General features: G+C 69.2%; 45 protein-coding genes, 3 pseudogenes and 1 riboswitch. Of the genes and pseudogenes, 13 read left to right on the top strand and 35 right to left on the bottom strand.

Annotation, left to right across the window (positions count from 1 at the left end):
- Together ASJ79_RS33645 and ASJ79_RS30675 are read left to right on the top strand one after the other, a co-directional pair.
- The coding region (locus ASJ79_RS33645) for a hypothetical protein (RefSeq protein ID WP_231750711.1) at positions 1–190 on the top strand (190 nt) is incomplete at its 5' end.
- Positions 136–258: pseudogene (locus ASJ79_RS30675) on the top strand (DUF3017 domain-containing protein); the annotation flags it as partial. The gene ASJ79_RS33645 and the pseudogene ASJ79_RS30675, both read left to right, overlap by 55 nt.
- On the opposite strand, the gene ASJ79_RS03840 reads toward ASJ79_RS30675, so the two are convergent.
- The 6 genes from ASJ79_RS03840 to ASJ79_RS03815 form a co-directional block, all read right to left on the bottom strand.
- Entirely contained in the window at positions 219–1,451 is a 1,233-nt protein-coding gene (locus tag ASJ79_RS03840; RefSeq protein WP_082753649.1) for a glycosyltransferase family 4 protein, read from the bottom strand. The pseudogene ASJ79_RS30675 and the gene ASJ79_RS03840 overlap by 40 nt on opposite strands.
- Positions 1,448–2,326 carry a glycosyltransferase family 2 protein gene (locus tag ASJ79_RS03835; RefSeq protein WP_231750710.1) on the bottom strand — a complete coding sequence of 293 codons (879 nt, stop codon included), beginning with the start codon at positions 2,324–2,326 and terminating at the stop codon, positions 1,448–1,450. The genes ASJ79_RS03840 and ASJ79_RS03835 overlap by 4 nt, the downstream gene beginning before the upstream one ends.
- A gap of 445 nt (positions 2,327–2,771) precedes the next feature.
- A complete protein-coding gene (locus ASJ79_RS03830) occupies positions 2,772–3,503 on the bottom strand; it encodes a class I SAM-dependent methyltransferase (protein ID WP_067953356.1) in 732 nt (243 codons plus the stop codon).
- Positions 3,500–4,627: a homoserine O-acetyltransferase gene (locus tag ASJ79_RS03825; RefSeq protein WP_067953354.1), complete on the bottom strand. Its 1,128-nt coding sequence runs from the start codon at positions 4,625–4,627 to the stop codon at positions 3,500–3,502. Before ASJ79_RS03825 ends, ASJ79_RS03830 begins: the two co-directional genes overlap by 4 nt.
- A complete protein-coding gene (locus tag ASJ79_RS03820) occupies positions 4,627–5,964 on the bottom strand; it encodes a bifunctional o-acetylhomoserine/o-acetylserine sulfhydrylase (protein ID WP_067953352.1) in 1,338 nt (445 codons plus the stop codon). Before ASJ79_RS03820 ends, ASJ79_RS03825 begins: the two co-directional genes overlap by 1 nt.
- Before the next feature lie 41 nt (positions 5,965–6,005).
- A riboswitch (SAM riboswitch) is annotated at positions 6,006–6,125 on the bottom strand.
- Positions 6,126–6,184: 59 nt separating this feature from the next.
- On the bottom strand, positions 6,185–7,015 hold the full coding sequence (locus ASJ79_RS03815) for an alpha/beta fold hydrolase (protein WP_067953351.1): 831 nt from the start codon (positions 7,013–7,015) through the stop codon (positions 6,185–6,187).
- Positions 7,016–7,098: 83 nt separating this feature from the next.
- On the opposite strand from ASJ79_RS03815, the gene ASJ79_RS03810 reads away from it, so the two are divergent.
- The 3 genes from ASJ79_RS03810 (at position 7,099) to yhjD (ending at position 10,057) form a co-directional block, all read left to right on the top strand.
- Positions 7,099–7,911: an exodeoxyribonuclease III gene (locus ASJ79_RS03810; protein ID WP_197420060.1), complete on the top strand. Its 813-nt coding sequence runs from the start codon at positions 7,099–7,101 to the stop codon at positions 7,909–7,911.
- 72 nt (positions 7,912–7,983) lie between these two features.
- Positions 7,984–8,997, top strand: a complete 1,014-nt coding sequence (trpS, locus tag ASJ79_RS03805; RefSeq protein WP_067953362.1) for a tryptophan--tRNA ligase — start codon at positions 7,984–7,986, stop codon at positions 8,995–8,997.
- A gap of 16 nt (positions 8,998–9,013) precedes the next feature.
- Positions 9,014–10,057 carry an inner membrane protein YhjD gene (gene yhjD / locus ASJ79_RS03800; RefSeq protein ID WP_067953347.1) on the top strand — a complete coding sequence of 348 codons (1,044 nt, stop codon included), beginning with the start codon at positions 9,014–9,016 and terminating at the stop codon, positions 10,055–10,057.
- Here the strand turns inward: yhjD and ASJ79_RS03795 are convergent.
- Positions 10,054–11,217 (bottom strand): D-alanyl-D-alanine carboxypeptidase family protein, encoded by a 1,164-nt coding sequence (locus ASJ79_RS03795; protein WP_369803607.1) that lies wholly within the window; start codon positions 11,215–11,217, stop codon positions 10,054–10,056. The genes yhjD and ASJ79_RS03795 overlap by 4 nt on opposite strands.
- Positions 11,218–11,535: 318 nt before the next feature.
- Between ASJ79_RS03795 and ASJ79_RS03790 the strand changes: the two are divergent.
- Both ASJ79_RS03790 and ASJ79_RS03785 read left to right on the top strand, forming a co-directional pair.
- A pseudogene (locus ASJ79_RS03790) lies at positions 11,536–12,186 on the top strand (ATP-binding cassette domain-containing protein); the annotation flags it as partial.
- Positions 12,183–12,710: a DUF4190 domain-containing protein gene (locus ASJ79_RS03785; RefSeq protein ID WP_067953343.1), complete on the top strand. Its 528-nt coding sequence runs from the start codon at positions 12,183–12,185 to the stop codon at positions 12,708–12,710. The pseudogene ASJ79_RS03790 and the gene ASJ79_RS03785, both read left to right, overlap by 4 nt.
- Here ASJ79_RS03785 and ASJ79_RS03780 read toward each other — a convergent pair.
- The 13 genes from ASJ79_RS03780 to ASJ79_RS03720 all read right to left on the bottom strand — a co-directional run bounded on the left by ASJ79_RS03780 (position 12,694) and on the right by ASJ79_RS03720 (position 29,801).
- Positions 12,694–13,575, bottom strand: coding sequence for an acyl-CoA thioesterase II (locus ASJ79_RS03780; RefSeq protein ID WP_067953341.1), 882 nt, complete (start codon positions 13,573–13,575; stop codon positions 12,694–12,696). The two genes, ASJ79_RS03785 and ASJ79_RS03780, sit on opposite strands and share 17 nt — an antisense overlap.
- A gap of 26 nt (positions 13,576–13,601) precedes the next feature.
- A complete protein-coding gene (gene pyk / locus ASJ79_RS03775; protein ID WP_067953339.1) occupies positions 13,602–15,020 on the bottom strand; it encodes a pyruvate kinase in 1,419 nt (472 codons plus the stop codon).
- A 27-nt stretch (positions 15,021–15,047) separates the two neighbouring features.
- Entirely contained in the window at positions 15,048–16,556 is a 1,509-nt protein-coding gene (locus ASJ79_RS03770; protein ID WP_067953337.1) for a glutamate synthase subunit beta, read from the bottom strand.
- Positions 16,549–21,105 carry a glutamate synthase large subunit gene (gene gltB, locus ASJ79_RS03765; protein ID WP_067953335.1) on the bottom strand — a complete coding sequence of 1,519 codons (4,557 nt, stop codon included), beginning with the start codon at positions 21,103–21,105 and terminating at the stop codon, positions 16,549–16,551. Before gltB ends, ASJ79_RS03770 begins: the two co-directional genes overlap by 8 nt.
- A 79-nt stretch (positions 21,106–21,184) precedes the next feature.
- A complete protein-coding gene (locus ASJ79_RS03760; protein ID WP_067953334.1) occupies positions 21,185–21,598 on the bottom strand; it encodes a DUF2752 domain-containing protein in 414 nt (137 codons plus the stop codon).
- The gene (locus ASJ79_RS03755) at positions 21,588–22,022 is read right to left on the bottom strand and encodes an NINE protein (RefSeq protein ID WP_067953332.1); all 435 of its coding nucleotides are present in this window, start codon (positions 22,020–22,022) and stop codon (positions 21,588–21,590) included. Before ASJ79_RS03755 ends, ASJ79_RS03760 begins: the two co-directional genes overlap by 11 nt.
- A gap of 78 nt (positions 22,023–22,100) precedes the next feature.
- Positions 22,101–22,391 carry a hypothetical protein gene (locus ASJ79_RS03750; protein WP_067953330.1) on the bottom strand — a complete coding sequence of 97 codons (291 nt, stop codon included), beginning with the start codon at positions 22,389–22,391 and terminating at the stop codon, positions 22,101–22,103.
- Between the two features lie 132 nt (positions 22,392–22,523).
- Positions 22,524–24,761, bottom strand: coding sequence for a prolipoprotein diacylglyceryl transferase (gene lgt, locus ASJ79_RS03745; RefSeq protein ID WP_067953328.1), 2,238 nt, complete (start codon positions 24,759–24,761; stop codon positions 22,524–22,526).
- Positions 24,758–25,546, bottom strand: coding sequence for a tryptophan synthase subunit alpha (gene trpA, locus ASJ79_RS03740; protein WP_067953327.1), 789 nt, complete (start codon positions 25,544–25,546; stop codon positions 24,758–24,760). The genes lgt and trpA overlap by 4 nt, the downstream gene beginning before the upstream one ends.
- Positions 25,543–26,805: a tryptophan synthase subunit beta gene (gene trpB, locus ASJ79_RS03735; RefSeq protein ID WP_067953324.1), complete on the bottom strand. Its 1,263-nt coding sequence runs from the start codon at positions 26,803–26,805 to the stop codon at positions 25,543–25,545. Before trpB ends, trpA begins: the two co-directional genes overlap by 4 nt.
- Positions 26,806–27,624, bottom strand: a complete 819-nt coding sequence (gene trpC, locus ASJ79_RS03730) for an indole-3-glycerol phosphate synthase TrpC (RefSeq protein ID WP_067953322.1) — start codon at positions 27,622–27,624, stop codon at positions 26,806–26,808.
- 72 nt (positions 27,625–27,696) lie between these two features.
- Entirely contained in the window at positions 27,697–28,278 is a 582-nt protein-coding gene (locus ASJ79_RS03725; protein ID WP_067953319.1) for a TIGR02234 family membrane protein, read from the bottom strand.
- Positions 28,275–29,801 carry an anthranilate synthase component I gene (locus ASJ79_RS03720; protein ID WP_067953318.1) on the bottom strand — a complete coding sequence of 509 codons (1,527 nt, stop codon included), beginning with the start codon at positions 29,799–29,801 and terminating at the stop codon, positions 28,275–28,277. Before ASJ79_RS03720 ends, ASJ79_RS03725 begins: the two co-directional genes overlap by 4 nt.
- A 32-nt stretch (positions 29,802–29,833) precedes the next feature.
- Here ASJ79_RS03720 and ASJ79_RS03715 point away from each other — a divergent pair, with 32 nt between their 5' ends.
- Positions 29,834–30,301 carry a peroxiredoxin gene (locus ASJ79_RS03715; protein ID WP_067953316.1) on the top strand — a complete coding sequence of 156 codons (468 nt, stop codon included), beginning with the start codon at positions 29,834–29,836 and terminating at the stop codon, positions 30,299–30,301.
- Positions 30,298–31,092 (top strand): ABC transporter ATP-binding protein, encoded by a 795-nt coding sequence (locus ASJ79_RS03710; RefSeq protein WP_067953315.1) that lies wholly within the window; start codon positions 30,298–30,300, stop codon positions 31,090–31,092. Before ASJ79_RS03715 ends, ASJ79_RS03710 begins: the two co-directional genes overlap by 4 nt.
- On the opposite strand, the gene ASJ79_RS03705 is transcribed toward ASJ79_RS03710, so the two are convergent.
- The 9 genes from ASJ79_RS03705 to hisD all read right to left on the bottom strand — a co-directional run bounded on the left by ASJ79_RS03705 (position 31,089) and on the right by hisD (position 38,114).
- Positions 31,089–31,550, bottom strand: coding sequence for an ester cyclase (locus ASJ79_RS03705; RefSeq protein ID WP_067953313.1), 462 nt, complete (start codon positions 31,548–31,550; stop codon positions 31,089–31,091). The genes ASJ79_RS03710 and ASJ79_RS03705 overlap by 4 nt on opposite strands.
- 121 nt (positions 31,551–31,671) lie before the next feature.
- Positions 31,672–32,019: a phosphoribosyl-AMP cyclohydrolase gene (gene hisI / locus ASJ79_RS03700; protein WP_067953312.1), complete on the bottom strand. Its 348-nt coding sequence runs from the start codon at positions 32,017–32,019 to the stop codon at positions 31,672–31,674.
- Positions 32,016–32,801, bottom strand: a complete 786-nt coding sequence (gene hisF, locus ASJ79_RS03695; protein ID WP_067953310.1) for an imidazole glycerol phosphate synthase subunit HisF — start codon at positions 32,799–32,801, stop codon at positions 32,016–32,018. Before hisF ends, hisI begins: the two co-directional genes overlap by 4 nt.
- A complete protein-coding gene (locus tag ASJ79_RS03690; protein ID WP_067953308.1) occupies positions 32,798–33,616 on the bottom strand; it encodes an inositol monophosphatase in 819 nt (272 codons plus the stop codon). The genes hisF and ASJ79_RS03690 overlap by 4 nt, the downstream gene beginning before the upstream one ends.
- Positions 33,613–34,341, bottom strand: a complete 729-nt coding sequence (priA, locus tag ASJ79_RS03685; RefSeq protein WP_197420059.1) for a bifunctional 1-(5-phosphoribosyl)-5-((5-phosphoribosylamino)methylideneamino)imidazole-4-carboxamide isomerase/phosphoribosylanthranilate isomerase PriA — start codon at positions 34,339–34,341, stop codon at positions 33,613–33,615. Before priA ends, ASJ79_RS03690 begins: the two co-directional genes overlap by 4 nt.
- A 32-nt stretch (positions 34,342–34,373) precedes the next feature.
- Entirely contained in the window at positions 34,374–34,994 is a 621-nt protein-coding gene (gene hisH / locus ASJ79_RS03680; RefSeq protein WP_067953303.1) for an imidazole glycerol phosphate synthase subunit HisH, read from the bottom strand.
- Positions 34,991–35,617 carry an imidazoleglycerol-phosphate dehydratase HisB gene (hisB, locus tag ASJ79_RS03675; protein ID WP_067953301.1) on the bottom strand — a complete coding sequence of 209 codons (627 nt, stop codon included), beginning with the start codon at positions 35,615–35,617 and terminating at the stop codon, positions 34,991–34,993. The genes hisH and hisB overlap by 4 nt, the downstream gene beginning before the upstream one ends.
- Positions 35,614–36,759, bottom strand: a complete 1,146-nt coding sequence (locus ASJ79_RS03670; protein WP_067953300.1) for a histidinol-phosphate transaminase — start codon at positions 36,757–36,759, stop codon at positions 35,614–35,616. Before ASJ79_RS03670 ends, hisB begins: the two co-directional genes overlap by 4 nt.
- A complete protein-coding gene (hisD, locus tag ASJ79_RS03665; RefSeq protein ID WP_067953298.1) occupies positions 36,759–38,114 on the bottom strand; it encodes a histidinol dehydrogenase in 1,356 nt (451 codons plus the stop codon). Before hisD ends, ASJ79_RS03670 begins: the two co-directional genes overlap by 1 nt.
- 36 nt (positions 38,115–38,150) lie before the next feature.
- Here hisD and ASJ79_RS03660 point away from each other — a divergent pair, with 36 nt between their 5' ends.
- On the top strand, positions 38,151–38,534 hold the full coding sequence (locus ASJ79_RS03660; protein WP_067953296.1) for a nitroreductase family deazaflavin-dependent oxidoreductase: 384 nt from the start codon (positions 38,151–38,153) through the stop codon (positions 38,532–38,534).
- Between the two features lie 22 nt (positions 38,535–38,556).
- The gene (locus ASJ79_RS03655) at positions 38,557–39,195 is read left to right on the top strand and encodes a LysE family transporter (protein ID WP_067953294.1); all 639 of its coding nucleotides are present in this window, start codon (positions 38,557–38,559) and stop codon (positions 39,193–39,195) included.
- A 3-nt stretch (positions 39,196–39,198) separates the two neighbouring features.
- Here ASJ79_RS03655 and ASJ79_RS03650 read toward each other — a convergent pair whose 3' ends face one another.
- The 4 genes from ASJ79_RS03650 to nadA are packed head-to-tail and all read right to left on the bottom strand — an operon-like array spanning position 39,199 to position 43,084.
- Positions 39,199–39,636, bottom strand: a complete 438-nt coding sequence (locus tag ASJ79_RS03650; protein WP_067953292.1) for a hypothetical protein — start codon at positions 39,634–39,636, stop codon at positions 39,199–39,201.
- Between the two features lie 3 nt (positions 39,637–39,639).
- Positions 39,640–40,497, bottom strand: a complete 858-nt coding sequence (gene nadC, locus ASJ79_RS03645; RefSeq protein ID WP_067953360.1) for a carboxylating nicotinate-nucleotide diphosphorylase — start codon at positions 40,495–40,497, stop codon at positions 39,640–39,642.
- Positions 40,494–42,056 carry an L-aspartate oxidase gene (locus tag ASJ79_RS03640; protein ID WP_067953290.1) on the bottom strand — a complete coding sequence of 521 codons (1,563 nt, stop codon included), beginning with the start codon at positions 42,054–42,056 and terminating at the stop codon, positions 40,494–40,496. The genes nadC and ASJ79_RS03640 overlap by 4 nt, the downstream gene beginning before the upstream one ends.
- Positions 42,053–43,084: a quinolinate synthase NadA gene (nadA, locus tag ASJ79_RS03635; RefSeq protein WP_067953358.1), complete on the bottom strand. Its 1,032-nt coding sequence runs from the start codon at positions 43,082–43,084 to the stop codon at positions 42,053–42,055. Before nadA ends, ASJ79_RS03640 begins: the two co-directional genes overlap by 4 nt.
- 47 nt (positions 43,085–43,131) lie before the next feature.
- Here nadA and ASJ79_RS03630 point away from each other — a divergent pair, with 47 nt between their 5' ends.
- Both ASJ79_RS03630 and ASJ79_RS03625 read left to right on the top strand, forming a co-directional pair.
- A complete protein-coding gene (locus ASJ79_RS03630) occupies positions 43,132–43,836 on the top strand; it encodes an NUDIX domain-containing protein (RefSeq protein WP_067953287.1) in 705 nt (234 codons plus the stop codon).
- 42 nt (positions 43,837–43,878) lie between these two features.
- Positions 43,879–45,231, top strand: coding sequence for a lipase family protein (locus tag ASJ79_RS03625; RefSeq protein WP_067953285.1), 1,353 nt, complete (start codon positions 43,879–43,881; stop codon positions 45,229–45,231).
- Here the strand turns inward: ASJ79_RS03625 and ASJ79_RS03620 are convergent.
- Both ASJ79_RS03620 and ASJ79_RS33640 read right to left on the bottom strand, forming a co-directional pair.
- The gene (locus tag ASJ79_RS03620; RefSeq protein ID WP_067953283.1) at positions 45,167–45,505 is read right to left on the bottom strand and encodes a DUF2567 domain-containing protein; all 339 of its coding nucleotides are present in this window, start codon (positions 45,503–45,505) and stop codon (positions 45,167–45,169) included. The genes ASJ79_RS03625 and ASJ79_RS03620 overlap by 65 nt on opposite strands.
- Positions 45,501–45,632: pseudogene (locus ASJ79_RS33640) on the bottom strand (flavin-dependent monooxygenase); the annotation flags it as partial. The gene ASJ79_RS03620 and the pseudogene ASJ79_RS33640, both read right to left, overlap by 5 nt.

Below are 45,632 nucleotides of genomic sequence, written 5' to 3'. Positions count from 1 at the left end.
CCCTCCACGCCGCTCTTCCGATCTGTTGCCGCTGTTGGGCAGAACGCATCCCGACCCGCACTCCTGGCGACGCAGCGCCGAGCGCTACCAGGCGCTGCTGAGTCGCGTCGACGCAGGCTGGGCCCGGCCTGACAGCCCGACGAACGCGCCGGGTTGCTCGCGGTCCGCGGCCGCACCGTGGACGTCGTGACCACCGCATCGGTCAGCGCCGCGATGCTCTACATCGCGTGGACGATCGATCCGCTCGGCACCAGCTGAGGCGGGCTGTCAGGCCGGGCCCAGCCTGCGTCGACGCGACTCAGCAGCGCCTGGTAGCGCTCGGCGCTGCGTCGCCAGGAGTGCGGGTCGGGATGCGTTCTGCCCAACAGCGGCAACGCCTTCCGGATCCCGTCGGCGAGTGCCGCCGGGTCGCCGGGCGGTACCAGGACAGCGCCCGTGTATCCCTCGGTGGCCTCGACCAGGCCGCCGACCGAGGTGGTCACGACGGGCAGCCCGCAGCTCATCGCGATGTGCAACGGGCCCGATGCCGATGACCGGCGGTAGGGGAGAACGACGAGGTCGGCGGCGGCGAAGAACCCGGGCACCTCGTCATCGGCGACGTAGCGGTCGACGATGGTGAGCCGGTCGGCCGGCAGCACCGCCCGGAGCCGGTCCAGGGGCTGCCGGTAACCCTGCCAGACCTCGCCGACCACGCTGAGATGGATGTCCAGCCCGGACCCGACGAGCAGACCGACCGCGTCGGCCAGGTCGGCATGGCCTTTGTAGGGCCGTACCACGCCGAAGATGAGGATCCGGACAGGTTGCCGCACTTGGGGTTCGGTGGTGCAGCCGCACTCCGGCCGGCCGGCGTGGTGGGCGTACGGCCCGTGCAGGATCACCTCCACGGGCATGTCCGCCAGCCTCGGATAGGCTGCGACGAGCTCCCGCCGATCGAACTCGGAGTGGACGACGACCGCATCCGCGCGGTCGAGCAGCAGACCCATGCCGGCGCGGGTGTATCTGGCGACGAGGGGGAGTTTCGCTTCGCCGATGTCCTGCATCTCGTGGAACTCGATCACCAGTCGTGCCCCGGCACGTTTGGCCAGCCACGCGATGATCAGATAACTGTGCAGTACCGTCGCGGTCCACCACTGCAGGATCACCACCGACGGTGCGGTCCGGCGCCAGAAGCGCCAGGCGCCCACCGCGGACGGGCCCCAGAACCAGTCGAGACCGTTGAACACCGAAACCTTTGGGGGCGGCAGCATCCCGTCGGTGTGGCCCACCCGGGCGCGGCCCGGGTACAGCATGCGAGGGCACAGGTTGCGCAACAGCAGGGCGGCCACCGGCCCGCGTTCGGCCAGCGCCTCGGTCAACAGCGCCGTGTAGTAGCTGACACCGGACAGGAATCGGTCCCCCGGGCCGACGATCAGAGCTACGGGCTTGCGCCCCCCGGCGCGCCCGTAGCTCACGCAGGGTTCCCGATGCGATCGCCGGCGTGCACCCGCCGGCGGACCGATTGCACGACGTGGCCGCTCAGACCCGACTGATGCCCCCGCAGGACCGTCCGCAGCACCCTGATGCCGTCCCGGATGGAATGGAGGTTGGACTTGCCGGCGCGTCGCGGCAACTCCAGACTCGGGACCTCGGCGATCCGCAGACCCGCCTGCATGGCGTGCACGACCATCTCCGCCTCGATCTCGAAGCCGGTCGCCGACAGCGCGAGCACGTCGAGGTACCGCCGGTGGAACGCACAGAAGCCGTAGCAGAGATCGGTGAGCTCGGCGCGGTAGAGCGTGTTGAACACGCTGAGCAGGAACCGGTTCCCGAGCCGCCGGAACCTGGTGATGTCGAGGGAGCCGCCGCCCGGGATGAACCGGGAGCCCTTCACGAAGTCGTAGCCGTTGGCGAGGAAATGCAGGTAGTGCTTGATCTCGTCGGGGGTCATGCTGCCGTCCGCGTCCATCATCACGATGACGTCGCCGGTCGCGGCCAGGAAGCCGGTCCTCAGCGCGCTGCCCTTGCCCACCCCGTCCTGGGGGACGACCGTGACGTCCGGCCGGCACCGCTGGGCGGTGACCAGGGTGGCATCCGTCGACTTCCCGTCGACGAGGATGACTTCGTCGACGTCGTCGGCGATCTGTTGGAGTACCCACCCGATGTTGCGCGCCTCGTTCTTCACCGGGATCACCAGGCTGACGTTCAGTGTCGACGCCCGCGGGACGGCTCGCTCCTTCTTGCTGCGTGCGTCGTCCAGGTGGATCAGCGGGTCGGCTGCGACAGGGCGGCCCTTCAACGGCGCCGCTGAATCTCGCACATATTCATCGGCAATTTGTTGTTCAGTCATTCAAACCCCCCGTAAACAATGTTGCATTTTCAGTGAATGACAGTTGATTAGCTGATATCGCTGCTCAGCGATGCGTGGCACTATGACCTGGCTCACGCTAGCACCGCTTTTTGCGGCTTGCAATACAGTTCACAGGACTTTTGCCGACACTGCCTCAGGCGTTTTGCGGGACCCTAAGCGCAGGCGTAAATATTCGCTGTAGTAGAACCAGCGATGTTGTTTGACTGCGCAATAAATTCCAGTCCGGATTATGCGCGTGATCCGGTCGTGACCTGCAAATCTGAAAAGTCAAATAAAAATGTCACCGTCGAAATCGGTGCATGTCCCCCGCGCCGGCCACCACCGCCCGGCCGCTGTGCCGCGAATGTGCCGCCGCGGTAGCTGGCAGCGTCCGTGCACTACCGGGCGCGCACGCTCGCGGGCATTCGCTGGGAACCGACCGGGTTCAGCCCAGCGTCGCGCGGATGCACACTGTGACGTAGGGCAGGGCCAGCCCGGTGCTGTTCGCCAGCGCCGGATGCGTGGCGAGCAGCTCCCGCACCCGATCCAGCGTCCGGGCCCGCACCTTCTCCGGCGAGGTGATGCAGTAGCTGCGCGAGGCGACCAGGTCGATCAGCGCCTGCGGCGTCAGATAGCTCGTCCATTCCACCTGGTGGCGCTCGACATCGGTGAACGGCGCAGGCAGGTCCACCGTCTGGCTGAACGGGTCCACCTCATGCCCGATGATCGTGCCGAGATCCTTGACCCAGCCCAGCCGTTCGTCGCGGTTGTTCCAGACCAGGCCGAGGCGCCCGCCGGGCCGCAGCACGCGGGCCACCTCCTTGACGGCGCGCTCCGGGTCGAACCAGTGCCACGCCTGCGCGACCAGCACCGCGTCCACGCTGTCGTCGGGCAGCGGGATCTCCTCGGCGGTGCCGAGCAGCGCAGGGGTGTCGGGCAGCGACGTGCTCAGCAGCTCCAGCATCTCGGGGATCGGATCCACCGCGACGACGCCCAGCCCGCGCTCGACGAGCCGGGTGGTCAGCTTGCCGGTGCCGGCGCCGAGATCGAGGACGTCATGGGCGCCCTCGGGCAGCAGCCAGTCGATCGCCTCCGGCGGATACGACGGGCGGCCCCGCTCGTAGGCGGCCGCCTCCGCGCCGAACGACAGCGAGCGACGATCCGCGGACCCGTTCACCGCGACGCCAGCTCCAGCGTGCGCCGGATCAGCTTGCCCACCGCGTCGGTCTCCACCAGGAAGCCGTCGTGACCGTATTCCGATTCCACGACGTCGAGCCCGTCGCAGCCGGGCAGCAGTTCGGCCAGCTCGGCCTGCAGGCGCAGCGGATACAGCCGGTCGCTGGTGATGCCGCCGACGATGGCGGGCACCGGGCAGCCCTGCAGCGCGGCCGCCACCCCGCCCCGGCCGCGTCCGACGTCGTGGCTGGACAACGCGTCGGTCAGCGTGACGTAGGTGCCGGCGTCGAAGCGCGCCAACAACTTCCGGCCCTGGTACTCCAGGTAGCTCTGCACCGAGTAGCGGCCGCCGGCGGCCGGATCCTCGCCGGGCTGTGGGTCGTTGCCGAACCGCTCGTCGAGTTCGGTCTCCCCGCGATAGGTCAGATGGGCGAAGCGCCGCGCGATCTCCAGACCGGTGTCGGGGGAGCGGCCGGTGCCGTGATAGTCACCGCCGCACCAGTTCGGATCGGACTTGATCGCCGCGACCTGGTTGCTCTGCGTGCCGATCTGGTCGGCGGTGGCACGCGCGCCGACGGCCAGCACCAGTGCGGCGCGGACGCTGTCCGGATGGGTCACCATCCACTCCAGCGCCCTCGCCCCACCCATGGATCCGCCGATCACGGCGGCGACCTCGGTGATCCCGAGCCGTTCCAGGGCGGCCACGTCGGCGGCCACCTGGTCACGCACCGAGATCATCGGAAACCTTGAGCCCCAGGGCTTTCCGTCGGGGGCGAGCGAACTGGGGCCGGTCGAGCCACGGCAGCCGCCGAGCACGTTCGTCGAGATCGCGCACCACCGGTCGGTGTCGATCGGTGCGCCGGGGCCGGCGACGCCGTCCCACCAGCCCGGAGTCGGGTGGTCCGGTCCGGCCGGTCCGGTGATGTGCGAATCGCCTGTCAGCGCGTGCAATACGACGACGACGTTGTCCCGGTTCGGTGAGAGCTCACCCCACCGCTGCACCGCGATGGAGACGTCGTCGACGACCGCGCCGTTCTCCAGGGTCAGCGAACCGATGTCGACGATGCCGATCTCCCCTTCGGGCGGCAGCGCCACGCGATCGGTGAGGATGTCCATGATCGTCATCAGAACGACGCCACGGTGTTCGGATCGGCGCCGGCGGCCGCGATGAACGGCTTGGCCGCGGCGAAGCCCTGCTCCAGGTCGGCCAGGATGTCGTCGATACCCTCGATGCCGACCGCCAGTCGGACCAGCCCGGGGGTCACCCCGCTGGCCAGCTGCTCGTCGGCGGACAGTTGCTGGTGTGTCGTCGACGCGGGATGGATGACCAGCGAACGGACGTCACCGATGTTGGCGACGTGGCTGTGCAGGGTGAGCGCGTTGACGAACGCCTTGCCCGCCTCGATGCCGCCGGCCAGTTCGAACGCGAGCACGGCGCCGGTTCCCTTGGGCGCCAACTTCTTTCCGAGGTCGTGCCACGGCGAGGAGGTCAGGCCGGCATAGTTGACCGAGATCACGTCCGGGTGCGCCGCCAGGAACTCGGCCACTCGCTGTGCGTTGGCCACGTGGCGCTCCATGCGCAGGCTCAGCGTCTCGAGGCCTTGGGCGATCAGGAACGCGTTGAAGGGTGCGGCGGCCGAACCGAGGTCGCGCAGCAACTGCACCCGCGCCTTGAGCGCGAACGCGGGCGGGCCGAGTTCGGCGAACACCACGCCGTGGTAGCTGGGGTCGGGTTCGGTGAAGCCGGGGAAGCGGCCGTTGGTCCAGTCGAACGTGCCGCCGTCGACGATCACGCCCGCGATCGCGGTGCCGTGCCCGCCGAGATACTTGGTCGCCGAGTGCACGACGATGTCGGCGCCGTGGCTCAGCGGCTGGATCAGGTACGGCGTGGCGATGGTGTTGTCCACGATCAGCGGGACACCGACCTCGTGCGCGACGCCGGCGACGGCGGGGATGTCGAGGATGTCGATTTGCGGGTTGGAGATGGTTTCGCCGAAGAACGCCTTGGTGTTCGGGCGGGCGGCGGCGCGCCACGAGGCCAGGTCGTCGGGGTTCTCGACGAAGCTCACCTCGATGCCGAGCTTGGGCAACGTGTAGTGGAACAGGTTGTAGGTGCCGCCGTAGAGCCTGGGGGAGGAGACGATGTGGTCGCCGCTGTTGGCGATGTTCAGGATCGCCAAGGTCTCCGCGGCCTGGCCGGACGACAGGAACAGTGCTGCCACACCGCCTTCCAGCGCGGCGATGCGCTGCTCGACCACGTCCTGGGTCGGGTTCATGATGCGGGTGTAGATGTTGCCGGGCTCGGCCAGGCCGAACAGCGCGGCCGCGTGGTCGGTGCTGTTGAAGATGTAGCTGGTGGTCTGGTAGATCGGCAGGGCCCGGGCATTGGTGGCGACGTCGGGGGTCTGCCCCGCATGCACCTGTTTGGTCTCGAACGCCCAGTTCGCGCTGATTTCAGCCATCGTCGTGCTCCTCCATGAAACAGGGGGCCCGTTTCACGGCGGACCCGCGCTTGCCTTATAGCCGCATGCGGCTACTCAACCTGGTCGTCTCCCGGGGCACCCCACCGCGGTTGGAGGGTTGCCGGCCAGCGAGCCGGGGCTTGACGCTGGCGCTCATGACCGAGACGAACTGTATCTCACCCAGCACAGACGGTGCCAGCGGGTCCTCCCGGAGGAACGGTCAGCCGATGGCCTTGCGCGGTTCGGTGTGCTCGTCGACGAAGGTCGTGATCAGCTCGGTGATCACGTCGGGAGCCTCGAGCATCGGGATGTGACCGAGCCCGTCGAGACGCACCACTTTCGCGTCGTCGGGCAGGTGGGTCAGGAAGTACCGGTTGCCGCGCGGGGTCGGGAACACGCGGTCCTTCTCGCACAGCACCAGCTGGGTCGGGGCGCCCAGGCTCGCGAGCTCGAGCAGGCCGGGCAGGCGCAGCGTCTTGACCAGCAACTGCAGGTACGCGCTGCAGTGGGTGGCGTCCTCCACCAGCAGGCGAAGGTCGTCGTCGGAGGGCCCGTCGGCAGGGCCGCTGACCGGCAGCGTGGCCAGTCGCCGGGCGCCCGGCAGCGCCAGGATCCGCGGGCCGAGCAGCCGGGCGGCGATCAAGGCGGGTCCGCCCAGGATGAACTTCAGCACCGTCTCGTACTTGGACACCGAGTGGTGCCCCCAGCCGCCGGCCGGCGCGATCGCGGTGAGCGTGCGGGCGCGCCCGCGTCGCTCCAGCTCGAACCCGACCCAGCCGCCCAGCGAATTGCCGACGATGTGGGCGCTCTCCCAGCCCAGCCCGTCCATCCGGCGCTCGATGTCCTCGACCAGGGCGTGGGTGTCGAGCAGCCAGGTCGGGGACGGGTTGCCGCCGTGGTGGCCGACCATGGTGGGTGCGTACACCTCGAAGCGGCCGGTGCCGGCGAGCTGGGTGGCCACCGTGTGCCACACGTTCTGCGAGCACAGGAACGGGTGCAGCAGCAGGACGGGGTGCCCCGATCCGGCGTGGATCGGCTCTCGTGGTGCCATGGGCCGACGATAAAGGCGATACCGGCGGTACCGCAAGGATGCCGGCGGGGCGCTCGGCTAGGGTCTGCCGCGTGACGCGCCCCATCACGGTCAGCACCATCAACGTCAACGGCATCCGCGCCGCGGTCAAGCAGCGCTCTCCGGAGAACCTCGGCCTGCTGGCGTGGTTCAAGGAGACGGCGTCCGACGTGGTGTGCCTGCAGGAGACCCGCGCCGACGACGAACAGCTGGCCGAGGCGCTGGCCCCGGCCCTGGCCGACGGCTGGCATCTGGCGTCGGCGGCCCCGCACGTCAAGGGCCGCAACGGCGTGGCGGTGCTGTCGCGCTCGCCGCATGACGACGTCCGGATTGGTTGTGGCGCAGAGGAGTTCGCTGCGCACGGGCGTTACATCGAGGTCGACACCGCTGGGGTGACGGTGGGCAGCGTCTACGTGCCGACCGGCGAGGCCGAGACGGACCGTCAGCTGGAGAAGGAACGGTTCATGGCGGCGGTGGCGGCGCGGATGGCGGTGTTGCTGGCCGGGGCGGTCGACACCGGACGTGAGGCCGTTGTGTCGGGGGACTGGAACATCGCCCACACCGAGAACGACATCAAGAACTGGAAGGGCAACGTCAAGAAGTCGGGATTCCTGCCGCAGGAGCGCCGGTGGCTCACCGACCTGCTGGACACCGGGTGGGTGGACGTGGTGCGACGTGCGCATCCCGATGTGGCCGGCCCGTACGCGTGGTGGTCATGGCGTGGCAAGGCGTTCGACAACGACGCCGGATGGCGCATCGACTACCAGCTGGCCACCCCGGGCCTGGCCGAACGTGTCACGTCCGTCATCACCGAACGGCCCGCCGCGTATGCGCTGCGCTGGTCCGATCACTGCCCGGTGACGGTGCACTACGCGTGAATCCGGCGCGTTCAGACACCCTGATGGTGCCTGAGCGCGCCGAATCCGCGCGATGAGAGGATGGGTGTCACCATGAGCAACACAGCCAGGCCCGTCGTCTTCTCGGGCGCCCAACCGACGTCTGACTCCCTGCACCTGGGCAACGCGCTGGGCGCGGTCAGCCAGTGGGTCAGCCTGCAAGACGGCAACGACGCGTACTTCTGCGTCGTCGACCTGCACGCGATCACCGTCACGCAGGATCCCGAGACGTTGCGCAGGCGCACGCTGGCCACCGCGGCGCAGTACCTCGCGCTGGGTGTCGACCCCGACCGGGCCACGGTGTTCGTGCAGAGCCACGTCCCCACCCATTCCGAGTTGGCGTGGGTGCTGGGATGTTTCACCGGTTTCGGGCAGGCGTCGCGGATGACGCAGTTCAAGGACAAGTCGCAGCGGCAGGGTGCGGATTCGACCACGGTCGGGTTGTTCACCTATCCGGTGCTGATGGCCGCCGACGTGCTGCTCTACGGCACCCAGTTGGTACCCGTGGGCGAGGATCAGCGTCAGCACCTCGAGCTCGCGCGCGACCTCGCCCAGCGGATCAACGCCCGGTTCCCGGACACGTTCGTCGTCCCCGAGGCGATGATCCCGAAGGCGACCGCGAAGATCTACGACCTGCAGGACCCGACGGCCAAGATGAGCAAGTCGGCCGACAGCGACGCCGGGCTGATCAGCCTGCTCGATGATCCGGCCAGGACAGCCAAGAAGATTCGCTCGGCGGTCACCGACAGCGAGCGCGAGATCCGGTTCGACCGGGACGCCAAGCCCGGGGTGTCCAACCTGCTGACCATCCAGTCTGCGGTGACCGGCGCCGACATCGACAAGCTCGTCGAGGGCTACGCCGGCCGCGGCTACGGAGACCTCAAGAAGGAGACCGCCGAGGCGGTCGTCGAGTTCGTCACGCCCATCAAGAACCGCGTCGACGAGTTGCTCGCCGACCCCGCGGAGCTGGAGAGCGTGCTGGCCAAGGGTGCCCAGCGGGCCCGCGAGGTGTCTGGACACACACTGCGCCGGGTATATGACCGGCTAGGGTTCCTGGCAGCTCGCTAACTCACAAGGGGGTTGGATGACAGCGCAGCCCGCACCGTCCGACCCCGAGGGCAAACCGGGCGTCCTCGATCGGTGGCGCGCCCGGATGCCGTGGTTCGACCACGTGATGCGCGCCCAGCAGCGCTACAACGACTCCAAGGGCGACTTCTACGCCGCCGGCATCACCTACTTCACGATCTTCGCGCTGTTCCCGTTGCTGATGCTGGGCTTCTCGGTGGGGGGCTTCGTGCTGGCCAGTCAGCCCGAGCTGCTCGACGCGGTCGAGGGGCGGATCCGCGCCGCGGTCAGCGGCGACCTCGGTCAGCAGCTCGTCGAGTTGATGGAATCGGCGATCGAGTCGCGCGGCACCGTCGGCATCATCGGGTTGGCGGCCGCGGCGTGGGCCGGGCTCGGGTGGATGGCCAACCTGCGTGAGGCGCTCAGCCAGATGTGGGGCCTCTACCGCGAGGAGCTGCCCGGGTTCGTCAAGACCAAGCTGTCGGACCTGCTGGCTCTGCTGACCACGTTCGCCGCGATCATCGTCACCCTCGGGTTGACCGCGCTCGGGAACATGTCGGTGATGGCCAATGTGCTCGACCGGTTCGGGATCCAGGACGCGCCGGGCCTGAGCCTGATGCTGCGCATCGCGTCGGTCGTCGTCGCGGTGCTGGTGTCCTGGGTGTTGTTCACCTACATGATCTTCCGGTTGCCGCGGGAGTCGGTGAGCTTCCGCAGCAGCGTGCGGGCCGGGCTGCTCGCGGCCGTGGCGTTCGAGATCTTCAAGTACTTCGCGGGGGTGTACCTGAAGTCGGTGGTCACCGGCCCCGCCGGCGCGACGTTCGGGCCGGTGCTGGGTCTGATGGTGTTCGCCTACATCGTGTCCCGGCTGATCCTGTTCGCCACCGCCTGGGCGGCGACGATGCCCGAGAACATGGTCGAGGAACCGGTTCCCGCCCCCGGGCCTGCGGTCATCAACAACCGGATCATCGACCGTCCCGGGCTGCAGGCGTGGCAGGCGGCCGCCGCGGCGACAGTGGGAGCCCTTGGCGCGCTGAGTCTTTCGCGGTGGCGTCGACGCTAGCGGGCGGGCCGGCGGTTCACCGCGCGCGCGGCCATGATCAGGCTGAACACGATGACCGCGCCGATCACGCCGACGCCGACCCGCACCGGTGTGGCGTCGACGCCGGGCAGTGCGGCGGCGGCGTTGGTGGCGGCGACGTCCGCGGTGGCCGCGTCGGGGTGGATACCGCCGAGGGACAGGTCCGGCTCGATCAGCGTCCCCACCTTGGTGCCCGGGGCGACCGCGAAGCCGTAGTCGAGCAGCCGGGCGGCCTGTTCCCACGGCGCGATCGGTTGCCGCGTGCCGCGCAGCAGCACCGCCACCAGCCGGCGACCGTCGCGGGCGGCGGCGCCGACGAACGTCTGCCCGGCGTCGTCGGTGAAACCGGTCTTGCCGCCGAGCGCGCCCGGATAGTTCGCCAGCAGCTTGTTGTCGTTCTCGATCGGGTAGCCGGCGCCGTCGCGGCCGGGGAAGTTCGACGAGCGGGTCGCCACGATGTCGGTGAACACCGGGTTGTTCCACGCGTACCGGTAGAACAGGCCGATGTCGTAGGCCGAGGTGCTCATGCCGGGGCCGTCCAGCCCTGACGGGGTCGCGACCCTGGTGTCGCGCGCACCCAGCTTGTCGGCGAGCGCGTTGAGCTTGGTCAGCGTGGTCTGCATACCGCCCATCTGCATGGCCAGCGCGTGCGCCGCGTCGTTGCCCGAATACATCAGCAGACCGTGCAGCAGGTCGTTGACGGAGTAGAACCCGCCCGGGCCCACCCCGACCTTGGTGCCCTCCTGCGCCGCGTCCGCCTCGGTGCCGGGGACGACCTTGTGCAGCGGCAGGTCGTTGATCGCCTGCATCGCGGTCAGCACCTTGATCACGCTCGCCGGCCGGTGCCGGCCGTGCGGATCGCGGGCGGCGATGACGTCACCGGAGTCCAGGTCGGCGACCAGCCACGCCTCGGCGGACACGTCCCCGGGGACCGGGGGTGTACCGGGTGCGGTGATCACGCCGCAGCCGGCCAGTGCGTCGCCGCCCACCGGTTGGGCCGGCACCGGAAGCGGTCCGGGCGTCGGGTCGCCGGGTTTGGGAACCTCGGACGCATCCACCGCGGGCGGCGTCGTCTCCCGGTACGGACACACGCCCGCTTCGGGTGGCGGCTGGGCCGCCGCGATCGGCGCCAGCGTCAGCATCGCGGCGCTGACCAGCGCCGACGCGCGCGTCAAGACAGTCCGTAAGGTCGCCATCGTCTGCGCAGATTAGGCGACCAGGGGGTCCGGAGTGGGGAGGCTCGCGGTGACGGATGTGGTTGGTGTTTCAGGTGTGACTCACGGGGAGGGCACCGTCCCGGTGCCGAACTAGGCTGTTGACACCTGTGAAACCCGCGAAGGGCGTGCATGTTCATTCTTGTTCTCGGTTCGATCCTGGCGTTGATGCACCTGTACGTGTGGAAGCGGACGGTCAAGGACACCACCCGGCCCGGACGCGTCCGGTGGCTGTTGTCGGGGCTCGTCGCGATCCTGATGCTGGTGCCGTTGGCGGCGTTCGAGGCGACCGCGGCACTGCCGGGTGCCGCCGTCGCGCTCACCCGGGGCCGCATCGCCGCCCGGCGTCTGCTCGCGCTGACCGAGCCGACCGACAGCGACCACCGTCGGCCCGACCTCGCCGCGCTGCAGCTCGAACCCGGCGACCGAGTCGCTGTCGTCGGTCCGAGCGGCAGCGGCAAGACCACGCTGTTGATGCGGACCCCGGGAGCGTTCTTCGCCGAGGATGCCCACCTGTTCTCCACCACGGTGCGGGACAACCTGCTCGTCGCGCGCGGCGACGCCACCGACGACGAGTTGCGGGATGCGTTGAACCGCGCAGGCCTCGGCCGGTGGCTCGACGGACTGCCCGACGGGCTCTCGACCATGCTCGCCGGCGGCGCCGCGGCGGTGTCGGCCGGACAGCGCAGGCGGTTGCTGCTGGCGCGGGCGCTGGTGTCGACGGCGCCGACGATCCTCCTCGACGAACCGACCGAGCATCTCGACGCGTCCGACGCCGATCGGATGCTGACCGACATCCTCACCCCCGGAGCCTTGTTCGGTCCGGAGCGCACCGTCGTCGTCGCCACTCACCATCTGCCGGATGACGTGCCTGTGACGGTAATCTCACCACCATGAGCGAACCGCCGCCCCCGCCGCCTCCTCCCCCCGGCAGCTACCCGGGCGGCTATCCGCCCCAGCCCTACGGCGCATACGGGGGATATGGCGGGTACGGGGGGTACGGCGAGTTCCCGCCACCTGTCCCGGCGCCGCCGCGGAACGGTCTGGGCACCGCCGCGTTGGTGCTCGCGATCGTCGGCCTGCTGCTGTGCTGGACGGTCGCCGGCGGCGTGCTGCTCGGCATCGCCGCGATCGTTCTGGGATTCCTTGCCCGCGGACGGGTCAAGCGCGGCGAGGCCACCAACGGCGGCGTCGCGCTGGCCGGGATCGTGCTCGGCGCCGTGGCGATTGTGGCAAGCCTGGTGATCGTCGCGATCTACGCGACCCTCGGGGTGGCGCTGTTCAAGGATCTCGGCGGTGGCGACTACGTCGAATGCCTCCAGCGGGCCGGATCCGACCAGCAGGCCGTGCAACAGTGCGCCGACGAGTTCACTCAGCGGGTGGAGGAATCCTTCTCGATCACCGTCACACCGACGCCGTAGCCCGCCCCGGGAAGTATTTGACGATGCCCTCCTGCACCACTGTGGCCAGCGGCTGACCCGAGCGGTCGAAGAAGTGCCCGCTGCCCAGACCGCGGGACTCCGCGGCGACCGGTGACGTCGTCGAGTACAACACCCAGTCGTCGAACCGCACCGGCCGGTGGAACCACACCGAGTGGTTGGTGGTCACGGCGAAGATCCGGTCATGCCCCCACGACAGACCGTGGGTGGTGATGATCGAGTCGAGCACCGTGGTGTCCGACGAGTACACCATCGCCGCGGTGTGCAGCACCGGATCGTCGGGCATCACGCCCTGGGCCTTCATCCAGACCCGGTTGTGGGTGAGCTTCTCGCCCTTGTCCCGCATGATCCACGCGGGGTCGTTGGTGTAGCGCCACTCGATGGGACGCAGCGCGTTGGCGAAGTGCGGGACGACCTGCTCGTAGCCCCGCAACAGGTCGTCGATGGGCGGCACCGTGAGCGGGTCGGTCAGCGGCGGCGGCTGCACGCCGTGCTCAAGTCCCTTCCCGCCGGCCAGGTAGGACACCATCGCGGTGGTCAGCAACTGGCCTTTCTGCATGACGTCGACGCGGCGGTTGGCGAACCGGCGTTCGTCGCGCAGCCGCACCACATGGAACTCGAGGTCCAGCTCGGGGTCGCCGCCGGCGATGAAGTGCACCGACAACGCACTGGGCGGGGTGGGGTACCTGAGGCTACGGCCGGCCGCGACGAACGCCTGCGCCATCATCTGACCGCCGAAGGTGCGCACCGGGTTCTTGCTCGGATGTGCACCGACGAAGGTGTCGTCGTCGAGTCGTTCGAGGTGAAGAATCGCCAGCAGCTCCTCGAAGTCGGCCTGCGACGACACTCGGTACCTCCTAGTTCGGCGCGACGCTAGACGTCGTCCTCTCCGATGCGGTGGACGTGGATCAGATTCGTGGAGCCTACTGTGCCGGGCGGAGCACCCGCGACGATGACCACCAGGTCGCCCCGCTTGTAGCGGCCCAGGTCGAGCATCGACTTGTCGACCTGACGGATCATTCCGTCGGTGGTCTCGATGTGCGGGACGATGAACGTCTCGGTGCCCCAGGTCAGCGCGAGCTGACTGCGGACCTCGGGCAGCGCGGTGAACGCCAGCACCGGCAGCGGCGTATGCAGCCTGGCCAGGCGTCGCACCGTGTCGCCGGACTGGGTGAACGCGACCAGCGCCTTGGCGTCGAGGCGCTCCCCGATGTCCCGCGCGGCGTAGGAGATGACCCCGCGTTTGGTGCGCGGCACATGGGTCAGCGGCGGCGCGGCCACCGAGTTCTCCTCGACCGCGGAGATGATGCGCGCCATGGTGCGCACCGTCTCGAACGGGAACTTGCCCACCGAGGTCTCCCCCGACAACATCACCGCGTCGGCGCCGTCGAGCACCGCGTTGGCGACATCGGAGGCCTCGGCGCGGGTGGGCCGCGAGTTCTCGATCATCGACTCCAGCATCTGGGTCGCCACGATGACGGGTTTCGCGTTCTCCCTTGCCATTTGGATGGCGCGCTTCTGGACCAGCGGCACCTCTTCGAGCGGCAGCTCCACCCCGAGGTCACCGCGCGCGACCATGATCGCGTCGAAGGCCAGCACGATGGCTTCGAGGTTGTCGATCGCCTCGGGCTTCTCCAGTTTCGCGATGACGGGAACCCGGCGGCCGACACGGTCCATCACCTCGTGCACCAGCTCGACGTCGGCGGGCGATCGGACGAACGACAGTGCAACCAGGTCGACACCGAGACGCACCGCGAACTCGAGGTCGTCGATGTCCTTCTCCGAGAGCGCGGGCGCCGAGACGTTCATGCCGGGCAGCGACATGCCCTTGTTGTTGCTGACCCTGCCGCCCTCGGTGACGGTGCAGACGACGTCGTTGCCGTCGATGTGTTCGACGACCAGACCGACGTTGCCGTCGTCGACGAGGACCCGGTCTCCGGGCCGCGCATCCTGGGCCAGCCGTTTGTAGGTCGTCGACACCCGGTCGTGGGTGCCCGCGAAGTCCTCGACGGTGATCCGGACCGTCTCGCCGTTGGCCCAGACGGTCGGACCGTCGGCGAACCGGCCGAGCCGGATCTTCGGGCCCTGCAGGTCAGCGAGGATTCCGACCGCTCGCCCGGTCGCGTCCGAAGCGGCCCGGACACGCTTGTAATTGGCCTCGTGATCCGGGTAGTCGCCGTGGCTGAAGTTGAGCCGGGCGACGTCCATTCCGGACTCGACCAATTGCCTGACGGCCTCGTCGGAAGCGGTGGCCGGGCCAAGCGTACAGACGATTTTTCCGCGTCTAGTCACGACTCCTGAGCATAGTCGTTAATCGATTCAGACGACGGCCAGCGGCAGCGTGCCCGGACGGACCGGTGCCGGCAGGTCGGAGTCACCCATCAGGTAGGCATCGACGGCGTTTGCAGCGCTGCGGCCCTCGGCGATGGCCCAGACGATCAGCGACGCACCGCGGTGTGCGTCCCCGCAGGTGAACACCCCGGGCACCTCGGTCTGCCAGTCCGGTCCGCACGACAGCGTGCCCCGCCGGCTCAGGGTCAGGCCCAGCTCGTCGAGCAGTGCCATGTGCTCGACGCCTTCGAACCCGATGGCCAGCAACGCCAGCTCACACGGGATCTCAAAGGTCTGGCCGACCGGGACGATGTGCCTGCGGCCGGTGTCGTCGCGCTCCACCTTCACCTCGGCGATCTCCATCGCCCGCAGATTGCCGCGGTCGTCACCGAGGAAGCGCTGGACCGCGACTTCATAGCGGCGGTGCCCGCCCTCGGCGTGGGCCGGGGACAGCCGGGTGCGCAACACGATCGGCCATGTCGGCCACGGCGACAGGGAATCGTCGCGCTGCTCGGGCGGTTCGGGGTTGTAGTCGAGCTGGGTCACCGATAAGGCGCCCTGCCGGTGCGCGGTACCCAGACAGTCGGCGCCGGTGTCACCACCGCCGATGATCACGACGTGCTTGCCCTCGGCGCTGATCTCGCTCGGCCCGTCGCCCTCGCACTCCTTGTTGGCGGGCACCAGATGCTCCATCGCCAGGTGCACGCCGTTGAGGTCACGGCCCTCGACATGGTTGTCCCGGGCGCGCAGCGCGCCGACGGCGAGCACGACGGCGTCGTGCTGAGCGCGCAGCTGCTCGACCGGCAGGTCCACCCCGACCTCGCACTCGGTGACGAAACGTGTTCCCTCGGCCCGCATCTGAGCCAAGCGCTGGTTCAGGACGGACTTCTCCAGCTTGTATTCCGGGATGCCATAGCGCATCAACCCGCCGATGCGGTCGTCGCGCTCGTAGACGGTCACGTCATGTCCGGCCCGGGTGAGCTGCTGCGCGGCGGCCAGACCCGCCGGACCCGAACCGACCACCGCGACCTTCTTGCCGGTCGAGATCGCCGCGGGCTGGGGTTCGACGATGCCGTCCATCCAGGCCTGGTCGGCGATCGTCTGCTCGATGCGCTTGATCGTGACGCTGCCGCCGGTGTGCTCCTCGGAGATCGAGAGCACGCAGGCCGCCTCGCACGGCGCCGGGCAGAGCCGTCCGGTGAACTCCGGGAAGTTGTTGGTCGCGTGCAGACGGTCACTGGCCGCGTCCCATCGGCCACGCCGCACCAGGTCGTTCCACTCCGGGATCAGGTTCCCCAGCGGGCAGCCGGCAGTTCCGGAATGGCAGAACGGGATTCCGCAGTCCATGCAGCGACGGGCCTGCTGGGACACCTCGCCGGCGCGCTGGTGCGGGTCCTGACGTTCGTAGACCTCGCGCCAGTCGCCGACGCGTTCGTCGACCGGCCGCTTGCTGGCCTCGACCTTGGGGACTTCGAGAAATCCGTGTGGATCAGCCACGGCTGGCCTCCATGATCGCAGAGTCGACATCCCGGCCCTCGGCCTTGGCCATCCGGGTCGCTTCCAGCACGCGCTGGTAGTCGCGCGGCATGATCTTGGTGAATTGCGCGCTGCGCCTGGGCCAGTCGGACAGCACGGAGTTCGCGACCGTACTGCCGGTGTAGCGGGCGTGCCGCGCGACGACGTCGTGCAGCCAGGCGAGATCCTCGGGCTCGAGGGGCTGCAACTCCACCATCTCGGTGTTCACCCGTCTCGATTCCAGACCGAGCACGAACGCGATGCCTCCCGACATGCCGGCCGCCATGTTGCGGCCGACCTTGCCGAGGACCACGACTCGCCCACCGGTCATGTACTCGCAGGCATGGTCACCCACGCCCTCCACGACGGTCAGCGCACCCGAGTTCCGCGCCGCGAACCGCTCCCCCACCCGGCCGCGCAGGTACAGCTCACCGGAGGTGGCGCCGAACAGCAGTGTGTTGCCCGCGATCACGTTGTCCTCGGGCAGGAACAGCACGTCGTCCTGGGGTTTGACGATGATCTTGCCGCCGGAGAGACCTTTGCCCACGTAGTCGTTGGCGTCGCCGACGAGTTCCAGCGTGACCCCCGGCGGCAGGAACGCCCCGAGGGACTGTCCCGCCGATCCGGTCAGCGTGATGTGGACCGTGTCCTCGGGCAGGCCCTGCGCACCGTAGCGGCGGGTGATCTCGCTGCCGAGCAGGGTGCCGACGGTGCGGTTGACGTTACGCACAGGCAGTTCGAGGCGCACCGGATGCGCGTCTTCGAGGGCGCCTTCGGCCAGTTGGATGAGCGTCTGGTCGAGCGCCTGATCCAACGCGTGGTACTGGTCGCGGATCCGGCGGCGCGGCGAAGGTTGCCCGGTGTGGGCGTCGGGCGGCACCGCGAAGATCGGGCCGAGGTCCAGACCCTTGCTCTTCCAGTGCGCGACTCCCTCGGCGGTGTCCAGCATTTCGACGTGTCCGACCGCCTCGTCGACGCTGCGGAAGCCCAATTCGGCCAGATACCTGCGGATGTCCTCGGCGATGAACCGGAAGAAGTTCTCCACGAACTCCGGCTTACCGGTGAAGCGTGCCCGCAGTTCCGGGTTCTGGGTGGCCACCCCGACCGGGCAGGTGTCGAGATGACACACCCGCATCATGATGCACCCGGCCACCACCAGCGGCGCGGTCGCGAATCCGTATTCCTCGGCGCCGAGCAGCATCGCGACCATCACGTCCCGGGCGGTGCGCATGCCGCCGTCGCACTGGACGGTGATGCGGTCCCGCAGTCCGTTGAGCATCAGCGTCTGCTGGGTGTCGGCAAGGCCGATCTCCCACGGTGCCCCGGCATGCTTGAGGCTGGTCAACGGCGCGGCGCCGGTGCCACCGTCGTAGCCGGAGATGAGCACGACGTCGGCGTGCGCCTTCGACACGCCGGCGGCGACCGTCCCGACGCCGACGGAGCTGACCAGCTTGACGTGGATACGCGCGTCGGAGTTGGCGTTCTTCAGGTCGTGGATGAGCTGCGCGAGGTCCTCGATCGAGTAGATGTCGTGGTGCGGCGGCGGTGAGATGAGCCCCACCCCCGGTGTCGAGTGACGGGTCTTGGCGATGTTCGGGTACACCTTGTAGCCCGGAAGCTGGCCGCCCTCACCGGGTTTGGCGCCCTGAGCCATCTTGATCTGGATGTCGGTGGCATTGACCAGGTAATCACTGGTGACGCCGAAGCGGCCCGAGGCGACCTGTTTGACGGCGCTGCGCCGCTTCGCGTCGTAGAGCCGTTCGACGTCCTCGCCGCCCTCACCGGAGTTCGACCGTCCGCCGAGGTTGTTCATCGCCACGGCCATCGTCTCGTGCGCCTCGGCCGAGATCGACCCGTAGCTCATCGCACCGGTGTTGAACCGGGTGACGATCGAGTCGGCGGACTCGACCTCGTCCAACGGCACCGGCGGGCGCAGCCCCTTCCTTAACTCGAACAGACCGCGCAGGGCACCGCCTTCGCGAGCCAGCCGGTCCACTTCCGCGGAGTACTTCTCGAAGACCTCGTAGCGGCCGGTGCGGGTGGAATGCTGAAGCAGGAACACCACTTCGGGGCTGAACAGGTGCAGCTCACCCTCGCGCCGGTATGCGTATTCGCCGCCGACCTCCAGGCGCCGGTGCACGCGCTCGGTGGGGTTCTCGGGGTAGGCGCGGCGGTGCCGCAGCTTGACCTCCTCGGCGATGACGTCGAGACCGATGCCGCCGAGCTGGGAGGGTGTGCCGGTGAAGTACTCGTCGATGACGGCCTTGTCGATGCCGACGGCTTCGAACGCCTGGGCGGCGGTGTACGAGGCGACCGTCGAGATGCCCATCTTGCTCATCACCTTCATCACGCCCTTGCCGAGCGCCTTGAGGTAATTGCGTACCGCCGCGGCCGGTTCGATCCCGGTGAGTTCACCTTCGCGGATGAGATCCTCGATGGACTCGAAGGCCAGGTACGGATTCACGGCGGCCGCGCCGAAGCCGATCAGCATCGCGATGTGGTGGACCTCGCGGGCGTCGCCGGTCTCGACGACCAGGGCCACGGTCGTGCGCTCCTTGGTGCGCACCAGGTGGTGATGCACGGCGGCCACGGCCAGCAGCGACGGGATCGGCGCCTTGGTGTGGTCGGAATCCCGATCCGAGATCACCAGCGTCCGAGCGCCTTTGGCGATGGCATCGCAGGCGCGCAGGCGCAGCTCCTCGAGGGCCTCGGCCAGTCCTTCCCCACCGCGCTCGACGTCGTAAAGCGCGCGCAGCACCGCGGTACGCAGCCCGGGATGTTCACCGTCGTCGTTGATGTGGACGATCTTGTTGAGCTCGTCGTTGTCCAGGACCGGCCAGTCGAGCTTGATCTGGCGACACGACGCGGCCGAGGGCTCCAACAGGTTCTGCTCGGGGCCCATGATGCGGGCCATCGACGTCACGACCTGTTCCCGGATGGCGTCCAGCGGTGGGTTTGTCACCTGGGCGAACAGCTCCACGAAGTAGTCGTAGAGCAGCTTCGACCGCTGCGACAGCACGGCGACGGGGGTGTCGGTGCCCATCGAACCCAGCGGCTCGGCGCCCGAGGCCGCCATCGGGGACAGCAGGATCCGCAGCTCCTCTTCGGTGTAGCCGAAGCTCACCTGACGACGGACCACCGATTCGTGGTTGGGCTGCACCCGCGCGCGCTCGGGCAGTGTCGCCAGCTCGAGCAGACCGGAATGCAGCCATTCGCCGTACGGTTCGGCTTGGGCGAGTTTCTCCTTGATCTCGTCGTCGGAGACGATACGGCCCGCCGCGGTGTCGACCAGGAACATCTTGCCGGGCTGCAGCCTGCCCTTGGCGACGATCTCGGCCGACGGTACGTCCAGAACGCCGGCCTCGCTGGCGAGGATGACGCGGTCGTCGATGGTCCGCCACCAACGTCCGGGCCGTAATCCGTTGCGGTCCAGCACCGCACCGACGAGCGTTCCGTCGGTGAAGGTGACGCAGGCCGGTCCGTCCCAGGGCTCCATCAACGAGGCGTGGAACTGCCAGAAGGCGCGCTCGTCCGCCTCCATCGTGGTGTTGTTCTCCCACGCTTCGGGGATCATCATCAGTACGGCGTGCGGCAGGCTGCGCCCACCGAGGTGCAGCAACTCGAGGACCTCGTCGAAGGAGGCCGAGTCGGATGCGTCGGGCGTGCAGATCGGCGAGAGCCTGCTCAGGTCGCCCGGAATGGCGGCGCTTGCGAGCATGGCTTCCCGGGCGTGCATGCGGTTGCGGTTGCCGCGCACAGTGTTGATCTCGCCGTTGTGAGCGACGAACCTGAACGGGTGCGCCAACGGCCAGGACGGGAACGTGTTGGTGGAGAAGCGGCTGTGCACGATGGCGATGGCACTGATGCAGCGTTGGTCGCGGAGGTCTGCAAAGAACTGCGGCAGCTGCAATGTGGTGAGCATGCCCTTGTAGACCATGGTGCGGCTGGACAGCGACGGGAAGTAGACCCCGCCGCGTTCGGCACGTTTACGCAGCGGGTAGACGCGCCGGTCGAGTTCGATGCCGGCGGGCCGGGATCCATTGCGCTGCGGGGCGGCGACGAAGAACTGCGCCATGTGGGGCATGCAGTTGAGCGCCGTCGCGCCCAACTCGGCTCCGTCGGGATCGACGGGCATCTCGCGCCAACCGAGCACCTCAAGACCCTCGTCGACGGCGATGGCTTCGACGGTCTCGCGGGCCTCGTTGCGGGCGGCGTGGTCCTGCGGCAGGTAACAGATCCCGGCGGCGAAGGTGTTGGCGCCGTCGGGGGCGGGGGTGGGCAGCGGGAAGTCGACGACCTCAGACAACAGGTCGACAGGAAGCTGGATCAGGATGCCGGCGCCGTCACCGCTGGTGGCTTCGGCGCCCGCAGCCCCACGGTGTTCGAGATGTTCGAGGGCGATGAGGCCGTCGGCGACGATCGAATGCGAGCGACGACCCTGGATGTCGACCACCATGGCCACACCGCAGGAATCCGCCTCGTTGCCGGGGTCGTATAAGCCTTGGGGTTCGGGCAGAGCCGAAAAGAGCATGGAAACCCGCCTTCACAGTCCTGATTTCATCGTCAGGGACTGCACCGGCCCGTCTGCCGAGTGTAACAGCGCGGCCCTCTCACCCGTCGAGAACAGTCGGGACCAGCGGGAATCCCGGCAGGTTGCGGATCACGGTCCATGCCAGGACTGCGGTGAGAACGACGACGTAGGTGGGTGTGGTCAGAGCGGGCCTGCCTTGCCGCCGCCGCAGCAGCACCCAGGCCAGGAGCAGCGGCGCACCGATGAGCACGAAGGCGTTGTCGACGAACGCCGCGGCCAGATCCCCGTGGAGCAGGTCGTGGGTCATGCGCAGCCCGCCGCAGGCCGGACAGTTCCATCCCGTCAGCGCCTTGAACGGGCACGGCGGGAACAGGAAAGTCGGGCTGTGCGGGTCGCCGATGCCGATGTAGGCGAGGGCACCGACGGAGACCACGCCGGCGCCGAGTCCGAGCAGCAGCCGGTTCCGGGTGTCCGAGCCGGAGCTAGGTGCCATCGCGCAGCGGACGCCCCTCCGGATCGCGCACCTTGTCGGTCAGGATGAGGATCGCGTCGATGATGCCCCAGATGACAGCGCCCACCCCGCAGGTGACCAGCCCGACGACGAGCTGGATGACGCCCAACTTCATATAGCCCAGGTAGATGCGTCCGATGCCCACCAGGCCCAGGAGCCCGACGAGTTGGAGCAGCCCGCCCACCACTTTGGATTTCTCCGAAAGCGGTTCACCTGTCACCGGATGGCGACCCCACGGCGCGGCCGGGTCCGGGTACCCGGCAGGAAACCCACCCGCCGGCGGCGGATAGGAACCCGGCGGCGGCGAGTACTGAGATCCCGATGGCGCATAGCCCGGCGGTGGCGGTGGCGGTGGTGGCGGATGCGGATTTCCGCCGTCGTTGCCGCTGAAGGGGGGCTCGGTCATGACACCAGCATGCCAGAGCGCCCGCGCGCGAACCGGTGTCCCGAGGGCGACTGCCGGTAGCGGGCGTCGCTCCGGCGCTCAGCCGTCGATGTGCGTCGGCGGGTCGGTGAAGGCGGGATCCGGCGAGAATCGGCCGGGGCCCATCAGGCCGCACCGCTTCTCGGGCACCAGGTGGGAACTGAAACCGCTGGGGACCCAGCGGGCAACTCCCACACAACGTTGCCAGGTGCCGTCAGGCTGGACCGGTTCGTCACACTTGCTGATGAAGCCTCCTCCGTACAGGCAACCGGCACTGGCCCACGGAGCGGAGGCGATCAGCTGGGCAGCCATCAACAGGGCAGCCAATGTTCCGACGACGCAGCGCTTCATGGTGCCTCCCGTCCGGGCCGCCGAGTGCCAGGGGCGGCAGAACCGTCGACGACCCTGCAGCCAGGAAAACGCTACCGCTTATCCACCCTGTTATCGCTGCCTTTGAGCTCGCGACTTGCAGCAGGGGTCCGGTCAGCGATCCCGGCGCCGCCTGATCCACTGACGGACTCGTCCGACGACCTCGGATCTGACACCGCCAGAGGGCGATTCGGCTTCGCCGGTGCCCGTCTCCCTGACTTCCGGTTCGGCGTCGACCTCGGCGGCCGACTCCTCAGTGCCGGCCTCACCTCCGACGGCAGACTCATCAGTCTCGGCCGCCTCGTCACTCTCAGTCAGCGACTCGGCGTCAACCTCAGCGACCTCAGCTGCGACGTCGTCCTGCTTGTCGACACCAGACCCATCGGCCTCATTGACAGCGCCCTCGGCGACCTCCGGCTCAGCGTCGCTGTCCGCGGCCTCCCCGCCGGCCTCACCCTCGACCGCGGACTCATGAGCCTCAGAGGCCCCCGCGACAGCCTCAGCCGCCTCGTCACCTTCAACCGAACCCAGGCCACCGACCTCCACGACCTCCGCAGGCTCCCTTTCGGTCACCGACTCGGTATCGAGCTCAGCGACCTCAGCTGCAACGTCGTCCTGCTCGCCGACATCAGACTCGTCCTCGCCGACAGCATCCTCGGCGATCTCCGGCTCAGCGTCGCTGTCCGCGGCCTCCCCTTCGGTCACCGACTCGGTATCGAGCTCAGCGACCTCAGCTGCAACGTCGTCCTGTTCACCGACATCAGACTCGTCCTCGCCGACAGCATCCTCGGCGATCTCCGCCTCTGCGTCGACCTCGGCGACCAACTCCTCAGCGCCGGCCTCACCCTCGACCGCCGACTCATGAGCCTCAGAGGCCCCCGCGACAGCCTCAGCCGCCTCGTCACCCTCAACCGAACCCAGCCCACCGGCCTCGGCGACCTCCGGCCCAGCCTCGCTCTCAGCGGCGTCCCCGTCGGTCACCAACTGTGTTTCGAGCTCAGCGACTTCAGCTGCAACAGCGTCGTCGGCGGCCTCCGGGCCGACCTCGTTCTCAGCAGGCTCCTCCGCCTCTGCGTCGACCTCGGCGACCAACTCCTCAGCGCCGGCCTCACCCTCGACCGCAGACTCATGAGCCTCAGAGGCCCCCGCGACAGCCTCAGCCGCCTCGTCACCCTCAACCGAACCCAGCCCACCGGCCTCGGCGACCTCCGGCCCAGCTTCGTCCTCGGCGGACTCCGCCGTCTCCGTCATCGGATCTTCGGCGACCTCGTCGCCGTCTATCGACCCGACGCCAGCCTCGGTCTCGTCCTTCTCCTCGTCGCCTGGCTCCACGGCGTCCAGCTCGGCGACCAAGGCTTCTAGCTCCGCAGAGTCCTCCGCCGATTCTCTCGCCTCGTCTTCTTCGGCGACCTTGGCGGCAGCCACGATCCCCACGGCGGACGCGACAGCGACGTCCTTGGCCACGTCCTCGACGCCCGCATCTGCGGCCGGCTCGCCTTTGAGAGCCGCGGGATCCTCACGGCCCTTGGGGGCCACCATGACGTAGACGACGGCGCCGATGAAGATGAACGTCGACGTGAACGAGTTGATCCGGATGCCGGCGAGTTCGGTGGCGGTGTCGCTGCGCATCAGCTCGATCCAGAACCGGCCCACGCAGTACCCGGCGACATACAGCGCGAACAGCCGGCCGTGGCCGATGTTGAACCTGCGGTCGACCAGGATCAGCACAGCGAAAACCAGCAGGTTCCACAACAACTCGTACAGGAACGTCGGGTGCACGACGTGGATCAGCTCACCGGTCGACACCCCGTTGAGCGAGTCCGGTACCCCGGCCGCATTCACCCGTTCGTAGATCTCCAGACCCCACGGCAGCGTGGTCTCGCGGCCGTAGAGCTCCTGGTTGAAATAGTTGCCTAGACGCCCGATCGCCTGCGCGAGCACGATTCCCGGCGCGATCGCGTCGCCGAACGCGGGCAACGGTATGCCCCGGCGCCGGCACGCTATCCACGCGCCCACACCGCCGAGGGCCACGGCTCCCCAGATACCGAGGCCGCCGTCCCAGATCCGCAGTGCCGCGCCGGCACCCACGCCGCCCTCACCGAAGTACGTGCGCCAGTCCGTCATCACGTGGTACAGGCGTCCGCCGATCAGACCGAAAGGCACCGCCCACAAGGCGACGTCGTAGATGACGCCTGGCTCACCGCCGCGGGCCACCCATCGCCGGTCCCCGATCACCAGCGCGGCGATGATGCCGGCGATGATGAACAGCGCGTAGGCGCGGACGGGGAAAGGCCCTAGGTGCCAGACCCCCTGAGATGGACTGGGGATGTACGCCAGGACCGTCGTTGTCACGCAGTGATCCTCTGCCGCACACCGTCAGCGAGTTCCGCGGTCAGCGCCCGCACCGCCGGAATGCCCTCCTTGAGGGCCGACACCAGGGCCGATCCGACGATGACTCCGTCGGCGTAGGCGCCGATCTCGGCAGCCTGCTCCCGTGAGCGAACCCCCAGGCCCACCCCGACCGGGATGTCGGAGACCGATTTGACCCGGCGCACGAGCTCCGGCGCGGCGTTCGACACCGCGTCGCGGGCGCCGGTGACGCCCATCGTCGAAGCCGCGTAGACGAACCCTCGCGAGGCCCGCACGGTCGCGGCCAGCCGCTCCGGTGTCGAGGACGGAGCCACCAGGAAGATCCGGTCGAGGTCGTGGGCTTCCGAAGCCGCCAGCCACTCCTCTGCTTCGTCCGGGATCAGATCCGGGGTGATCATGCCCAGTCCGCCCGCCGCGGCCAGGTCCCGGGCAAACGTGTCAACACCTTTGCGCAGCACCGGGTTCCAGTAGGTCATCACCACTGCACTGCCGCCGGCGTTGCTGATCGCCTCGACCGCTCGCAGCGCGTCGTTCACCCGAACACCCCCGCGCAGTGCTACCTCGGTCGCCGCTGCGATCGTCGGCCCGTCCATACCGGGGTCGGAGTAGGCGACCCCGACTTCGACGATGTCGCAGCCGGATTCGACCAGAGCGACCATCGCCGCGATGGAGGATTCGACGTCGGGGAATCCCGTGGGCAGATAGCCGATCAGCGCCGAGCGGCTCTCGGCGCGGCAGGAATCGAACAGTCCAGCCAGCCGGCTCATTTCGCCCCGTCCTCCAACAGACCGAACCACTTGGCCGCTGTCTCGACGTCCTTGTCGCCGCGACCGGACACGTTCACCAGGATGAGGGACCCGGATCCCAGCTCCCTGCCCAGCTTCAGGGCGCCGGCCACCGCGTGCGCGGATTCAATCGCCGGGATGATCCCCTCGGTGCGGCTCAGCAGCGACAGTGCGTCCATCGCCTCGGTATCGGTGATCGGCCGGTACTGAGCCCGGCCCACGTCCTTGAGCAACGCGTGCTCAGGGCCTACCCCCGGATAGTCCAGACCCGCCGAGATGGAGTGCGACTCGATGGTCTGACCGTCCTCGTCCTGCAGCAGGTACGAGTACGACCCCTGGAAGGCTCCCGGCGATCCACCGGTGAACGTCGCGGCGTGGCGGCCGGTTTCGACGCCGTCACCGGCGGCTTCGAACCCGAACAGCTGCACACCGGGATCGTCGATGAACGCGTGGAAGATCCCGATGGCGTTGGACCCGCCGCCCACGCAAGCGACGACCGCGTCGGGCAACCGGTGGGCCTGGTCGAGCATCTGGGCGCGTGCTTCCAGGCCGATCACCCGCTGGAAGTCACGCACCATCATCGGGAACGGGTGCGGGCCCGCGGCCGTGCCGAAGCAGTAGTACGTGTTGTCGGCATTGGTGACCCAGTCGCGGAAGGTCTCGTTGATCGCGTCCTTCAACGTCTTCGAACCGGACTCCACCGCGACCACCGACGCTCCGAGCAACCGCATCCGGGCCACGTTGAGCGCCTGACGCGCAGTGTCGACGGCACCCATGTAGATGACGCACTCCAGGCCCAACAACGCGCACGCCGTCGCCGTCGCGACACCGTGCTGGCCCGCGCCCGTCTCGGCGATGACCCGGGTCTTGCCCATCTGCTTGGCCAGCAGCGCCTGGCCCAGCACGTTGTTGATCTTGTGGGATCCGGTGTGGTTGAGGTCTTCTCGCTTCAGGAAGATCCGCGAACCGCCGGCGTGCTCGCTGAGCCGCTCGGCCTCGTACAGGGGTGACGGTCGCCCGGTGTAGTGCCGCTGCAGCCTGTCGAGTTCGTCGAGGAACGCCTGGTCACCGCGGGCCTTCTCGTAGGCGGCGGTCACCTCCTCGATGACGGCCATCAGCGCCTCGGGGACGTACCTGCCGCCGTAGACACCGAAGTGACCCCGCTCGTCGGGGTCGTGGGACGTGGGCTCGGCGACCGCGGCGCTGGCGCGCGGCAGTTCGGGACCGGCGAAGTCGACCACTTAACGCGCGGGTTTCGGGCACGACGGATGGGTGCCGGCGGTGACCAGGTCGGCGACAGCGCCGCGCGGATCCCCACTGGTGACGAGGCCCTCGCCGACGAGCACCGCATCGGCACCGGCGCCGGCGTAGGCCAGCAGGTCGGCGGTGCCGCGCACGCCCGACTCGGCGACGCGGATCACCTTGCTCGGCAGTCCGGGGGCGATCCTGGCGAAGCAGTCCCGGTCGACCTCCAGGGTCTTGAGATCACGGGCGTTCACCCCGATCACCGACGCACCCGCCTGCAGGGCCCTGTCCGCCTCCTCCTCGGTGTGCACCTCGACCAGGGCCGTCATGCCCAGCGATTCGGTGCGCTCGAGAAGCGACTCCAGCGCGGGCTGTTCGAGAGCCGCCACGATCAGCAGCAGCATGTCCGCACCGTGGGCCCGGGCTTCGTGGATCTGGTAGGGCCGAACGATAAAGTCCTTGCGCAGCACGGGAATCGACACTGCGGCGCGCACCGCGTCGAGATCGTCCAGTGAGCCGTTGAAGCGCCGCTGTTCGGTCAGCACGCTGATGACCCGCGCACCGCCGTCCTCGTAGGCACGGGCGAGCGCGGCCGGATCGCCGATCGGGGCCAACTCTCCGCGCGACGGGCTGGCCCGCTTGACCTCGGCGATGACTGCGATACCGGGCGCACGCAGCGCGGCCATCACGTCGATCGGCGCCGGGGCGCGCCTGGCCTGCTCCTTGACCTCGTCCAAGCTGACGACGGCTTCGCGAGCGGCAACGTCAGCGCGGACTCCCTCGATGATGGAGTCGAGCACGGTCGCCGAACCCATAGGCGTCGTTTCCCTTCCCCTGACGGCCGTCCGATTCATAACGAAGGGTAGTCGCCACCGAGCCATGCTTCGTCACCGCCCCTGGTTGTCCGGGTTGGTCGGGTCGCGTCCCTCGTCGAGGGCGTCCCAGATCATCCGCTCCGACAGCCCCACGTCACCGATGTCGTCCCCCGCGGCGCGGCGACGCGTGTACCGCGACGCCTCGGCGCGCCTGTGGGTCGCCGAGCGCATCAACAGCACGGCGCCGAGCAGCGACAGCACCGCGGCGACCAACGTGACCACCGCACCGGTGTAGTGCCGCTGCGTGTCGAGCAGATCCGTCACCGGCACGTCGGCCAGCCGGGTGGCGCGCACGGCGTCGTCGGCGATCACCCACAGACTGATCGCCAGATAGCCCATGCCGGCGCTCGCACCCGCGACCAGCACCGCCAGCACCCGCAACGGCCAACCGCGCACCGCGAGCGCGGCGACGGCGGCGGCGAGGACCAGCAGCGCGAGCGGGACCAGCGCCGTCGACCACGTCGAGCCGGCCAGGTCGGTCGTCTTCGGCTGCCCGAGGCCGTCGAACGACGTGATCTGCACCCAGGTCAGCCGCGACGCCCCCCACAGGCCCGCCGCGGCGAGCACCAGCAGGAGTTGCGCGACGCGGGTCACGGCTCGCTCAGCGTCTCGGCCGCCGCGATCGCCGCCAGTACCGCGCGGGCCTTGTTGGCCGCCTCGTTGTACTCGTAGGGCCCGTTCGAGTCGGCGACGACACCACCGCCGGCCTGCACGTAGGCGGTGCCGCCGCGCATCAGTGCGGTGCGGATCGCGATCGCGAAGTCCGCGTTGCCGACGAAGTCGAGGTAGCCGAGCACCCCGCCGTAGAGGCCGCGCCGGGTCTTCTCGACCTCCTCGATCAACTCCATCGCCCGGACTTTCGGCGCACCGGACAGCGTCCCGGCCGGGAAACACGCCGTCACGGCGTCCAGCGCGGTCTTGTCGTCGGCGAGCAGCCCGGTGACCGTGGACACCAGGTGCATGACGTGGCTGTAGCGCTCGATGTGGCTGTAGTCCTCGACCTTCACCGTCCCGGGCAGGCAGACCCGGCCCAGGTCGTTGCGGCCGAGGTCGACGAGCATCAGATGCTCGGACCGCTCCTTCTCGTCGGAGAGCAGTTCCTTCTCCAGCAGAAGGTCCTCCTCCTCGGTGTCGCCGCGCCACCGGGTGCCCGCGATCGGGTGCGTGGTCGCGCGTCCGTCCTTGACGGTGACCAGCGCTTCGGGGCTGGACCCGACGATCGAGAAGTCAAGTCCGCCATGCTCGTCGGGAACGTTGAGCAGATACATGTAGGGGCTCGGGTTGGTCACCCGCAGCATCCGGTACACGTCGAGCGGATCGGCGGCGGTGTCCATCTCGAAGCGTTGCGACGGCACCACCTGGAACGCCTCGCCGGCCTCGATGTCACCGACGAGCTTGTCGACGATCGCGGTGTACTCCTCGACGGTGCGCTGGGCCCGGTGCTCGGGCGCCGGTCGGTGGAACGTCGCGACGGTCGAGGTCAGCGGTTCGGCCAGCGCCGCGGTCATCACGTCCAACCGGGCCACGGCGTCGTCGTAGGCCCAGTCGACGCGTTCGTCGGTGCCGTTCCAGTTCACCGCGTTGGCCACCAACGTGATCGTGCCCTCGTGATGGTCGACCGCGGCGATGTCGGTGGCCAGCAGCAGCATCATGTCGGGCAACCCGAGATCATCGACGGTCAGCTCGGGCAACCGCTCCAAGCGGCGCACCATGTCGTAGGTGAAGAAGCCGACCAGCCCCGACGACAGCGGCGGCAGCCCGGGCAGCGGCGCGGTCTCCAGCAACGCCAGCGTCGCGCGCAGCGCCTGCAACGGATCACCCGCGGAGGGCGCGTCCCGCGGGATGACACCCAGCCAGACCGCCTCGCCGTCACGGACCGTCAGCGCCGACGGGGCGCCGGCACCGATGAACGACCAGCGCGACCACGACCGGCCGTTCTCGGCCGACTCGAGGAGGAACGTTCCGGGGCGGTTGGCGGCGAGTTTGCGGTACGCCGACAACGGCGTCTCGCTGTCGGCGAGCACTTTGCGGGTCACCGGGACCACGCGGTGCTCGGCGGCCAGCGCCCGGAAGTCCTCACGCGTCGTGGTCACGCTGAGGGTGGCGGTCGTCTGCACCCCGAGATTGTCCCAGAAGTACGGTTGAGAACATGAATCCCCTCAAACCGGGTGATCGGGTCGCCGATTTCGAACTGCCGGACCAGACAGGGACGGCGACGTCGCTGACGGGCCTGCTCGCCGCCGGTCCGGTGGTGCTGTTCTTCTACCCGGCCGCGATGACGCCGGGTTGCACCAAGGAGGCCTGCCACTTCCGGGACCTGGCAACCGAGTTCGCCGCCGTCGGCGCCACCCGCGTCGGCATCAGTGCCGACCCGGTCGACAAGCAGGCCAAATTCGCCGATCAGCAGAAGTTCGACTACCCGCTGCTGTCGGACACCGAGGGCACGGTGGCGACACAGTTCGGGGTCAAACGCGGGCTGCTCGGCAAGTTCATGCCGGTCAAGCGCACCACGTTCGTCATCGACACCGACCGCACGGTGCTGGAGGTCATCGCCAGCGAGTTCAGCATGGAAACCCACGCCGACAAGGCCCTGGCAGCGTTGCGGCGCCGCTCATGACGCCGGTCCTCGAACTCACCGACGTCACGTTCCGCCGCAGCGGCAAACAGATCATCGACGGTGTCTCGCTGACCGTGAACTCCGGCGAGCACTGGGCGCTGTTGGGACCCAACGGCGCCGGCAAGAGCACACTGCTGGGTTTCTGTGCGGCCGTGACCTTTCCGACATCGGGCACGGTGCGCATCCTCGGCGACCAGTTGGGCCGGGTGGACCTGGCCGGGCTGCGTCACCACATCGGGCACGTCAATCCGCGCCATCAGCTGCAGTACCCGCTGACGGTGCGCGAGGTGGTGCTGACCGGCATCACCGCCACCATCGACACTCCGATGCGGTGGGCACCGTCGGCCGCGGAGAGCGACCGCGCCGACGCGATGATCTCGGCGGTCGGGTTGTCCCACAAGGCCGACGACGTGTGGCCGACGCTGTCGCAGGGGGAACGCGGCCGCACCCTGATCGCGCGGGCGCTGATTGCCGAGCCGCGGTTGCTGCTGCTCGACGAACCGTCGACCGGGCTGGACGTGGCGGCCCGTGAACAGCTGCTGGAGACCATCGACTCGCTCGACCAGACCCATCCCGAGGTGGCGTCGATCCTGGTCACCCATCACCTCGAGGAACTGCCGACGACGACCACGCACGCGCTGTTGATCGCCGAGGGGCGCGCGGTGGCCAGCGGGCCGGCCCGCGAGACGATCACCACCGACACCGTCTCGGAGGCGTTCGCCCATCCCGTCGTGGTCGGCTACGACGAAGGACGCTGGACCGCCCGCGCGAAGGCCAGCCGCATCGTCTAGTGACGCGCGTCTGAATGTGGTTCACGGGTGTGGGGCGGAAGGGCACCGAGTTGTCGCAGCTGTGACAGCACGTCGACAACACCCCAGATCTCGGCGATTCGACCGCCGGCGAAGCGGAATATGAAGATCTCGCTGTAGGCGACCGATTTGCCGGTCGGCGGCAGGCCCCGGTACTCGCCCAGGTGGGTACCGGTCACCGTGTTCCGGCAAACGACCTTGTCGCCCTGCGCAATCACGTCCTCGACCTCGACATGAAGATCGGGAAACGCACGCGGCAGCACCTCCCACACCTGCTTGAGTGCCTGCGGGCCCGCCGCGTCCATCGGTACCGGCGCGTGGAAGAGCACATCCGGATCCACGATCTCGTCGATCATCGTCGAGATGGTCTCGGTGTCGCGGCTGTTGGTGGCGTCATGGAACCGCCGCAGCGTCGCTTCGTCGGTCGTGTCCTCAGTCATGTCCTATAGACACCGCGGAGCGTTGAGATGTGACATGTCAACACCTGCCACAGAGGTCATGCGGAAGCTGCGACACGACCGTCCCACCTCACACCCGTGAACCGAATTCAGACTGGCGACACTAGGTCTGCGGACCCAGCAGCAGGTCGGCGTCGAAGCACGTGTGGTCGCCGGTGTGGCAGGCCGCGCCGACCTGGTCGACCTCCAACAGCACGGTGTCGCCGTCGCAGTCCAGCCGCACCGAATGCACGTACTGGGTGTGCCCGGACGTGAGTCCCTTCACCCACTGCTCGTTGCGCGAGCGCGAAAAATAAGTCGCCTCACGGGTTTCCAAGGTCCGCGCGAGCGCGTCGTCGTCCATCCAGGCGACCATCAGCACCTGGCCCGTGGCACGCTCCTGCACCACCGCGGTGAACAGTCCGTCGGCGTTGCGCTTCAGCCGTGCTGCGATCGCCGGGTCCAGACTCATCGCACCACGATCCCTTCGGCTTTCATCGCTGCCTTCACCTGACCGACGGTCAGATCCCGGAAATGGAACACGCTGGCCGCCAGCACCGCGTCGGCCCCGGCGAAGACGGCCGGTGCGAAATGTTCGACCGCGCCCGCACCGCCGCTGGCGATCACCGGCACCGTGACGGCGCCGCGCACCGCGCGCAGCATCTTCAGGTCGAATCCGGTCTTGGTGCCGTCGGCGTCCATCGAGTTGAGCAGGATCTCCCCCACCCCGAGTTCCGCGCCGCGGGCCGCCCATTCGACCGCGTCGATCCCGGTGCCGCGACGGCCGCCGTGGGTGGTGACCTCCCAGCCCGACGGTGTCGGCTGTGAACCCTCGGGCACCGTGCGGGCATCGACCGACAACACGATGCACTGCGAGCCGAACTGGCGCGACAGCTCCGAGAGCAGTTCCGGCCGGGCGATCGCCGCGGTGTTCACCGACACCTTGTCTGCCCCCGCCCGCAACAGCACGTCGACATCGGCGACCGAACGCACACCGCCGCCGACCGTGAGCGGGATGAACACCTGCTCGGCGGTGCGCCGCACCACCTCCAGCATCGTGGCGCGCCCCGACGACGACGCGGTGACGTCGAGGAAGGTCAACTCGTCGGCGCCCTCGGCGTCGTAGGCCGCGGCGAGTTCCACCGGATCCCCCGCGTCGCGCAGGTTGGCGAAGTTGACGCCCTTGACCACCCGCCCGGCGTCCACGTCCAGGCACGGGATCACCCGGGTGGCGACGTCGCTCGTCGGCTTCACAGATAGTCCTGCGGGTCGCCGGCGGCTCTGACGAGCGCCAGGATCTCTTCGTGCACACCCGGCGCCGCGGCCAGCGCCGACGGCGAGGACGCGGTCCAGTCCTCCCCCGCCAGGTCGGTCACTTTCCCGCCCGCGGCGCGCACCAGCGCCACCCCGGCCGCATGGTCCCAGATGTGGTGACCGAAACTGATTGCCCCGCCGAGGATTCCGGCGGCCACATACGCGAAGTCGACCCCGGTGGCGCCGTGCATCCGCATCCGGGAACACTCCCGGCTCAAATTCTCCAACACCTTGACCCGGTAGCGGCCGGGGTAGCGCCCGCGCGAGTCGATGTTGAAGGTGCCTGTCCCGACCATCGCGTCGGCGAGGCAGACCGGCTCGAGCCGGGCGAGCGCATCACCGTTGCACCGCACAGGCTCCCCGGCGATCGACGTGTAGCGCTGGCCCATGAACGGCAGCCAGGTCAGACCGAGGACGGGCTCACCCTCCCACAGCAGGCTCAGCAGGATCGCGGCCATCGGCGAGCCCGCCGCGTAGTTGAAGGTGCCGTCGACCGGGTCGAGCACCCACACCGCTTGCGACTCGACCGCTTCGCCGCCGAACTCCTCCCCGTGCACCCCGATCCCGGTGAGCCGGGTGAGCTCGGCGACCACCCGTCGCTCGATGGCCAAATCGATCTCGGTGGCGAAGTCGTTGCCCTTCTTGGCCACCGCCGAATCGGCGCGGTGTCCCGCCACGAACTGACCCGACGCCGCGTCCAGCACGCCCGCCGCGGTATCGAGCAGATCAGCGAGCTGCTTGGGCCCGAGGCTCACGCGCGGACCGTGTCGAGGGCCTGCGGCAGCGTGAATCGGCCTGCGTAGAGCGCCTTCCCGACGATCGCGCCTTCGACGCCGCGGTCGGTCAGCGTCGCGATCGCGCGCAGGTCATCGAGGCTGGACACGCCGCCGGACGCGATGACCGGCGCGTCGGTGCGGTCGCAGACCTGGGCCAGCAGTTCCAGGTTCGGTCCGTTGAGGGTGCCGTCCTTGGTCACGTCGGTGACGACGAAGCGCGAGCATCCCTCGCGGTCAAGGCGTTCCAGTACCGTCCACAGATCACCGCCGTCGGTCTCCCAGCCGCGCCCGCGCAGGCGGTACTGACCGTCCTGGATCTTGACGTCGAGGCCCACCGCGACCTTGTCGCCGTGCTCGGCGACCACCTTGGCGCACCACTGCGGATTCTCCAGCGCCGCGGTGCCCAGGTTCACCCGCGCGCAGCCGGTGGCCAGCGCGGCGGCCAGCGAATCGTCGTCGCGGATCCCGCCGGACAGCTCGACGGCGACGTCGAGTCGGCCGACGACGTCGGCGAGCAGTTCTCGGTTGGAGCCGCGGCCGAACGCCGCGTCGAGGTCGACCAGGTGGATCCACTCCGCGCCGTCACGCTGCCACGTCAGCGCCGCCTCGAGTGCCGAACCGTACTCGGTCTCGCTGCCGGCCTGGCCCTGTACCAGCCGGACAGCGCGGCCCTCGACCACATCGACGGCGGGCAGCAGGATCAACTTCGACGAGACGTTCGTGGAATTCACGCTGGTCAACTTAGCGCCCCGACCCAGTTCGACAGTAATTCGGCGCCGGCGTCACCGCTCTTCTCCGGGTGGAACTGAGTGGCCGACAGCGGGCCGTCCTCGACCGCGGCCAGGAACGGCACATGGTGGGTGGCCCAGGTGAGCAGCGCGCTGTCCGCACCTTCCCACTGCTGGGCGGCGTAGGAGTGCACGAAGTAGAACCGGGTGTCGGCGTCCATGCCCTTGAACAGCACGCTGCCGGCGGGGGCGTCGACGACGTTCCAGCCCATGTGCGGGATCACCGGCGCGTCCAGCCGGATCACCGAGCCCGGCCACTGGCCGCACCCCGCCGTCTCCACACCGAACTCCACGCCACGCGAGAACAGGATCTGCATGCCGACGCACACCCCCAGCACCGGCCGGCCCGCCGCCAGCCGGTCGGCGATGATCTTCTCGCCGCCGATCCCCCGCAGCCCGGTCATGCACGCCTCGAACGCACCCACGCCCGGCACCACCAGGCCGTCGGCGTTGGCGGCCGCATCGGGGTCGGCGGTGACCTCGACCTGCGCGCCGACCCGCTCCAGGGCGCGCTGCGCCGAACGGAGGTTGCCCGATCCGTAATCCAGGACGACGAGTCTGGCTGTCACAGTGTGCCTTTGGTCGACGGCACGCCACTGACCCGGGGGTCGTACTCGACAGCCTGGCGCAGCGCGCGGGCGACGGCCTTGTACTCGGCCTCGGTGATGTGGTGCGGATCGCGCCCATAGAGGGTGCGCACGTGCAGCGCGATCCGGGCGTTGTAGGCCAGCGACTCGAAGACGTGCCGGTTGACCACCGTGTGGTACGGCGCCGCCGAACCGGCAATGGTGAACTGCACCATGTACTCCGGCTCGCCGGTGTGCACGAAGTAGGGCCGCCCCGAGACGTCGACCGCGGCGTGGGCCAGGCATTCGTCCATCGGGATGAACGCGTCACCGAAACGGCGGATGCCCTTCTTGTCGCCCAGCGCCTGCGCGAGCGCCTGGCCGAGCACGATCGCGGTGTCCTCGATGGTGTGGTGACCCTCGATCTCGACGTCGCCGACGGCCTTGATCGTCAGGTCGAAGCTGGCGTGGCTGCCCAGCGAGGTCAACATGTGGTCGAAGAACGGGACCCCGGTGTCGACGCTGACCTGCCCGGTGCCGTCCAGGTCGAGCTCGACGACGATGTCGGACTCCTTGGTCTTGCGCTCGACTTTGGCGCGTCGGGCGGGGCGAATCGGTTCGCTCACGGTGCTCCTATTCGGGCGCTGGCGGCCAGCAGCGCGTCGTTCTCTTCGGCCAGGCCGATGGTGGTGCGCAGGTATCCGGGAATGCCGACGTCGCGGATCAGCACGCCGTCGTCCAGATAGCGCTGCCAGGTGGCCGGCGCATCGGCGAACTCACCGAACAGAATGAAGTTCGCGTCACTCGGAATCACCCGGAAACCCATCCCCGTCAACGCGTCGGACACCCGTTCCCGTTCCGCGATCAGCGTCGCGACGCTGCCCAGGGTGTCGTCGGCGTGCCGCAGCGCGGCACGGGCCGCGGCCTGGGTGACCGACGACAGGTGATACGGCAGACGCACCAGCAGCATCGCGTCGATCACCGCGGGTGCCGCGACGAGGTAGCCGAGCCGCCCACCGGCGAACGCGAACGCCTTGCTCATGGTGCGGCTGACGACGAGCCTGGTCGGGTAGCTGTCGATCAGCCCGATCGCGCTGGGCTGCGACGAGAACTCGCCGTAGGCCTCGTCGACGATCATGATCCCGCCCGTCATGGCGTCCAGCAGCAAGCGCAGGTCGTCCAGGGAAACGCTCTGTCCCGACGGGTTGTTGGGGCTGGTGACGAAGACGATGTCGGGGTTGTGTTCCTTGATCGCGGTCGCGGCGACGGCCGCGTCGAGACCGAAGTCGTCGCCGCGGTTGGCCACCAGCCACCGGGTCTGGGTGCCGTCGGAGATGATCGGGTGCATCGAGTACGACGGCACGAAACCGATCGCGCTGCGGCCCGGCCCACCGAAGGCCTGCAGCAGCTGCTGCAGGATCTCGTTGGAACCGTTGGCCGCCCACACGTTCTCGACGCCGACGGCGTCGCCGGTCTGTGCACTCAGGTAGGCGGCGAGGTCGGCGCGCAGCGCGACGGCGTCGCGGTCGGGGTAGCGGTGCAGTTCCGCGGCCACCGCCCGCACCGATTCGGCGACGTCGTCGATCAGCGCCTGCGTCGGCGGGTGCGGGTTCTCGTTGGTGTTCAGCCGCACCGGAACCGCCAACTGCGGAGCACCGTACGGGGACTTCCCGCGCAGGTCCTCACGCAGCGGCAGATCGTCCAGGGAGACGCCTGCGCCCGGAATGGACACGATCACCGCCTGTTCGTTCTTCGCGCAAGCGCTCATCACCGCTCGAACCTCCGCCGCACCGCTTCGCCGTGACTGGGCAGGTTCTCGGCCTTGGCCAGCGTGATCACGTGCCCGGACACGTCCTTGAGGGCAGCCTCGGTGTAGTCGACGACGTGGATGCCGCGCAGGAACGTCTGCACCGACAACCCGCTGGAGTGCCGGGCGCAGCCCGCGGTGGGCAGCACGTGGTTGGACCCCGCGCAGTAGTCACCGAGGCTCACCGGTGAGTACGGGCCGACGAAAATGGCTCCCGCAGAACGGATCCGGTCCGCCACGGCGGCAGCATCGACGGTCTGGACCTCCAGATGCTCGGCGGCGTAGGCATTGACCGCCCGCACGCCGGCGTCGATGTCGTCGACCAGCACGGTCGCCGACTGCTGACCGCTCAGCGCAGCGGTCACCCGCGCGCGGTGCACGGTGGTCTCCAACTGCACGGACAGCTCACGGTCGGTGGCGTCGGCCAATGCCGGGCTGTCGGTGACCAGCACGCTGGCGGCCATCTCGTCGTGCTCAGCCTGGCTGATCAGATCGGCCGCGACGTGCACCGGATCGGCGGTGTGGTCGGCGAGAATCGCGATCTCGGTGGGCCCCGCTTCGGCGTCGATGCCGACCTGGGAGCGGCAGATCCGCTTGGCGGCGGTGACGTAGATGTTGCCGGGGCCGGTGATCATGTCGACCGGGGCGAGTTCGGTTCCGTCGGTGTCGGTGCCGCCGTAGGCCAGCAGCGCGACGGCCTGCGCCCCACCGACCGCCCACACCTCGTCGACACCGAGCAACGCGGCCGCGGCGAGGATCGTCGGGTGCGGCAGGCCTTGGAAGTGGGCCGTGTTGGAGGCCTGCGGCGGGCTCGCGATGACCAGCGAGTCGACACCGGCGGTCTGCGCCGGGACCACGTTCATCACGACGCTGGACGGATAGACGGCGTTGCCCCCCGGAACGTAGAGACCGACCCGCTCGACCGGCACCCAGCGTTCGGTCACCGTCGCTCCGGGAGCGAGCGTGGTGGTCGTGTCGGTACGGCGCTGATCGGCGTGCACGGCGCGGGCCCGCTCGATCGCGACCTCCAGCGCGGCGCGGACCTCGGAATCGAGCTCGGCGAGAGCTTCCGCAAGTTTCTCCGTGGGCACCCGGACGTGCTCGGGACGGACACCGTCGAAGGAGGCACCGTACTCGAGCGCGGCGTCGGCGCCGCGCTCGGCGACCGCGTCCACGATGGGACGGACCTTGGGGACGACGGCGTCGACGTCGACACCGCCGCGCGGCAGGGCCGAGCGCAGACGGGCCGCCGACAACGACGTGCCGCGCAGATCGATGCGCCGCAGAAGCCCTGGCGATACATTCACGCTGACCATTGTCCCAGAGCTGCACAAATCGGTATCGGAGGCGACGTGTCGGAACTGCCGCGGATGTTCCCGGGATGGCTCGACCGGCTTCAGATCAAGTACATGAACCCCGTCATCAAACCGCTCGCGGGCCGGCTGCCGGGCCTCTCGGTCATCAAACACCGAGGTCGAAGGTCCGGGCGCCACTACGAAACGGTGGTGACCGCCTACCGCAAGGGCGGCGAGCTGGCCGTCGTGCTGGGGCACGGCAGGACCGACTGGGCCGAGAACGTCCTCGCCGCGGGCGAGGCCGACGTGCGGTTGTTCCGTGACGAAGTGCACATCGTCAATCCGAGGATCGTGCCCAACGGTGATGGGGTGGCCGCCCTGCCGGCGATCGCACGCCGCCAGGCGAAGAAGATCGCGGTGTTCGTCGCGGATATCGCTTGACCCTGCCTGACACACTCGACCCATGACCTGGCAGATGTGGCTCGCGTTCTTCGGCGCCGCGATCGTGATCGCGGTGTCGCCGGGCGCCGGCGCGATCCAGTCGATGGCCACCGGGCTGACGCACGGCGTCAAGCGCGGCTACTGGAGCATCTTCGGCCTCGAGGCGGGTCTGATGCTGCAGCTGACCCTGGTCGCGGTGGGGCTCGGCGCGGCGGTCGCGAACTCGGTCGTCGCGTTCACCGTGATCAAGTGGGTCGGGGTGGCCTATCTGACCTACCTCGCGATCCGGCAGTGGCGCAGCGCGGCGGTCGACCTGAACGCCCAGATCGACCATGCGATCGAGGGCGGACGCAGGTCGCTGATGGTTCGGGGGTTCCTCGTCAACGCCACCAACCCGAAGGGCCTGCTGTTCTTCCTCGCGGTGATGCCGCAGTTCGTCGTGCCGACCGCGCCCCTGCTCCCGCAGTACCTCGCGATCGGGGTGACGATGGTCGCCGTCGACATGGTCGTGATGGGGCTCTACACCGGGCTGGCGGTGCGCCTGTTGCGCTGGTTGCGCACGCCGCGCCAGCAGACCGTGCTCAACCGGGTGTTCTCCGGCCTGTTCGCCGGTGCCGCCGTGGTGCTGTCGCTGCTGCGGCGCGGCCCGGCGACGGCATGACGGCTACCGGCAGCGACCGCTGATCGCCGTGCCTGCGGCTTCCGCGTCCTGCAGCCGCCCGGCCTGCACCGGATCGTCGTTCGGCACCCCGGCGGTGGCCGCGGCGCCGATGTCCATCAGCTGGTTGGCGAAGCGGCGGACCTCCCCGGCCAGATCGGTGGGGGTGGCCGGATCCAGCCGGGCCAGCAGGTACTGGCCACCGTCGAACAGCGCCACCCGCGCGTTCGCCGCCGCGGCCAGTGCGCCGGCGATGTCGTCGGGCGCCTCGACGTTGGTGTTGGTCGCGACGCCGGTGCGGACGGTCTCGAACGCCGAGCAGATCGCGGTCCTGGCCGCGTCCCGCTGCTGATCGGTGTAGTCCGGTTCGGTGTCGAACGTGCGCACCAGCGCGAACACCGCGACCCCGAGGGCCACCACCGCGACGGCCAGGGACACCTTCACGGTCTACAGATCCAACCCGAGGTCGAGCACCCGCACCGAGTGGGTGAGCGCACCCACGGCGAGGTAGTCGACGCCGGTGCCGGCGTAGTCGGCGGCGTTCTCCAGCGCGAGGCCGCCCGAGGACTCCAGTTTCGTCTTCGGCGAGCGCGCGTCGCGGCGCTGCACGGCGATCTGGGTCTGCCACACCGGGAAGTTGTCGAGCAGCACCAGCTCGACGTCCTCGGCGAGCACGTCGTCGAGTTGCTCGAGCGAATCGACCTCGACCTCGCACGGCAGGTCCGGCGCCGCCGAACGGACCTGGCGCAGCGCGGCGACCACCGAGCCGGCGGCGGCGACGTGGTTGTCCTTGATGAGCGCGGCATCGCCGAGGCCGAGCCGGTGGTTGGTGCCACCGCCGACGCGCACCGCGTACTTCTGCAGCGCGCGCAGCCCGGGCAGCGTCTTGCGGGTGTCCCTGATCTGCGCGTGGGTGCCCGACACCGCCTCGACCCACGCCGCCGTCGCGGTCGCGACGCCCGACAGGTGGCAGACCAGGTTCAGCATCGTGCGCTCCGCGGTGAGCAGGCCCTGCGTCGGGCCCTCGATGACCAGCGCGGCCCCGCCGGCGTCCAGCCGGGTCCCGTCGGCCACCCGGTGCTCGACCCGGTACCCGTCGGCGCCGAGCACCTCGTCGAGCACCAGCAGCGCGAGATCCAGGCCGGCCACCACACCGGGTTCCCGCGACACCATCGAGGCGGTGGTCCGCGCACCGGCGGCGACGGTGGCCTGCGTGGTGACATCCGGTCCGTAGCGCAGGTCCTCGTCGAGCGCGCGCGCGATGACGGCGCGCGCCTCGACGAGCTCGGTGTCGGTGAGCGTCATCGGCACCCCACCGCCACCGGAGCAGGGGTCGCACCGCGCACCGCGCGGGCCGCCTGCGCAGGATCGCTGTCGGGGAAGTCCGAGCGGTGGTGACAGCCGCGGGATTCGGTGCGCGCCAAGGCTGCGGCCGCGACCGCCCCCGCGACCGTGGTCAGCGCCGCGTCCTCAAAGTCCGACCGCGACCGGAGCTCCCGCGGTGTCGCGGCGGCCAGCTGTCCGGCCAGCTCGCGCAATCCGTCCCCGCTCCGCACGACAGACGCGTGCCGCGTCATCGCCTGCTGAAGCTCGTTGCGCGGCAAGGCGAGACGCACGGCGGGAGCGGGGTCCACGATACGGCTGGGGCCGACGGCCGCGGCGTGGCGCGCGGCCTCGTCACCGGCGCGCCCGCCGACGACCAGCCCTTCGAGCAGGCTGTTGGAGGCCAACCGGTTGGCCCCGTGCATCCCGGTGCGCGCGACCTCGCCGGCCGCGAAAAGCCCTGCCACGTCCGTGCGTCCGTACACGTCGGTCACCACTCCGCCGCAGCTGTAATGGGCACCGGGCACCACCGGGATCGGCCGGCTGGTGGGATCGATCCCCGCCTGCAGGCAGGCGCCGTTGACGGTCGGGAAACGCGCCGCGAAGTCGTCGACACCCCGAGCGTCGAGGTAGACGCAGGCGTCCCCGGTTTCCGACAGTCGCGCCTCGATCGCCGCGGCCACCACATCCCGGGGCGCCAGGTCCCCCATCGGGTGCACCCCTGCGGTCACCGAACAACCCTGAGCATCAACCAGTTTCGCGCCCTCACCGCGCAGCGCCTCGGTGATCAGCGGGCGCCGGCCACCACCCCGGCCCGTGTAGAGCATGGTCGGGTGGAACTGGATGAACTCGAGATCGGCGACCGGCAGCCCCGCCCACATGGCCAGAGCGACGCCGTCACCGGTCGAGCCGTCCGGGTTCGTGGTGGCCGCGTACATGTGCCCCAGACCGCCGGTGGCGAGGATCACCGACGGCGCATACACCACACCCGGCCCGTCGGCGCTCAGCACCGACACCCCGGCCACCGCGCCGTCGTCGATCACCAGCTCCAGCGCAACGTGGTTGCGGCGGATGTCGAGTGTGGCCGCGGCGTTGTCGAGCGCCCGCTGCACCTCGGCACCGGTCGCGTCACCACCGGAGTGGATGATGCGTCGCCTGCTGTGCCCGCCCTCACGGGTCAGCGCCCACCGGCCGGGGACGGACTCGTCGAAACGTGCCCCGGCACAGACAAGCTCGGAGACCGCCCGGTGTCCGTCGGCGACAATCGAGCGGACAGCCGCCGGGTCGCAGAGCCCCGCGCCGGCCGCCAGCGTGTCGGCCACATGCGCGTCGACCGAGTCGTCGTTGTCGGGCAGCACGACCGCGATCCCACCCTGGGCGTAGAACGTCGCGGTCTCACCGGCCTTGCTCAGCAGCACAACCCTGCGACCGCGGCGGTGGGCCGCCAGTGCCGCGGCGAGGCCCGCGACCCCGGTGCCGATGACGACGACGTCGGCGCGCCGGCGCCACACCCCGGCGCCGCCGCATGACGGCGCGGTCATTCCCCGCCGCCGGGCTGCCCGATCTCGATCATGCGCTGCACACTGAGCCGAGCGGCCGCTGCGACATCCGGGTCGACGTGGACCTCGTCGGCACCCTCGATCAGGCACCGCAGCATCGCGGCCGGGGTGATCATCTTCATGTACCGGCACGACGCCCGGTCGTTGACGGCCTGGAAATCGATCTCGGGTGCGGCCCGGCGCAACTGGTGCAGCATGCCGACCTCGGTGGCCACCAGCACCTGACGGGCGCCGGTCTCGCGGGCGGCGTCGAGCATGCCGCCGGTGGACAGGATCTTCACCCGGTCCTCGGGGAAGGCGCCCTCCCCGGCCAGGTAGAGAGCCGACGTGGCGCAACCACATTCGGGGTGGACGAACAGCTCCGCGTCGGGATGCGCCCGGGCCTGGTCGGCCAGCTCGTCGCCGTTGATGCCGGCGTGCACGTGGCACTCACCGGCCCACACGTGCAGGTTCTTGCGCCCGGTCATCCGCCGGACATGCGCGCCGAGGAACTGGTCGGGGCAGAACAACACCTCGCGGTCCTCGGGGATGGAGGCCACGACCTCCACGGCGTTCGACGAGGTGCAGCAGATGTCGGTCTCGGCCTTCACCGCCGCGGTGGTGTTGACATACGAGACCACCACCGCCCCGGGATGCTCGGCCTTCCACGCCCGCAGCTCGTCGGCGCTGATCGAATCGGCCAGTGAGCACCCGGCCCGCTGGTCCGGGATCAGCACCGTCTTGTCCGGCGAGAGGATCTTGGCCGTCTCGGCCATGAAGTGCACCCCGGCGAACACGATGGTGTCCTCGAGGGCCTCCGCGGCGATCCGCGACAGCGCCAGCGAGTCGCCGACGTGGTCTGCTACGTCCTGGATGGCGGGCAGCTGGTAGTTGTGTGCGAGCAGCGTCGCGCCACGAAGATCGAGCAGGCGGCGCACCTCAGCGGCCCACGCCTCGTCCCCGTCGACACCCGAGAACCCTCCCGGGCCGTCCGTGATCCGGTCGGCAAGGTCGTTGGCGAGCACGGTCATCGCTGACTCCTTCACGTCATCGAGGTTTTCGACTTACAATCGAAAACATGGCACATACTAGCACCGAACACGAGGTGCTCGCCGCGGTGTTCCAGGTGCGGCAGGGCGCGTCCGCGGCCACCGGCGGTAAACCCACACTTCACGTGCTGTTGTGGGAACGTGCACTCGATCCGGAGAAAGGCCGGTGGGCCCTGCCCGGCGGCCGCCTGGGCCCCGATGAGGATCTGACGAGTTCAGTTCGGCGCCAGCTCGCCGAGAAGGTCGATCTGCGTGAATTGGCCCACCTCGAGCAGCTCGCCGTGTTCTCCGACCCGCACCGCGTTCCCGGGCCCCGCACCATCGCCTCCACGTTCCTCGGCCTGGTGCCCTCCCCCGCGACGCCGGAACTGCCACCGGACACCCGCTGGCATCCGGTCAGCGACCTGCCGGCCACGGCCTTCGATCACGGCCCCATGGTCGAGCACGCGCACAACCGGCTGGTGGCCAAGCTGTCCTACACGAACATCGGGTTCGCTTTGGCGCCAGAGCAATTCGCGTTGTCGACCCTGCGCGACATCTACAGCGCGGCGCTCGGGCACCCGGTCGACGCGACCAACCTGCAGCGCGTGCTGGAACGCCGTCAGGTGATCACGCGCACCGGCACCACGGCACGCTCCGGCCGCAGCGGCGGACGTCCCGCCGCGCTCTACCGGTTCACCGACTCCCGGTACCGCGTGACCGACGAGTTCGCCGCGCTGCGTCCGCCCGGGTGAGTCGGCTGGCTTCTTAAGGGCTTCTTAAGTAAGAATGCCTAAATGGACGCGGGCAACGTGGCACGGTCGACCGGCGCCGAGTGGATCGGCCAGCCGTCCCACGAACCGCTCCAGCCCAAGTCGCGGCCGGTCGTACCGGCCAAGGATCCGTTCTACGAACCTCCCGGAGGTTTCGAACATGCCCTCCCGGGCACCGTGCTGCGCTCCCGCGACGTCGAACTGGCCTTCCTGGGACTGATCCCGCAGAAATTCCGCGCCACTCAGCTGCTCTACCGGACCACCGACCTCAACGACGGACCCCAGGCCGCGGTGACGACCGTTTTGGTCCCGGCCGAGCGGACCTCCGACCGGCCCATGCCCGTCGTGTCCTACCAGTGCGCCATCGACGCCGTGGCCGGACGATGCTTCCCGTCCTACGCACTGCGGCGCGGCGCCAAGGCCCTCGGTGCCGTCGCACAGTTCGAGTTCCTGTTGATCGCCGCCGCGCTGGCCGAGGGCTGGGCGGTGTCGGTCCCCGACCACGAGGGCACGACCGGCATGTGGGGTGCCCCCTACGAACCCGGTTACCACGTGCTCGACGGAGTCCGCGCCGCGCTCAACCACGCGCCGTTGGGGCTGGCGCAGGACGCCCCGGTCGGTCTGTGGGGTTATTCCGGAGGCGGACTGGCCTCCGCCTGGGCCGCCGAGGTCCAGGACACCTACGCCCCCGACCTCAACGTCGTCGGCGCGGTCCTCGGCTCACCGGTCGGCGACCTCGGTCACGCGTTCCGCCGCCTCAACGGCAGCATCTATTCGGGCCTGCCGGCCATGGTCGTCGCGGCGCTCACCCACATCTACCCCGACCTCGAGCGGATCATCGCCGAGCACGCCACCGAGGACGGCAAGGCGATGCTGAACCGGATCGAGAAGATGACCACCGCGCACGCCATGCTCGCCCTCGTCTTCAAGGACATGGCCCACATGGTGGACCGGCCCCTCGAGGAGATCCTGCTGACACCCGAGGTCCAGCACGTGTTCGACAGCATCAAGCTCGGCACCGCGGCGCCGAAGGTGCCGCTGCTCATCGTCCAGGCCGTGCACGACCGGATCATCTCCGTCGACGACATCGACGCGTTGACCGAGACGTACACCAGGGGCGGGGCCAGCGTCACCTACCACCGCGACATGTTCAGCGAACACCTTCTGCTGCACCCGATGTCGGCGCCGATGACGCTGCGCTGGCTGCGCGACCGTTTCGCCGGGCGGCCGGTGCGCGCGCACATCGCGCGGACCAAGTGGCCGACCCTGCTGAACCCGTCGACCTACCGGGGGATGTTCACCCTCGGCAGGATCACGGCGAAGGTGATGTTGGGACGACAGGTGGAACGTCAACCCCTGTCGCGGTTCGACCAGTAGGCGCGGCCGGGTACTCGACCGGCGGCCACGCGCCGAGGTCGTCGCGGGGTGTCGCGACCGCGCCGAGCAGGTACACCACGGCGGCGACCGCCGCCGGGTAGAGCAACGTCACCGCGATCTGCAGCGGCGAGTGGCCGAAGAACACCGACGGCGCTTCGGTGATGTAGTGCACCCGCTGCTGGTCGGACACCGGTGCCGCGGCGAGGTCGATGGTTCCGTACCGCAGCCGGGCGAGCAGCGCGCCGACTCCCGTGGTGGCGGCCGCAGCCCCCACCGAACGCGGCGCGCACCCGCTTGCCCTGATGCTCGACGTGAGCCTCGTAGGCGCCGTAGGCCATTCCCACGATCGGAGCGCTGATCGTGGTGGGATGCATGGTGCCCCAAGGCATCTTGTAGACCGG

The sequence above is a fragment of the Mycobacterium sp. NAZ190054 genome (assembly GCF_001545925.1).
GTDB lineage: Bacteria > Actinomycetota > Actinomycetes > Mycobacteriales > Mycobacteriaceae > Mycobacterium.
Note: the sequence above shows the minus strand (reverse complement) of the source record. Positions and strands in the feature narration are given on the sequence as shown.

Bases quoted from the DNA above. Each gene is read 5' to 3' on its own strand.
- ASJ79_RS03835 (WP_231750710.1), bottom strand. From the start codon at position 2,326: ATGACTGAACAACAAATTGCCGATGAATATGTGCGAGATTCAGCGGCG.
- ASJ79_RS03825 (WP_067953354.1), bottom strand. From the start codon at position 4,627: ATGACGATCATGGACATCCTCACCGATCGCGTGGCGCTGCCGCCCGAA.
- ASJ79_RS03820 (WP_067953352.1), bottom strand. From the start codon at position 5,964: ATGGCTGAAATCAGCGCGAACTGGGCGTTCGAGACCAAACAGGTGCAT.
- ASJ79_RS03815 (WP_067953351.1), bottom strand. From the start codon at position 7,015: ATGGCACCACGAGAGCCGATCCACGCCGGATCGGGGCACCCCGTCCTG.
- trpS (WP_067953362.1), top strand. From the start codon at position 7,984: ATGAGCAACACAGCCAGGCCCGTCGTCTTCTCGGGCGCCCAACCGACG.
- yhjD (WP_067953347.1), top strand. From the start codon at position 9,014: ATGACAGCGCAGCCCGCACCGTCCGACCCCGAGGGCAAACCGGGCGTC.
- ASJ79_RS03795 (WP_369803607.1), bottom strand. From the start codon at position 11,217: ATGCTGACGCTGGCGCCGATCGCGGCGGCCCAGCCGCCACCCGAAGCG.
- ASJ79_RS03785 (WP_067953343.1), top strand. From the start codon at position 12,183: ATGAGCGAACCGCCGCCCCCGCCGCCTCCTCCCCCCGGCAGCTACCCG.
- gltB (WP_067953335.1), bottom strand. From the start codon at position 21,105: ATGCTCTTTTCGGCTCTGCCCGAACCCCAAGGCTTATACGACCCCGGC.
- ASJ79_RS03760 (WP_067953334.1), bottom strand. From the start codon at position 21,598: ATGGCACCTAGCTCCGGCTCGGACACCCGGAACCGGCTGCTGCTCGGA.
- ASJ79_RS03755 (WP_067953332.1), bottom strand. From the start codon at position 22,022: ATGACCGAGCCCCCCTTCAGCGGCAACGACGGCGGAAATCCGCATCCG.
- ASJ79_RS03750 (WP_067953330.1), bottom strand. From the start codon at position 22,391: ATGAAGCGCTGCGTCGTCGGAACATTGGCTGCCCTGTTGATGGCTGCC.
- trpA (WP_067953327.1), bottom strand. From the start codon at position 25,546: ATGAGCCGGCTGGCTGGACTGTTCGATTCCTGCCGCGCCGAGAGCCGC.
- trpC (WP_067953322.1), bottom strand. From the start codon at position 27,624: ATGGGTTCGGCGACCGTGCTCGACTCCATCATCGAGGGAGTCCGCGCT.
- ASJ79_RS03715 (WP_067953316.1), top strand. From the start codon at position 29,834: ATGAATCCCCTCAAACCGGGTGATCGGGTCGCCGATTTCGAACTGCCG.
- ASJ79_RS03710 (WP_067953315.1), top strand. From the start codon at position 30,298: ATGACGCCGGTCCTCGAACTCACCGACGTCACGTTCCGCCGCAGCGGC.
- ASJ79_RS03705 (WP_067953313.1), bottom strand. From the start codon at position 31,550: ATGACTGAGGACACGACCGACGAAGCGACGCTGCGGCGGTTCCATGAC.
- hisI (WP_067953312.1), bottom strand. From the start codon at position 32,019: ATGAGTCTGGACCCGGCGATCGCAGCACGGCTGAAGCGCAACGCCGAC.
- ASJ79_RS03670 (WP_067953300.1), bottom strand. From the start codon at position 36,759: ATGAGCGCTTGCGCGAAGAACGAACAGGCGGTGATCGTGTCCATTCCG.
- hisD (WP_067953298.1), bottom strand. From the start codon at position 38,114: ATGGTCAGCGTGAATGTATCGCCAGGGCTTCTGCGGCGCATCGATCTG.
- ASJ79_RS03655 (WP_067953294.1), top strand. From the start codon at position 38,557: ATGACCTGGCAGATGTGGCTCGCGTTCTTCGGCGCCGCGATCGTGATC.
- nadC (WP_067953360.1), bottom strand. From the start codon at position 40,497: ATGACGCTCACCGACACCGAGCTCGTCGAGGCGCGCGCCGTCATCGCG.
- ASJ79_RS03640 (WP_067953290.1), bottom strand. From the start codon at position 42,056: ATGACCGCGCCGTCATGCGGCGGCGCCGGGGTGTGGCGCCGGCGCGCC.
- nadA (WP_067953358.1), bottom strand. From the start codon at position 43,084: ATGACCGTGCTCGCCAACGACCTTGCCGACCGGATCACGGACGGCCCG.
- ASJ79_RS03630 (WP_067953287.1), top strand. From the start codon at position 43,132: ATGGCACATACTAGCACCGAACACGAGGTGCTCGCCGCGGTGTTCCAG.
- ASJ79_RS03625 (WP_067953285.1), top strand. From the start codon at position 43,879: ATGGACGCGGGCAACGTGGCACGGTCGACCGGCGCCGAGTGGATCGGC.